Genomic DNA, 56530 nt, shown 5'->3' on the forward strand with positions numbered 1-56530 from the left:
CCGTGGCGCTGTGCAATTTCTCGCACAATGGGCAAGCCTAAACCAGAGCCATCGACGTTGCTGCCAAGCGCCCGATAAAAGGGCTCAAAGACACGCTCCCTTTCTGCCGCCGCAATGCCTGGGCCGTTGTCTTCAACTTGCACGGCAAGTGCTTTGCTATAAGGGTCAACAAGCAAGCGAACGGTGATGATGCCCATTCTTTCGGGCGTGCTTGGCGTGTAATGAATGGCGTTATCCACCAAGTTGCGAATCATTTCTTTGAGCAAGGTTGGGTTGCCCTGCAATTTCAAAAACTTGCGTTTCTTTTCTGAGTCAACGCCGTCATAGCCCAGGTCAATGCCCTTGTCCATGGCGTGTGGCAATGAGTCGTTGAGTACTTCACTGATCAAAGCCTCCATGTCACACGTTTGAAAATCAATGGCGCCGCCACCCTCCGCGCGCGCCAGCGACAAAAGTTGATTCACAGTGTGGGTTGCTTGCACGCTCGCGCGGCCAATTTGCTTGAGCGATTGCTTTAACTCATCTTCGCCTGCATCTTTTCTTTGCGCGAGATCGGCTTGCATTCGCAGGCCTGCCAATGGCGTTTTCAACTGATGGGCTGCGTCTGCCAAGAATCTTTTTTGTGTGCCGATCGAATCTTTCAAACGTCGCAGCAAGTCATTCACCGAAGACACCAATGGCGCCACTTCAAGTGGTACCGCTTTTTCATCCAGGGGACTGAGGTCATCCGATTTTCTGGAGCGAATACGCTCTTCCAATTCAGACAAAGGCTTGATACCGCGAACCAAGGCCAGCCACACCAGCAAAACCGCCAAGGGCAAAATTGCAAACTGCGGAAGCATCACCCCCTTGATAATTTCGGTAGCCAAAACAGATCTTTTTTCTCGCGTTTCTGCCACTTGAACCAACACCGGGCCTGTTCCGGATGGCGACTTTTCAGATGTCAATTGAACCCAGGTGTAGGCCACACGCACTTCAAGTCCGCGCATTTCATCGTCGCGAATTTTGACTTCGAAACTGCCCAATTTTTCTTCTTCTTGCGGCTGTGGCAGATCTCGATCACCGCCCAGCAATTCGTTTTGAGGACCTGTGACCTGGTAATAAACCAGGTCGGCATCATCAGCTCGAAGCAATTCACTGGCTGGTTGCGGCAAGTTGAATTGGAAGCTTTGTTGATCTGGGCTTAGCTTGACCAATTGCGCAAGTGCTTGGACGTTGTAAACCAAGGCTCGGTCAAACGGCTTGTTGGCAAGGCCTTGCGCCACCAACCAAGTGAGCGCCAAACTCACTGGCCACAGCAAGAGCAAAGGCGTGAGCATCCAGTCCAAAATTTCGCCAAACAACGAGCGCTGCTCGCGGCGAAAAAAGGACAGCTGCCAATTTTTACGGTTCATTCACCAACGGTGTTAACGGCACCATTAACCTGGAATTTTTTCAAGGCAATAACCCAAGCCGCGCACTGTCGCAATGCGAATGGGGCCCTTCTCAATTTTCTTGCGCAAGCGATGAATATAAACCTCAATGGCGTTGTTGCTCACCTCTTCGCCCCACTCGCACAGACGCTCTACCAGTTGGTCTTTGCTCACCAAACGGCCTGCGCGTTGCAGCAGGACTTCGAGCAATCCCAGTTCTCGCGCAGACAACTCCACCATCTTGCCGTCGATGGTGGCCACACGACCAGATTGGTCATAAATCAAGGGGCCGTGCTTGATTTGCGACGTTGCACCGCCCATGCCACGACGGGTCAGTGCACGCACCCGCGCTTCAAGTTCTTGCAGGCTAAACGGCTTGGCCATGTAATCGTCTGCACCGTAGTCCAAGCCTTTGACGCGCTCTTCTACGCTGTCGGCCGCCGTGAGAATAAGAACGGGCAATGTAGAGCCGCGCGAGCGCAGCTTTTTCAGCACCTCAAGACCATGCATTTTGGGCAAACCCAAATCCAAAATGAGCAAGTCAAATTCATTGTTCGTCATCAGTGCTGCGTCGGCCTCTGTGCCACTGGCCACATGGTCAACTGCAGCCCCGCTGCTTCGCAAAGTACGCAACAAGCCATCGGCTAAGACCTGATCGTCTTCTGCTATCAAAATGCGCATCGTCGTCTCCTGCTGTTTGCCGTGCAACGGCTTTGTGAAACCCTTTTCGGGTGTACGGTCAATTTTAGGCGACTCTGTCGTCTCTATGTCGAAACTTTGTTTGTCCGTTACATGCAGTACGCTTCCAACCCCAAGGCAACCACCGTGGCAATTTCCTTGCCGACGGAAGCTTTGAATTCACTTTCGGCTTGTGCAACCGCCGTTTGAAATGCAGCCAACCAAGCCAAGCCAGCCTCCGTGAAAACAACTTGCCGGGCTCTGGCATCACGGCCATCACGCTCTCTTTTGACCAGTCCCCAAGCCTCGCATTGATCGACCAAATTGCCCATGGCTTGCTTGCTCATGCCTGCCGCTTGTGCCAAGTCTGTGAGCCTTGAACCTTGAAGCGACAAATGCCGCGTGATGTGAATGTGCGCTGCGCTGATTTGGTCTCTGGCCGCCAAATTAGAAAGCGCCAAAGGCACTTGGTCGTTGTGCGCCATGAGCGTCAACACGCGGGCATCAAAGCGGCGCATGGCATGACCTAAAAGCCGACCCAAATGTGTCTCGCGCCAGCGGTCATCCATGGCAAGCGCCATTGCTGTTTGGGGCTCTGAGTTTGGCTGAAAACTGTCATTGACTGGCATTTGCAAATAGTAAAGCAAACTGACTAAAAAATCTATTTACTTGATAAGACTATGCCGTTAAAGTACTGTTCAAGCATCCAGTCTTTGATCAACTTTCTGAATGCACCATTTTTAACCCGTTGATTCTCAAGGAGATTTTCATGAGCGACCAAAACAGCGACAAAACCAAAGCCCTGCAAGCAGCCCTGGCCCAAATTGAAAAACAATTTGGCAAAGGCACCATCATGCGCTTGGGCGAAGGCGAAGTCATCGAAGACATCCAGGTGGTATCCACCGGTTCTTTGGGCCTCGACATCGCCTTGGGCGTGGGCGGCTTGCCCCGCGGCCGCGTTGTTGAAATATACGGCCCAGAGTCATCAGGAAAGACCACGCTCACCTTGCAAGTGATTGCAGAAATGCAAAAAATCGGCGGCCAGTGCGCTTTCGTCGATGCCGAACATGCCTTGGACATTCAGTACGCCCAAAAGCTCGGCGTCAACCTGCAAGACCTGCTCATCAGCCAACCCGACACCGGCGAACAAGCCCTTGAAATTGTCGACAGCCTGGTTCGCTCTGGCGCCGTCGACCTGGTCGTCATCGACTCCGTGGCCGCGCTCACCCCCAAAGCCGAACTCGAAGGCGACATGGGCGACTCTCTGCCCGGCCTGCAAGCCCGTCTCATGAGCCAAGCCCTGCGCAAGCTCACCGCCACCATCAAGAAAACCAATTGCATGGTCATCTTCATCAACCAAATTCGCATGAAGATTGGCGTCATGTTCGGCTCCCCCGAAACCACCACCGGCGGCAATGCGCTCAAGTTCTACGCTTCTGTGCGCCTAGACATCCGCCGCACCGGCACCATCAAGCGCGGCGACGATGCCATCGGCAACGAAACCAAAGTCAAGGTGGTCAAAAACAAAGTGGCCCCGCCGTTCAAAACCGCTGAGTTCGACATTCTGTTTGGCGAAGGCATCAGCCGCCAGGGCGAAATCATCGACATGGGCGTTGAAGCCAAAATCATCGACAAGTCTGGCGCCTGGTACGCCTACAACGGCGAGAAAATCGGCCAAGGCCGTGACAACGCTCGCGAGTTTTTGCGCGAGAACGCCGAGTTGGCAGCCGAAATTGAAAACAAAGTGCGCGAATCCTTGGGCATCCCATTGTTGGCCGAAGCTGTCACGGCAGCTTAAGCCTTCTGATTTCTCCAGTTGCGTTCCTTGATCAATGGCTCAGCCTGGGTTTAAGTTGTCCCTCAAAGGACGTGCGCTGCGGCTTTTGTCGCAGCGCGAACACTCTCGGGCTGAGCTGGTTCGCAAACTTTCCCCTCACGAGGAAGTGCCTGGCGAGCTGGCACAGGCATTGGACGACCTTCAAGCCAAAGGTTTCATCGACGAAACCCGCGTCTTGGAGTCGGTTCTCAATCACCGCACACCCAAACTGGGCAATGGCCGAATCAAGCAAGAGCTAATGGCCAAGGGCTTGGCGCCCGCCGCAGTCGCCCAAGCCATGCTCGACTTAAAAGACTCCGAACTAGAACGCGCAAAAGGGGTATGGCAAAAAAAGTTTGGCGCGCCAGCAGCCGATGCCAACGAACGCGCCAAGCATTACCGTTTTTTACTCACCCGCGGTTTTTCGGCTGAAGTGGTTCGCAAGGTGGTCACACAATCGGGTGCTCCCGACGAAGACTTCGAACACTAGCCCTCATTCAATTTGGGCAGGAGAAACTTAGAGCCCCAGCATGAGCTTCAGGTTTTGCACCGCCGCGCCGCTGGCACCCTTACCCAAATTGTCCAAGCGGGCTACCACCACCGCTTGACGATGCGCTTCATTGCCAAACACCCGAATTTCCAATTTGTTGGAATCGTTGTTGCCCGTGGCACCCAACTTACCGCTTTCTTCAGCAGGCAGCACACTCACCCAACCACCTTCGTTTTGGCTGCTGGCGTAATGCGCGCGCAAGGCTTCGTGCACTTCCGACACTTTGGGCTTGCTGGGCATGTCGTCTAAAAACAAGGGCAACTCCACCAACATGCCTTGTCGGAAATTGCCAACAGCTGGCAAGAAAATGGGACGGCGCGTGAGCCCAGCGTACTTCATGATCTCGGGTACGTGCTTGTGCTGAAGGCCCAAGGCATAGGCTTCATGCAAGGGTGCACGGCCCGCTTCATAGTCTTCAATCATGGTCCGCCCGCCACCGGAGTAACCACTCACTGATGGTAAAACTGACGGAAAATCAGAGGGCAAGATGCCCGCACTGACCAAAGGCGCCAAGATCGCGATGGCGCCGGAGGCATAGCAGCCCGGATTGCTGACACGTTGTGCGTTGACCACCGCCACGCGTTGCCCCGCACGCATTTCGGGAAAACCAAAGACCCATTGATCGTTCACGCGGTGGGCCGTGGAGGCGTCGATGATGCGCGGTTTATGGCCAGGCAAGGCGTCAATCATGGCCACCGACTCTTTGGCGGCGTCATCGTGCAGGCACAAAATGACCAAATCAACTTGGGCCATTAACTCGCGTTTGGCCTCAGGGTCCTTGCGTTTTTCTGGGGCAATGCTCACCAATTCCACTTCGGGCATGGCCAGCAAGCGCTCACGGATCAAGAGCCCGGTGGTGCCAGCTTCGCCGTCAATGAATATTTTTTTGGCCATTCAGGGCTCTCCCAAGAAAAAATTTCGCCGCGTCATGACAATGTAAGTGACCCGGCTCAAGATTGGTGCGTTGCAACATGATACAGTCGCCGGCTGAAGTGTCCAGTGCTTGCTTAGGGCAAATCACCCTGACTGGCTGGTGAGAATAACCACCCTCGAGAGAAACCTCATGAAGATCCACGAGTACCAAGGCAAGGAAATCTTGCGTCAATTTGGTGTGCCAGTGCCCCGCGGCATTCCGGCCTTTACAGTGCAAGAAGCGGTGGAAGCCGCTCAAAAATTGGGCGGCCCAGTGTGGGTTGTCAAAGCACAAATTCACGCGGGCGGCCGCGGCAAAGGCGGCGGCGTGAAGCTGGCTCGCTCTATCGACGAAGTGAAAAAGCTTGCCGGTGAAATTCTGGGCATGCAGTTGGTCACACACCAAACGGGCCCCGAAGGTCAAAAAGTTCGTCGCCTGCTAATTGAAGACGGCGCCGACATCAAAAAAGAATATTACATCTCCGCAGTCACAGACCGTGCTTCACAACGCGTGGCCATGATTGTGTCAAGCGAAGGCGGCATGGACATTGAAGGTGTGGCACACGACACACCCGAGAAAATCATCACCGAAATCGTTGACCCTGCTTTGGGCCTGACCGATGCACAAGCCAAGATGCTGTCTGACGCCATTGGCGTGCCAGCTGGCTCTACCGCCCAAGCCGCTGACGTGCTGCAAAAGGTTTACAAGTGCTACATGGAAACCGACGCGTCTTTGGTTGAGATCAATCCTTTGATCTTGGAAGGCAACGGCGGCATTCGCGCTTTGGACGCCAAGTTCAACTTCGATTCCAACGCTTTGTTCCGTCACCCCGAAATCGTGGCTTACCGCGATTTGGACGAAGAAGATCCTGCAGAAATCGAAGCTTCTAAATTCGACTTGGCCTACATCAGCTTGGACGGCAACATTGGTTGCTTGGTCAACGGTGCGGGCTTGGCCATGGCCACCATGGACACCATCAAGTTGTTTGGCGCAGAGCCAGCCAACTTCTTGGACGTGGGCGGCGGCGCCACCCCCGAGAAAGTTACAGAAGCTTTCAAGATCATGTTGAAGAACCCCAAAGTGAAAGCCATTTTGGTCAACATCTTCGGCGGCATCATGAAGTGCGACACCATTGCAACCGGCGTAATCACCGCTTGCAAGGCCACCAACTTGAACGTGCCTTTGGTCGTTCGCATGAAGGGCACCAACGAAGACTTGGGCAAGAAGATGCTCCAAGAAAGCGGTTTGCCCATCATTTCAGTGGACACCATGGCAGAAGCAGCACAAGCTGCCGTTAAAGCGGTGAAAGGTTAATTACATGTCTATCTTTATCAACAAAGACACCAAAGTCATTACCCAAGGTATTACCGGCAAGACCGGTCAGTTCCACACTGAAAAATGCCAAGAGTACGCCAACGGTAAAAACTGTTTCGTTGCAGGTGTGAACCCCAAAAAAGCGGGCGAGTCCATCTTCAACATCCCAATTTACGCGTCCGTTAAAGAAGCGGCTTCCGACACAGGCGCTACAGTTTCTGTGATTTACGTGCCCCCAGCAGGCGCCGCTGCAGCCATCTGGGAAGCCGTTGAAGCCGACCTCGACTTGGCCATCTGCATTACCGAAGGCATTCCTGTTCGTGACATGCTCGAAGTTCGCAATCGCATGCGCGCCAAAGAAGCGGCTGGCGGTAAGAGAACTTTGCTGCTGGGCCCCAACTGCCCAGGTTTGATTACCCCTGACGAAATCAAGATCGGCATCATGCCCGGCCACATTCACCGCAAAGGCCGCATTGGCGTGGTGTCTCGTTCTGGTACCTTGACTTATGAAGCTGTGGCGCAACTCACCGAAATCGGTCTGGGCCAATCTTCTGCGGTCGGTATTGGTGGCGACCCAATCAACGGCTTGAAGCACATCGACGTAATGCGCGCTTTCAACGAAGACCCAGACACCGATGCCGTGATCATGATCGGTGAAATTGGCGGTCCCGATGAAGCAGAAGCCGCGCGCTGGTGCAAAGACAACATGAAGAAGCCAATCGTGGGCTTTATTGCGGGTGTGACTGCACCAGCAGGCAAGCGCATGGGCCACGCCGGCGCCTTGATTTCTGGCGGCGCCGACACAGCCGATGCCAAATTGGCCATCATGGAAGAATGCGGTTTCAAAATTACCCGCAACCCTTCCGAAATGGGCCGTTTGCTAAAGGCCATGCTGTAATTGCCGTAAGCAGTTTTAGGCATCCCACGGCCTAGACGGGCCGTTAAAATTCAAGTCCCGACAAAAGAATTGGCCCTCAGGGGCCTTTTCTTATTCCTACTAAAAATGCAAAGGGACTGACATGGAAATGTTACAAAACGCCGACTTCTGGATCGGCTTGATGAAGATCGTCTGGATCAATATCATCTTATCGGGCGACAACGCCGTGGTCATTGCCTTGGCGGCAAGATCACTGCCCGAACATCAACAACGACAAGCCATCATGTTTGGCTCCGGCGCTGCTGTTGTACTGCGTATTGCACTCACGGTGGTTGCTGCTGCGCTCCTTGAGTTGTCTTTTTTACAAATCATTGGCGGTATCTTGCTGTTGTACATCGGCGCTCAATTGCTGAGTGAAGATGGCGACGAAGGTGAAGGCGGGATTGAAAAAGCGAGCTTGTTCATGGCCATTCGCACCATCCTCGTGGCCGACATAGTCATGAGCTTAGACAATGTGATTGCTGTGGCTGCCGCAGCCAAGGGCAACATGACCCTCCTTATTTTGGGCTTGGCCATCAGCATCCCCATGGTGATTTTTGGCAGTGCCATCATGATCAAACTCATGTCGCGCTTTCCCATCATCGTTACCTTTGGTGCTTGTTTGATTGGCTGGGTAGGCGGCGAAACCATTGCCAGCGATGTGGCCCTGCGTGAGTTCTCATCGGAGAATGCTTGGCTGCATTACACGGCTGCCACATTGGGCGCCTTGTCTGTTTTGGTCATTGGCAAATACTTTCAAAAGAAGCACGACAAAGAGCTGCCCACCGACGCGCGAGCCTGAAAATCAAGCAAGCGTTTGTAGCCAAGCCGACCCCTTGTGGTCGGCTTTTTCACGCCTACAACTTAACCATCAGGCTTAAAATTGACCTTTACCAAGGACCATCATGACACGCCAACGCTCTCTCTATTTTCGCGGCTTTACCCTGATTGAGCTCATGGTGGTTATTGCCATCATTGGCATCTTGGGGTCATTGGCATTGCCTGCCTACCAAGACTATGCGGTGCGCGCCAAAGTGTCTGAAATGATGTTGGCAGCTACACCCTGCAAAACGGCCGTCACTGAACTGGTTAGCTCCGCCTCACAGGCCGACATCAGCACGATGCTTCCAGCAGCCTGTGCCACTCAAGCCTCCAAATACGTTGCCAGTTTGGCCGTTGATGCCAACGGAGTCATCACGGTAGTGGGCAACCCCGCCACATTGCGTGGCAACATCAACGATAAAAGCAATGCTGTGTCGTTCACGCCCGCTCAAACGGGCACAACGGCACTGGTCGGAACCACCGATGGTGGCAAATCCATTGCCACTTGGCTTTGCGGTCCTGCAGCAAGCACCCCCCTGAACGACAAATACTTGCCCAATACTTGCAAAGGCTCATAAACTCGATAATCTGCCCGAACAACATGTCCCGACATCTAAACTAATATGAAGAACCTTAAGTCACTTCTTACTAAATCGGTTGCTATTGCTATTACTTTCACTTTGGTAGGTTGCGCCTCAAACCCAAACGCTGTTGGCACAGGATATGGTGCTAAATACACGCCAGTCATTGATGGTCCTCAAGATGAAAAATATTGGAGCAACCTAACTGAGTGTCGAGCTTTAGCTTCACAAGTTCAGCGCAATCGCGCCGGCGATGCAGCTGGTCAAGCCGTCGCTGGCGCAGTAGCAGGGGCGTTGGTTGGTGGTCTTTTGGGTGGACGCGGGTACAGGAATGAAACCGCTGCATTTGGAGCCAAAGCAGGTGCTCTCACGGGTGGCGCAGAAGGCCTAGGAAGTGCTGCTCAAGGAGGCAAGCAAGTAGTGATGAACTGCATGATTGGCCGAGGCTTCAAAGTCCTTGGTTAGTACATTTTTCGTTCCTAATTTGGACAAGCGTGGGGCAAACTAAATTTTCAGCGCTTTCTACTTCGAATATAAATCAGTGATTACTTCTCCGCCACCCAATGCCCCGACCTCCCGCCTTGCTTCTCTAACAACTTCACATCGGTAATTGTCATACCCCGGTCGGCCGCTTTGCACATGTCGTAAATAGTGAGCAGGGCCACCTGAACGGCTGTTAGGGCTTCCATCTCAACGCCTGTTTGCCCTACAGTTTCTGCGCTTGCCTTGCAGACCACACTTGGCGTTTGCCCATCTGGCAACACCACAAAGTCAACGGTCACACGCGTCAGCGCCAGGGGGTGGCACAAAGGGATCAAGTCAGAGGTTCGCTTTGCACCCTGAATGCCAGCAATGCGTGCAATACCCAGCACATCGCCTTTTTTGGCGGTACCCGATTGAATCAAGGCCAGCGTACTTGCCAGCATTTGAATACGGCCCGTAGCCACTGCCACACGGTGGGTAGACGCTTTAGCGCCCACATCCACCATGTGGGCTTGGCCCTGGGCGTCAAAATGGGTCAAAGGGGACGAGGTGTTTGGCAGAGAATCAGACATGGCATTGGCCTTGAAAACTGGTAAAAACCATTTACAAAAGGTTAAGGAAGTTCGAGCATGATACGGTTTTCGCCGCCCCCTAGAAATCGGTACCCCTACATTGAAGCGCGTCTCTCCAAAATCTAAGCCACTGCTGGCCTTGTTGGCCATTTCACTGTGGATCACACCCGTGTGGTCTCAGCGCTCTGAAACGGTCATCGCAAACAGCCTTCCCGCCTTGGGCGATGGCTCAGACATTACCCTGAGCGCAGAACGGCAACTGGGCGATCGAATTGTGCGTGAGTTGTACAGGGATCCCGACTATTTGGAAGACCCCATCCTAGACGAGTACTTGCAAAGTATTTGGCAACCCCTGGTAAAAGGCGCGCAGGCCCGAGGCGAGATGACTCCCGAATTGCTAGAGCGTTTTGCTTGGAAAATTTTCATTGGCCGCGATCGCTCGATCAATGCCTTTGCCTTGCCAGGCGGTTATCTAGGTGTTCACTTGGGCCTGATCAGTGTGGTGAATACGCAAGACGAATTGGCTTCCGTGATGGCGCATGAATTAAGCCATGTGACCCAAAGACACATTGCCAGATCGATCGGAGATCAAGCGCGCATGTCGCCGTTGCTCATTGGCGCCATGATTTTGGGCATGTTGGCAGCCAGCAAAAGTACACAAGGTGCTCAAGCCGTGATTGTGGGCGGACAAGCCATGGCGGCACAATCCCAACTGAATTTTTCTCGAGACATGGAGCGCGAGGCCGATCGAATTGGTTACGGCGTGATGTCGGAGGCGGGTTTTGATACGCAAGGTTTTGTCACCATGTTTGGCAAATTGCAGCAAGCGGCGGGCTTGAACGACCGCGGCTCTTTTCCATATCTGCGAAGTCACCCTTTAAGCAGCGAGCGCATCGCCGATATGCAAGCACGGCAACAACTCCAAACGCCCAGGCCCGCAAATGAAGCCAAAGATATCGTGCAGGCTATCATGTCGGCCAGGGCACGTGTCTTGGCACAGCCTGGCGTTGGTGCACTCAGGGCTTGGGCCAACGAAGCCACAGACACAAACATGGAGACACAAGCGCTCAACAAACGCATCGGTATTTTGTATGGCGCAGCGTTGTCTTTGATGCAGTTGCGCGATTTCTCTGCTGCTCGCGCATTGCTACCTCGCTTGCGACTCGCCCTTGGCGGTCATGCCGAGGCACTGCGCATCGTTCAGCTGTTGGAAATGGAAATGTCCTTCAAAGAAAATGACATGCGCGGAGCTTTGCGCGCACTGAGTAGCACCACCCAGCTGCCCTCAAGTCAGTGGCAACGGCCAGAGTTGATTTTTGTGGCACAAGCCAGCGCCAGACTGCAAACCGCATCGCCGTCCATCGAAACTTCGCAACTATTGGCCAAGAGCGTTTCGGCATTGCAAGCATGGGTGTTGCAGTCACCGCAAGATGCCCAGGCCTGGCAAATTTTGGCCAGCGCGCTGGCTGCCCAAGGCCGCAATTTGGCCTCACTGCGGGCGGAAGGGGAGGCGCAGTTAGCCCGCATGGATTTTGGTGCTGCCGTGGACAGATTCAAGGCTGCGCAGGATGCTTCTAGAAAAAACCCGCCTCAAATGGGCGACCACATTGAGGCAGCGATTGTCGATTCGCGACTGCGTTTTGCGCACGGTATTTTGCGTGAGCAACTCTTAGAAAGACAAGTGCGCTAAACAGGGCGGCACTTTAAACTTTGGGTGCGCATTGGCGCCAACCAAGCTGAGGTTTTTCACACTGTAGCAAGCCCTCGGGTTGAGGTTGGGCGTGTCGTTTAAAAACCCATTGATGCTGAAGTTTTTGAAACACGTAGTTGTCTCGGAAGTAAACAAATTGGCCGTTGGAGCCCGTGTAAAAGTAGTCTGTGGTGAATTGAATTTGGCCCTCAGTGACTTGCCAATTTTGAAGGGTTTTGACCGCCAGAAAAGTTTTTTGATCGAGGTGTTGAAGCTGCCGAATGCTTCTTACCTTGCTGTCTCTTTTTGCATGCGCAATAGGTCTTGTGTCGTTTGCAAGCACTGAATTTGTGAATGCAGCAATCGTGGGCATGGCATCGGAAATTTGTTGCAGCTGCCATGCACTTAAGTTTTCAGCTCTTAAATTGAAAGCCTTTTTTTCGTAGAGATAGGGCGCTTTGATTTCAAATTCAACACCCCTGATGACATCGATATGGCCTTTGTCTACAAAGAATTCTGCGCTGCACCCAACAGAAAACAACAAGCAAAGCCACGACACCATTGCGCCTAAAGGTTTTAAGCTGGCTTGAAAATGCTTCACTTGCTGTTCTTTTTGTGTCGAAGAAGTTAGTAACAGCTTTGCTCTTGTGCTTGCTTGAATGCGCGCCCACCAAACAAACTCACACTCACGCCATAGACACCCGCAATGAAGTGGCATGTCAAGGTGTTGCCCCCTTGTGTGCCACAGTCGTTCAAAATATTCTTGCTTAAGTTGGCGTCGGCTGTGCTGCGGCTAAAGCCACAGCTTGCGTAACTTTGATCGTGCTGAAAACAGGCTTGTGAAACATCGATGCCAAACATGATATCTGGCACAAACGCATCGCTTTTGACGGTTCCGCAGCCTGCCCCTAATGCATTGCCATCATTTCGGATGCCGTTGGAGGTGCCTGAAGCAAATGTAAAAAAATCCCAAAATCCGCCCCCTTGAACTTGTCGGGTGAATTCGATACTGCAGTCTTGCATGATGTTTTCCTTGGTTGGTTAATCAGAATTTAATATTCATAAACCCATCTTAGGTTGGCTCTAATGCTTTGTTGCCTGCAAAAACTTGCATGAACGGCTATGATCTCGATCCCTCTACAAAGTACCTATGGCTGGCATCCACATCACCGACATCGAAGCGGCCATCAACTATTGGCGCGAAAAAAATCCGTCGCCGGATGGCGTGACATTGCCTCGCGAATTGAGAGCGCTCGCAGAGGTTTATGCGTTGATGGTTTACTTCAAAGAAGATGAGGCCGATGAATTTAGCTTGCCTTTGGCGGCTGCCGAGGCATGGCAAGCGTGGTACGCCAGCACACCCGATACGCCCTGTATTGCCATTTGCTCAACCTTCCAGGGCGATCCCGCATGCAAAGGTTGTGGCCGCTCTTTTGAAGAGGTTCAGCTTTGGACTGAAATGAGCCCAGGGGAAAAGCGTTCTGTTTGGCGGCGCATCACTGTCGATGGCACCTCATGGCGATTTAATCGATACGCTGAGCGTGCGGCCGAAGATCGCAGCTTGGCGCGTGCGGCCGCTGATGCTCAGGTTCCGCTGGGTTTCAACAATTAGTTTTTTTAAACCGATTTATTTCCAACGCATCACTTCCAGATGCACACTGTCTTTGGCATTGCTCAAAGTGATTGCGCCCTCTTGCACGGTGGCTTGCAATTGCATGCTTCGCTCAGCCAACTTGGCCAATGCCTGACTGGCCTCTGTGGGTACACGCCACACCTGAAGTTTGTCCATGCGGCTGAGTTTGCTCTCAATGCCGCGCCACCAAACTTCAGCGGCGTGGTTAAAGCAGTAAACCATCACGGCATCTGCTTTTTGGCAGGCTTTGTTCAAGGGTTTGTCCTCTGGTTGTCCCACCTCCACCCACAAGCGCGTCTGACCGGTGAAGTCGCGCAGTGACAAGTCGGGATCATCGGGGTCAGACAAGCCGGCACCAAAAGCCAGTTGGCCGTCGCCATTCAACTCGGCCTGAAGCCTAAAGGCGTTGTGGGCAAGTGCCAACAAACGAATCATCATGCGCTCGTCGGTTTCGCTGGGGTGCCTGGCCAGCGTGAGCGCATGGTCTGCGTAATAGCTGTTGTCAATGTCGGCGATGGAAAGATTGACTTTGTAGATGGTGGACTTGAGGGCCATGGCTTCGAGCTCGATGAGGCCTGTTTAAACGCGTTGGGCCAGCTCAATGGCTTTGCCAATGTAGCTAGCAGGCGTCATGGCCAAGAGTCGATCTTTTTCTGACTGCGGTATATCAAGTTCGCGAATGAGGCCATGCAAGGCGTCGGCCGTGACGGTTTTTCCACGCGTCACTTCTTTCAATTTTTCGTAGGCCCCCTGCACGCCATAGCGCCGCATGACAGTTTGAATGGGCTCGGCCAACACTTCCCAAGAAGCGTCTAGATCTTGCACAATGGCTTCTTCGTTGAGCTCTAGCTTTTTCAAACCCGTCATGAGAGACGAATAGGCCAATGCGCTATAGCCCAGCGCCACACCCATGTTGCGCAAAACGGTAGAGTCTGTGAGGTCGCGTTGCCAACGGCTGACGGGCAGTTTTTCAGACAAGTGCTTGAGCACCGCATTGGCCAAACCCAAGTTGCCCTCGGCGTTCTCGAAGTCAATGGGATTGACTTTGTGGGGCATGGTGGAAGAACCTATTTCGCCTGCTTTTAATCGCTGCTTGAAATAACCCAAGCTCACATAGCCCCAAATGTCGCGCGACAAATCAATCAAGATGGTGTTGGTGCGGGCAATGGCATCAAACAGCTCGGCCATGTAGTCGTGTGGCTCAATTTGAATGCTGTAGGGCTGAAAGGACAAGCCCAAGCCCCAGTGTTCTGTAGAGGCGCCCGACTCATTGGACTCGGGTGTTTCCACCACTTTTTTAGAAAACGATTCCCAATCAAAATCTGGCCAAGCCGAGAGGTGCGCGTTGTAATTGCCCACCGCACCATTCATTTTGGCTTTGAGAGGCACCGCCGCAATTTTCTCGCGGGTGTTGCTCAATCGAACCACCACATTGGCAAACTCTTTGCCCACCGTGGTGGGGCTGGCTGTTTGGCCATGTGTGCGGCTTAGCATGGGCACCGCTGCGTAGGCATGCGCCATGCTTCGCAACTGGTCAATGATTTCATCCAATGCCGGCAAGATCACTCGCTGCCTTGCCCCTTTGAGTTGCAAAGCATGGCTGGTGTTGTTGATGTCTTCGCTGGTGCAAGCGAAATGCACAAACTCCGAGGCCTGCTCTAATTCAGGTCGATCTTTGAATTTGGATTTGATCCAATACTCAACCGCCTTGACATCGTGGTTGGTGACCTTTTCAATGTCTTTGATGGCCAACGCGTCTTGCTCCGAAAACTGAGTAGCCAAGCCCGTGAGATAACGCCTTGCGCCCAATGACAATGGTTTGAATTCCTCGAAGCCTGCATCCGACAAAGCAATGAACCAAGCCAGCTCCACTTGGACTCGGCGGTGCATATAGCCTTGCTCACTCATGAGTGGTCTCAAAGCGTTGAGTTTGTTGGCGTAACGACCGTCCAACGGAGAGAGGGCAGAGATGGGAGAAGAAGTCATGCCCACATTGTAAGTTCTAGGCCTTACAAGGGAACAGCGTTTGGATTCCTCTAGAATGCAGGCTACTGACAAAGCATTTTGACTCTTTTAGACACTTACAAACCATGAAACTGATCGGTTCACCTACCAGCCCCTATGTCCGCAAAGTCTGCATCGTGATGGCGGAGAAAAAGTTGGACTACCGAATGGTGGCCGAAGACGTGTGGTCTCCCAACACCACCATCAACGCCTCCAACCCACTGGGCAAAGTGCCTTGTTTGGTACTGGAGGGCGGTGAGGCTGTGTTTGACTCCCGCGTCATTGTGGAATATTTGGACACCCTGTCTCCAGTTGGAAAGTTGATTCCAAGCAATGGGCGTGAGCGCGCAGAAGTGAAAACTTGGGAGGCGTTGGCCGATGGTTTGCTAGACGCCTCCATATTGGCTCGTTTAGAAGCTGGTTGGGCACACCGAACACCCGAGCAACGCAGCCAGGCTTGGATAGATCGTCAACTTGGCAAAATTTCTGAATCGCTCAAAGCCATGTCAAATGGCTTGGGAGACAAGCCTTATTGCTCAGGCGCGTCCATGAGTTTGTCTGACATCGCTGTGGGCTGTGCCGTGGGCTATTTGGACTTCCGTTTTCCATCCATTCCATGGCGCAGCACATATCCCAATCTTGACAAGCTGTATGAAAAGCTCATGCAGCGTCAAAGCTTCATCGACAGCTTGCCCAAATAAATGGCTTTCTGAGGGCTATGAACTCTTTAAGTTCTTTGAGCTCAGTGATCTCTATGAATTGGCGCGCTTTTTAAGCCAGCGCATCAAGCCGCCCACCCAAGGCAGCTTTTCATACAACTCTTCGGCCGCATCCCAATAATCTCGGTGCAGCATGATGAGCATCTGATCGTCTAACACCAAATGCGATGTGCCCAGCACCACCTGCTCGGTAACGGTGTCAAACCGTTTGAATCGAAACCTAAATTCCCATGTGAGAAAGGCTTGGTGGCCGTCCACCACTTGAGCCGTGATCACGAAGTGCGGATTCTCAAGCGATTCATACATGTGATGAAAAATTTGCTCAATCGCCTTCACCCCCTGCACCGCATTGAACGGATCTTTGAAACGAGCATCCGGGCTGTACCAGTTTTTAAACTCCGACAAGCTCTGCGGTTGCAATGTTTCAAAAAATTGCGCAATGTCGCTAAATCTCTGGCGGTGGCTCATGCTCAAAGTCCGGTGAAACGACGCACCAACGCAAAATAGGCGCGATAGGGCAACAAGCGCATCAACTTCAACCATCCTGTAAAGCGCTTGGGAAAATGAATGTCAAACAAGCCTTGTGACCACCCCGCCAACATGGCCTCCGCGGCTTGCTCGGGTGACAGGAGCGCGGGCATTTGAAAGTTGTTTTGTGCCGTCAAGGGCGTTGCCACAAAGCCGGGGTTGACCACGCTCACGCCAATGCCCTTGTCTTGCAAGTCCATGTACAAAGTTTCTGCCACATGCGTCACGGCGGCCTTGGTCGGGCCATAGGCCAAGCCGTTGGGCAAGCCACGCCAACCCGCCACACTGCTCACCACACTGATGTGGCCAGAGCCTTGTTGCAAGAACATGGGCAAGACCGCATCCAACACACGCAACAGGCCGTTGTAATTGACGTCTTGGTGACGCAGCATGTCGGTCAAATCGAAGTCTGTGGCGCGTTGTGCGCGGTAATGTCCAGCGCAATACAACAAGAAATCGAGTTTGCCGCCTGCAGCTACTTGGCGCGCCACATATTTAACTTGCAAAGCATCGGTCACGTCCAGGGAGAGCAATTCAACTGGCAAGCCTTGACTTTTGCAAGTTGCAGCCCACTCCGACAAAGTGCCCAAATCTCGAGCAGAAACAATCACCTGCGCGCCGGCGGCATGCAAAGCTTTGGCACACGCCAAACCAATGCCACTTGAAGCACCGACCAACCAAACACGTCGGCCCTGCCAGTCTTGGATGGGGGCATTCAAGGGCGCGCCCCATCTCCGCCTGACAGGGGATGACGGTGTGAGCGTGCTTGCTTTAGGAACTTCTATTTTCGCGGTTTGAAGACTCACGGCTTAGCTCCTACAGAAGCTTCACGCCGAGAAAACGACAAGGTCACTTCGCCCAAAGTCACGCCCAGCTTGCTCATGACGGCTTTGTTCAACATGACACGGTCGTTCATCAAAAACATCCAATCGTCAAATTGAACTTCCCACACCTTGCCATCGACAGGCAAGGCCAAGGTGTATTGCCATTGGAATGCATTGCCTTTGGTTTGGCCTGTGGCCATGCCCACCACATCGTCTGCACGGCCCTCATAGCGGCCATTGGGCAAAGCCTTCAAGCGCCAAACTCTGCGCTGCAGCGTGCCGTCTGAATAGGTGAATGCTTCATCCAACACGCCTTCATCGCCTTGCCATTGGCAATCGATGACGACCGTGAACCGCTTAACCACACGGCCGCTGCGATCTGTGAAAATACCCCAAGCATCCACGGTGCCTGTGAAGTACTTGCGCAAATCGAGGACGGGCGTTTCAGCGGCATAGTCTGAAATTTGAGGCCCTGCACAAGCCGACAAGGCCAAAGCACTGCCTGTTGCCAAACCCAATGTGCCTGCACGCGCCACCCATGGTGCGGCCAAGCCTTGAGTCAAATTTTGTAACCACAAACGTCGATTCATCAATCTCTCCTAATTGCCGGCTGAAGCGCTGGCTGTTGAATCCAAAAAACATACAAAGTGGCGAGCGCCAAAAGTTTCAAGACACACGGCAACACGCCATAGGCCAAAGACAAAGCACTCAAACCTTCTGGTGTTTGCGTGCCCGGCGTATAGCCCCAGTAAGACAAGAGCGGCAAACAAATGCCTGCCGCCAAAGCCAAATTCAATTTGCTGGCCAAGTTCCACCAGCCTAAATAAAGGCCTTCGGCTCGGCCACGATGGCCCAGCGTGTCAATCACCCGATTGAGCAGGGCCGTGGGCACCACCAAATCGGCGCCCAATGCAATGCCAGAGGCAATGCAGACCGCCAGAAAAGCCATCTCATCGCCGGGGCCAAGAAAGCCAACACCCGCAAAGCTCACAATGGCCAAAGCCATGCCAAATAACCACGTTTTGGGCAAGCCGTACATGCGCACAAATTTGAGCCACAAGGGCAGAGACAAAGTACCAGCTAAAAAATACGCCCCCAAGAACAAGGGTGACATGTTTGCGGAAGCTTGGATTTGATCTTCAACAAAGAACATCACCAAACTTGCAGGCACAGCGCTGGCGATGCCGTTGAGCAAAAAGACGATCAAAAGTTTTCGAAAGCTGATTTGACGCAGTGGCAAGTAGTTGTCTTTGTCGGCACTGCCGTTTAGATGGGTGTTGGCATCGCTGCCCGAAAGGGTGCGCGCCTGATTCACCACCAAGGACCACAAGAAGAGGCCCAAGAAAAGCATGACGCCCAAAAAAAACGTGGTGGGCAACCAACCCGCCATGACCGGGAGCGCAGAGGCCGTGACCACACCCACCAAACCTGCGCCTTCACGCCATGCAAGCACTCGGCTTTGCTGGCTGGCCCCACCGCCCAAGCGCGACGCCCAAGCTTGATGGAGGATGCTCAAGCCACTGAAGGTCAGATGACACAGCGTCACGCAAACAGCCACCCACATCACGTATGAAAATGGTTCATCGAAACTGGGCGGGAAAAAAAGTGCAATGAAGGACAGAAACAAGCCGACGGCATAGGCCACTGCAACACCAACAACATGAGCTGTAGATTTGGCATACAGCGCATCGCTGAAGCGTCCTAAGAGCGGATCAATCAAGGCATCGGCCAAGCGGCTGAACAACAACACTGCGCCTAAACTGGCCAGGGGCACCGCAAACTGCGTGGCATAAAAATGCGGCAGGTTGACGTACATGGGCAGCGCCACAAATGCCAATGGCAGCGCTAGCAAACCAGCACGAAAGCTCAGGCCATGCGAAGCTTGGGGCTGCGAGCTCATAGACCCTTCATCCATGCTTGGCGAATAGCCGGCGCAGAGGTCGACTCGTGCATCCAAATTCCAAAAAAGAGTTGAGCAAACATCGGATCTTGAATGCGGCCCAGCACTTTGTCATTGAGCAAAAATTCGGCGCCAACATTGGGGACATAAACACCCAACAGGCGGTCTCCCTTTTGAACATTGGGAAAAATATCTTGCATGGCTTTCAACCAGTTGCTTTCTTGTTCGCGAGAAAATGAGCCAACTTTGCGCATTTCATCTATGGAGCGTTTTGCAATGGCCGCACCCTCCAAGCTTCTCAAGTAGGACAATTCCAAACCAAAAGAATGATCTGTATAGCTGGGAATTGAAAAGCCAGGGCGAACCCACAAGCGCGCGTCGTAAACGTCAAAACCCCAAACGGTCAAACGTTGTTGCTTTGAAGGTTTGGCGCCAGGAATTACGACTGACGAGGCTTGCACTGAAAGGCCTACACACATACTGGCCCACAAAATGACCATGCTCGACAAGCTGCGCAAAGGCAAACGAAACCACATATCAGGCCCTTTTTTGCAAGGTAAATTGCACGACATCGGTGTTGGCTTCGTCGAAGGCGGCTTCACAATAGGCCAAATAAAACTCCCACAAGCGCAAGAACTTGGCATCAAAACCCAGCTTTAAAACTTGCAACTCTTGCGCCATGAAATCATGCCGCCAACGCCTTAAAGTTTCTGCGTAGTCGGGGCCAAAGCTCAACTCATCAATCACCTCTAGGCCTGCCAAACGTGCTTGTCGTCTGAATTCGGAGGGGCTTGGCAAGCATCCACCAGGGAAGATGTACTGCTGAATGAAATCCGTCGACTTCAAATAGCGGTCAAACAGAGCGTCGTCAATCACAATGCTTTGGATGCACGCTTTACCGCCCGTCTTGAGCATTTTGGCAATGGTTTGAAAGTACGTGGGCCAGTACTCTTTGCCAACCGCTTCAATCATCTCGATAGAGCACACGGCGTCGTAGGGGCCATCGTCAATGTCGCGGTAATCTTGTAAACGCAAATCTGTTTTTTCAAGTTTGCCGTTCGAGGCCATGCGTGCCTTGGCAAAAGCCAATTGTTCCGTAGACAAAGTCACGCCTGTCAAACTTGCACCAAAGTCTGAGGTGGCCATTTCGGCCAAGGCACCCCAGCCACAGCCAATTTCCAACACGCGCGAGCCTACACCCACATCGGTCATGCGCAAAGCACGGCGTACTTTGGCGCGCTGCGCTTCGGCCATGCTTTGATCAAAGTCGCCTTCAAACAAAGCCGAAGAGTAGTTCATGGTGCCATCTAACCAGAGCTCATAAAAAGCATTGCCCAAATCGTAATGCGCATGAATGTTTTTTCGGCTGTTGGCTTTGTGATTTCGATTCAGCAAGTGCTTGATGCGGTAGGCCATGCGACCCCACCAGGTGCCAAAAATCAAATCGTCTACCACGCGTCTGTTTTGAATCATGACGCGCAGCAAATCACTCAGAGAAGGCGTGCTCCAGTCGCCTGCAATGTACGACTCTGCAAACCCAATGTCGCCAGACTTCATGCTGGCTGTGAACGCATTCCAGTTTTGCAAACTGATGGCGGCATGCAGCGTGGAGGATTTCCCAAAGACTTTGGTGCTGCGGTCTGGAAACTGAACGGTGAGGGTGCCATGCTCCATTTTTTCGAGGAGTTGCAAAACTCTGCGGACGGCCATGGGCGCAGATAAAGTATCAAAGGTTGGGCTGCTTGAGGTGCTAGTGTTCATGTTCAGCTGGTTTTGGAAATGACTGTTGTAGATACTTGCGCGCGTGAAACGTCTTGAAGCGGCGGTTCTGGCTTGGCAAAAAATGGCACACGCTTTAACCAAAGGAGCAAGGCATGCCAGTGAATTCGAAACATCACGGCTACGGTAAACAAGGGATAACGCCAAAGGGTGCGGCGAATTTCTTCTTGTGTAGCGGGCACCAAGGTGCCACTGATGCTGGTTTGAATTAAGGGGCCATTGGCGTCGTCGTGGTCAACCCTGGCCACAAGCCGCTCCGATGCAGTTCGCATAAAGCGAAATCGATACTGACCGGAAACCTCACAAAAAGGCGACACATGAAATATTTTTTGGGCCAATTCAGTTTGGCCAAACTTGGGCTGGGGCAACAAATAACAGTGCCGTTCGCCAAAGGTGTTGTGAACTTCGGCCAAGATGGCGGCCAAGGTGTTGTCTGCTCTGTGGCAATACCAAAAGCTCACCGGCTTGAAGGTGTAGCCAAATACTCTGGGAAAAGTTTGCAGCCAAATTTCGCCATGGGCATCTTGAATGTTTTCTCTTTCAAGCAACTCTTCAATCCATCCCAGCGCGCCGCCCTGTTCTGGGGTTCTAGCATCACCGTGGTCAACGTCAAAAAACGAAAGCATGCCCGCTTGGTTGATGGCCAAGTCAGTTTTCTGGCCTTTGTCTAAACTCAATGGCCCAACTTGGATGGCCTTCAAAGCCCTCATGGGCAACATCAAAAAGTAAGCGCTGTAATCAAAGGCGTGTTGTGTGGGTCGCAGGCGGACATGCCGCACTTGACCATGGCCAATGAGCACGCCACCGGTGGTCATGCATGCACCTTTTTCAAAAGCTCGCGGGCCGCCGACAAGCCTGATTTCAAGCCATCTTCATGAAAACCATAGCCTAGCCATGCGCCTGCATACCACGTGTGTTGCTGGCCTTGAATGAGGTGCATATTGTGTTGTGCATCAATGGCGGCCAAGTCAAACACGGGGTGCGCGTATGCAATTGTTTGAATGGTTTTTTCGGGGTCAATGGCTTGGGTAGGGTTCAGCGACACCACCACCGCCTGCGAGTAAGGTAAAGGCTGCAACTTGTTCAACAAATAGTGCAAGCAAACTCGCGTGCTTTCCAATTGATCGCTTGCAGCGCGCGCGTAATTCCAAGCGGCCCAAGCCTTGCGCCGGCTTGGCAAGACTTTTTCGTCGGTATGCAAAACCGCCACATTGTCTTGGTATCGAATGGCTGATAAATTTTTCACTTCGGCAGGACTGGGTTCTCTTAATAGACGCAGCGCTTGGTCGGAGTGAGTACAAATGACCACCTCATCAAATCGTTCTGCATGACCCTGTGTGATCACGCGCACACCTTGTTCGTCGCGCTCGATCAATTGAACAGGCGTGTTCAAGCGTTTGTCTGCGATCTTGCTGACTATTTTTTCAACATAGTTGCGCGATCCACCCTTTACAGTGAACCAGCGCGGTCGATTGGTCACTTGAATCAGGCCATGGTTGTGACAAAACCGAATCATGGTGGCCACAGGAAAAGCCAACATTTGATCGGTGGGGCAACTCCAAATGCAGCCCATCATGGGCAGAAAATACCAACTCTTGAAGGCATCACCAAAGCCATGCTGCTTTAAGAACTCAGAAAGTGGCTGACGCATTTCTCGTTCTGATTGTTGTTCTGCAATTTGCGTACACAGCTTGTTAAAGCGCACCACATCGAGCAACATCTTTAAAAACTTTGGCCGGCCTAAGTTGCGGCGCTGCGCAAACACCGTGTCTAAATTGCTACCACTCCACTCGAGTGTTTCCCGACCCCAAGCATTGGGCGCCTGAACAGAAAACGACATATCGGAGAGTGCGGTTTCAACACCCAACTCCTCAAACAACTTGATCAGGTTGGGATAGGTTCTTTCGTTGAAAACCAAAAACCCGGTGTCTACGCCATAGGTGAGCAAGCCATTTTCTGTTGGCAAACTAATGTCGACTGTGTTGGCGTGCCCGCCAAAATAAGCGCCCGCTTCCAACAAGGTGATGTCGGCCTTGCCTTGCAAGCTGTGTGCAACGCCTAGGCCCGAGATGCCTGAACCTACAATGGCAATCTTTTTGTTTTTCAAGGTTTGAATCTTTCTGACGTAACAAGTTAGGAGGCTTTTTGTCCTAAGCTTTTCTCAATCGCTTGCGTCAAGCCTTTGTTTTCGGGGCTTGTCATGCTGTTGTAGCTGTCAATCAAACGGCCATCACGGCCGATCAAATATTTGTAAAAGTTCCACTTAGGTCTTTGGCCTGGCTCTTTGGCGAGTTGTTTGAAAAAGGGCGCGGCCGCTTCGCCCGTCACAGAGGTTTTGGTGAACATGGGGAACTTCACGCCAAAGGTGTTTTCGCAAAACTCTGCAATGTCTTGGTTAGAGGATTTTTCTTGCGCAAAGTCGTTAGAGGGAAAGCCCAAAACGACCAAGCCTTTGTCTTTGAATTTGCTGTGCAAGGCTTCGAGGCCCTTGTACTGCGATGTAAAACCACAGTAGCTGGCCGTATTCACCACCAAGATGACTTTGCCACTGTACTGACAAAGCGACTGAGGCTTTTCGTCTTGCAGTCTTGGAAAGGTGTGGTTTAACAAAGCAGGGCATGCCGCCGATGAGGCGACGTTGGTGGCGGGCGTCTGCGCCCAAACCATGGGCATGGCCAACACCCCAAGCAAGAAGAAGCAAGGTTTGAACGTGTTAAAACTTGGCATAAACTGTCCATTCTGTTTTGTGACTGGACAGTTTACTTTTTTTTATTTAACTTGTCACGAACTGATTAAAGGCTTTTTTGATTAGGGAAATACCGCCGCCCACAAGGCCAGAATGGCCTCTCTTTCAGCGTGCAAAGCGGCCTGGGAAACTTGCGTTGGCTCCTCATTCAACCGCGCCTTGTGTTGCACACGGCGCAACTCCCGGTAGGCCGATGCTGCCTTGAACCCCACGCCATGGGGCAACAAACCTGCTTTTTCTGCACTCTGAAGCAGAGCAATGTTGCCAACGTTGTGGGCCATTTCGGGGTGCTTGGCTGAGTGCATCAAAACCAAATACTGAACCGCAAACTCCGCATCGACCATGCCACCAGGACTGTGTTTCACATCAAACAGTTCTGACTTGATCGCGTGGGCAGAGCGGACTCGGATGCGCATGGCCACAATTTCAGACTTCAATGCAGACTCATCGCGAGGGGCACTGATGACGGCGCGTTGAACCTCTTCAAACTGCTTGGCGATGTGCTCCTCGCCCATTACAAAGCGGGCCCGTGTCATGGCTTGGTGTTCCCAAGTCCAGGCTGTATTGCTGCCCCTTTGTTGTTGGTAATCGGCATACGCCGCGAAAGTGGTTACCAACAAACCTGAGCTTCCGTTGGGTCTCAGTGCGGTGTCAATTTCAAACAAGTCGCCTTCTGCAGTTTTGACCGTGAACCAATTGATGAGCTTTCTAACAAAGGCGCCATAGACCTCTTGAGCCCTTTCATCGGCGTCTTCGTAGACAAAGACAATGTCCAAATCACTGCCATACCCCAGCTCTTTGCCGCCCAATTTGCCATAGGCAATGATGCCAAATTGAGGCGCTTCACGGTGCCTGCTTTTCAGGCACGACCAACACCATTGCGCCGTGATGCGCAGCACTGCGTCGGCCATGGCGCTTAAATCGTCGGCCACCTGCTCAACCGACAGGCGCCCTTCAACATCACGCGCCAAGGTTCGAAAAACCTCTGCGTGGTGAGCTCGGCGCAGCAAATTCAACAAGTTTTCCTCGTCATCTTCGCCTGTTCTTTTTAAGGCTGCTCGACGCGCTTGCAATTCAGCTTCAAAGTCTTGGGCCACAAACCTCTGTTGCAGCACATCGCCATTGGCCAGCTCATCAATCACGCCGGGGTGTTGCACCAAATAACGCGCAGGCCATTTGGCGGCGCCCAAGAGTCGCAACAGGCGCTCGTGCACGGCAGGGCGCTCGAGCATCATGGCCAAGTAGCTTTCGCGGCGCATCAATGGCTCCATCCAGTCTGCCATTCGCACCACCGCATCCACTTCCACACGACCCTCTTTGAGCCACTGAGCCGTGCGCTGCAACAAGCGCATCAAACGAGCTCTGGCATCGTCTCTCAGGCCTTTGACTTTGGGGCTGTCTTGCCAATGTGCCAAGCGAGCTCGCGCCTCGCCTTTGAACAAATCCAACACAGCCTCAAGTTCGGGGCGCTCACGGCCCGCTTGGGTTTGACAGGATTTACACTCCCGATCACCCCCCAGGAGAATGTCAAATTCATGCGCAACCACTTCACGGTGGGCGTCCAAATCTGACAGGAAGTCACAACCTTCGGTATACCCCATGGTGTTGGCTATCCATTGCAGATCTGCATCTTGTGTGGGTAAAACATGCGTTTGCTGATCATCCAAATACTGAATGCGATGCTCCACTTTTCGAAGGAAAACATACGCTTGTGTCAAAGCTTGCGCCGTTTCTAGGGGCATCAGCCCCGCTTTGGCAATGCGTTGTAGCGCATCGACGGTGGGTCGGGTGCGAAGCTCTGGGAACTGCCCGCCTCGAACCACCTGCAAAAGTTGCACAGTGAATTCAATTTCCCGAATACCCCCGCGCGATAGCTTGACGTCATTGGCGCGCTCAGGATGACCTGCGCTCCTTTTGGCGGCATGATCGCGAATTTGTTGGTGCAAGGTTCTCAAAGACTCAAAGACGTTGTAATCGAGATAACGTCTAAATACAAACGGCAACACCACACTTCGAAGCTTGGCCGCAGAACCATTTTGAACTGCGCTTCGGGGGGCAATCACTCTGCTCTTCATCCAAGCAAAACGCTCCCACTCGCGACCCTGAGCCATCAAATACTCTTCCAAGGCCCCCAAAGAGACCACACTGGGGCCAGAGTTGCCATTGGGCCGCAGCGCCAAATCCATTCGAAATACAAAACCATGCTCGGTGGTATCGCCCACCAAGGTAAAGATGGCCTTGACGGCTCGGCTGAAATACTCATGGACGGAGATCTTGCCCAAGCCCTGAGCATTGCCTGCCGTCTCGCCGTCTTCATCGTAGACATAGATCAGGTCGATGTCGCTTGAAACATTGAGCTCTCGTGCACCCAGTTTGCCCATGCCCACCACCCAAAGCTGGGCTTTTTCGCCATTGGCGAGCAAAGGGGCACCATGCCTTGCGTCGAGGTCATGAAATGCCTGCTGGCAAGCCTCATCTAGCGCCAATTCCGCCAAATGGGTCACCGCCGTGGTAACGACGTCTAGAGGCGCGTCTTGCTCACAGTCCATGGTGAGGAGGCGAGCCATGGTCCATTGGCGCAAGATTCTCATAGCGGGGCCAACCTCGTGGCCCTGCGCGCGCAGTTGTTGGTAGGCTTGCATCAACAAACTTTGATGCGGCACCCCTGCTGGCAAGCTGGCAAAAGTATCTGCATAGCGTCTTTGAAGCCGCTGAAAAAATCGCGATCCTTCAGAGAGTGGTGCTGGGCGCTTTGAATCCATGACTTTGGCTGTCTCAAATGGGCTTGTGGCGGTCATAATTCCCTGCCTAGGTCTTTATGTCCGAATTGTCATTGGAATGCTGAAGTTGTCTGCCATCACCCGAATTACAAGCTCTGCTTTGCGTTTTGTCGCATGGCTCTTGTTGTTGGCTGGCTTTGTCTTGGGAATGGCATGGAGTGCGCTTCATTTTTGGATTGTGCCCCGAATTGAAAACTTCCGACCCAGTCTGGAAAAGATGGCCACTCAGGCCATCGGGGTTCCTGTTCAAATGGGTCAACTGAGGGCGATTTCCACGGGTTGGATGCCCACTTTTGAAATTTACGATCTTGCACTCCTTGACCCAGAAGGAAGACGCGCACTCACTCTGCCCAAAGTTATTTTTGCCATCAGCGTTCGATCGGTTTTGAACTTAGGGGTCGAGCAGTTGGTCATCGACTCCCCCACGCTGGACATTCGCAGAACCGCAAATGGCGAGTGGCGTGTTGCGGGTCTCAAGCTTAAAAAAGACAACTCCCCCGACTCAGCGGCAGCCGACTGGGTTTTTTCGCAAAAAGAAATCCTTGTTCAAAATGGCTCTGTGGTCTGGACCGATGAATTCAACCCCCTTGAAAGAGAAAAGCCGGCCTTGAATTTAAACCAGGTGTCTTGGGTCTTGCGCAATACCGCACGCCATCATTTGTGGCGACTTGATGCCACACCGCCCAATGGTTGGGGCGCGCCCTTCACACTCATGGGCGATTTACGGCGAGGGCTTTTATCGACACACGCTGGCCGAGTGAAAGACTGGAGCGGTCAACTTCATGCCGAGTTTTCAGATGTCGATTTGTCACAGCTAGGCCCCCACTTACCTTGGAAAGTCAATGCCACACAAGGACAAGGCGCTTTGCGAGTGTGGGTCGATTTGAAACTTGGCGACATTCAGCAAGCCACGGCCGATCTGGTGTTGGAAAACGCCAAGGCCCAACTCAGTCCCGAGCTGGAGGCCTTGTCGTTCAAACACATTGCGGGCCGGGTCTCTGCCAAAGCCAAGCCCCATGGTTTTGATTTCTCCACCGAAGGCTTGCGCTTTGACACAGCCGATGGCTTGCATTGGCCTGGTGGCAATGTCAGCCTCTCTTATTTAGAAGCAGATCAAGGCAACAGTGCGCAAGGCCGTTTTCAGGGCGACACTTTGGATTTGCTCGCACTTCGAAACATTGCCCTTCAATTGCCGCTGCCCCCATCCGCTCGGCAAACCCTTCAAGCCCACAAAGTTAGCGGCTTGGTCAACACACTGAACCTTGAGTGGACCGAGAAAGTGATCGGTACCGAAAAAACATTCCAAGTGAACACGGCCAATGGCCGCTTCGACAATTTCTTTTTTGAAGCAGGAAAAAGCGGCACCGAATCCGAAAATTGGCCGGGCATTGAAAATGCCGATATCAGTTTTGACATGACTGCCGCTGGAGGCAACATCAAAGCATCCATCGACAAAGGCGCGCTTCAAATCAATCGACTGTTTGAAGACTCGAGAATTCCGCTAGACAAATTACAAGCCTCTGTGAAGTGGCAGCATGAAAAAAACCAACTGCTCATTCCCGACTGGCAGTTGAGTTTGAAAAACGCCGACGTTTCAGCAGATCTCAAAGGCAGCTGGAAACCCAGTGCACTAGAAGGCAGCTGGGGGGTTTTAGATTTGCAGGGCAACATTCAGCGTGCTGATGCCGCGCGCGTTCACCGATATTTGCCATTGAGCATTCCTCAAAACGTTAGGCACTATGTGCGGGACTCGGTTTTAAAAGGCGCGGTCCAAGGCGTTTCCGTCAAGGTCAAAGGCGACCTCCAACGTCTGCCCTTTGCCAACCCCAAAGACGGCGAATTTCGATTCGCGGGCAAAGTCAAAGATGTTCAATATGCCTATGCTTTGGCCAACAGCACTGAAGGCGTTTGGCCACCCATGAGTGAAGTGAATGGTGACATTGTTTTTGACAGACTCAATTTCAAAGTCAATGGCGCGTCTGGCAAATGGGGCAACACGCCTTTCACACAAATCAAGGCCGAGATTCCCAGCCTCAGCGCGCCAGTGCTGGTCAATGTCCAAGGGGAGTCTAAAGCCAGCGCCAATGTTGTCTTGAATGATTTGCGTTTGTCACCCGTCAACCAAATGCTCAGCGGGGCACTGGCTCAGGCCAGCAGCACGGGCACCGTGTCTTCGCGCTTGAAGTTGTCCTTGCCCTTGAGCTCGCTTGATAAATCAAGTGTTCAGGGATCGGTTGCCTTGAGTGGCAACGACGTGCGCATTCAAAGCGACTTTCCCACCCTTGAAAAGGCTCAGGGCAGTATTCAATTTAGCGAAGCAGGGTTCAGTTTGGTTGGGGTAAACGCACAGTTTTTAGGCGGCCCCATCAAGCTTGAAGGAGGCTCCCGAAAACTCGCACCGCGCAGCACAGAGGCCAACCCATTCTTTCGCATTCAAGGTCAGGTTAGCGCAAGCGGTCTTCGACAGGCCAAAGAATTCAGCACACTCGGCCTTCTTGCTCAGCATGCCACTGGCGCTAGCGCCTACACCGCAAGCTTGGGATTCAAGGGTGGACACAGTGAGCTCAGTATTCAGTCACAACTTCAAGGCGTTTCCCTCAACTTGCCAGCACCATTTGGCAAACGTGCTGATGAGTCGACAAGCTTTAAATATGAAAGCGTGATTCAAAGTCTGAGCAATGTGTCGCCCTACAAAGCGCTGCGAGATCAATTGCAAATATCCTGGGGCTCCGGCTTGTCAGCCTCTTACTTGCGCGACTTGACGGGCACAGAGCCGCGCGTCATCCATGGTCGCGTGCAAGTGGGTCAAGCCATAGCGCCATCTACAAGCAACCCGTCTGAGTCTGGTGTGACGGCCGTTGTCAACCTTCCCTCGTTTTCCATTGACGAGTGGCTTCAAGTGATCTCCCCACCGAAGTCAAGCCCTGCTTCGCATTCAACACAAAATGCAGCACTCAGCTTGGCCACTTCTTCCTACCTTCCTTCTCGCATGTCGCTGAAGGCCAATGAAGTCACATTGCAGGGCCGCCAACTGCACAACGTCTCTGTCAACGGGTCTCGTGAAGGTGCTTTATGGCGCTCCAATTTAGATGCCAGAGAGTTCAGTGGCTACTTGGAGTATCGCCAGTCCAACAGTCAAAATGCGGGGCGTATTTACGCACGCTTGGCTCGCCTGAGCTTGCCGCCCTCTGCCGATCAAACCGTGGAGTCCTTCCTAGAAGACTCCCCCGTGAGCATTCCAGCTTTGGACATTGTGGTGGATGAGTTGGAGTTGCGTGGAAAAAAATTAGGCCGTGTCGAAATTGAAGCGGTCAATGCAGAGCCGGCACAAGCCAAGACAACGACTGGGCGTGAATGGCGTTTGAACAAGCTCAACATCACCACGCCTGAGGCCAGCTTCAAAGCCAGCGGCAAGTGGGCCACTGCGCGAGAGGGTGCTCAGCAAGCCAATACGGAAATGAATTTTCGCTTGGACATTTCAAATGCTGGCGAATTGTTGAACCGATTGGGCACAAAAGACGCGCTGCGAGGCGGGGCTGGTAAGTTAGAGGGCGACGTTCAATGGCAGGGCTCACCAATGACCTTTCACTATCCCAGCATGAGCGGCCGCTTTAACTTGAACATTGGCCGCGGGCAGTTTTTACAAGCAGAGCCGGGTGTTGCCAAGTTGTTGGGCGTGTTAAGTCTTCAAGCTCTGCCGCGCCGTTTGTTATTGGATTTCAGAGATGTGTTCAGTGCTGGTTTTGCGTTTGACACCATTCGGGGCGATGTCTTGATTCAACAAGGCATTGCTACCACTCGCAACCTTCAAATGAAGGGCGTCAATGCCGTGGTGCAAATGGATGGCAGCTCTGACATAGCGCGAGAAACACAAAACTTGCGTGTTTTAATTTTGCCCGAAGTCGATGCGGGCACCGCCTCTTTGTTGGCTGGCATTGCGCTCAATCCCGCTATCGGTTTGAGTACGTTTTTGGCCCAATTGATTCTCAAACAGCCATTGAGCCGCGTCAACACACAAGAGTTTTTGGTTGATGGCACATGGTCCGATCCCCGGGTGACCAAGGTTGTCAACAGCGCTGTGACCCCTTAAGCTTGACCAAAACCTTTGCAAATGGCGCAAGCAGATTCACCTTCATTGCAAAACTCTCACATCCTGTGGCAGTTTTTCAAACAAATCACACGCTCCTTCACCGATCGTCGATTTTCATTGTGGATTGCCCTGGTGGTGCTGGTCGTCGCCCTGCTGGTCACGCTAGTTTGGCTTGCCGGTCGATATGAAGCCAGTCAATACCAAGATGAACTAGACCGCGACACAGCAGATGCCGCAAGTGAGATTCGAAATGGTTTTGATCAAAACGTTTTGATTTTGCAAAACCTGCATGCCAAAGCTCTTTCACAAAAGCTATGGCTAGCGGAAATGACAGACCTGTTGAGTCAAAACAGAGATTGGCTTCGCGTCGAAAAAAGAGACTTGCAAGGCCGCACGCTAGACGTGGTGTCATCGCCTCTCAAGCCTGACTTGTTCAATGACAAATCAGGGATGGGAGAGCACCCTGAAACGCAGCAAGCTTGTTTGCGCGCGCGTCGATTGAATGGCCCTGCCTACTCCAGAAGCTACTTTGTACCTCAATCCAACGGCCGAGGCCTAGAGGTGATGGAGATGTGTTTGCCCATGATCGATCGCGGCAACACAGCGGGGTTCACGCTTTTGACCTACAGCCTGCAAGAAGTTTTGTCTGCGAGGTTGGGTGAGACTTACGGTCAACGCAATCAGCTTTCTTTCGTCGAACCTGACGGCACACGCTTAGCGGTTCACGGCAGCTTGCCTCGCGCAAAACGCTTGTTCACCGCCAAGCAATTGCTCGACTTACCTGGCACCACTCTGATGCTTCGGATGGACGGTCGCCGTGCAGTACCCGACTTGTTGCCCAATATCTTGCCTGCCTTGGTAACGGCCATGTCCTTTGCACTGGTTTCGGTTTTGGTTTTGCTGGTCAAAGACTCACGCCGACGCTTGCAGGCAGAGCGAGACCTGGCCGACGCGCTGGCCTTTCGCAAGGCCATGGAAGACTCCTTGGTGACTGGCCTGAGAGCGCGCGATCTTCAAGGTCGGATCACTTATGTCAATCCCGCTTTTTGTCAGATGGTGGGCTTTGAAGCCGAAGCGCTCTTGGGAAAGTCTGCGCCCATGCCTTATTGGCCACCTGAAATGGTAGGCGAGTATCAACAACGTCAAGCTGTTCGACTGGCCGGCAATGCGCCTCCCAGAGAAGGCTTTGAATCGGTGTTTATTCGGCAAGATGGCACGCGTTTTCCGGTGCTCATTTTCGAGGCCCCTCTAATTAACGTGCTTGGCCAACAAACAGGCTGGATGAGTGCTTTTTTGGACATCAGCGAACAGCGACGCATTGAAGAGCTTTCTCGCTCCAGTCAGGAGCGCTTGCAAGCCACGGCCAGACTTGCCACTGTGGGTGAAATGGCCTCCCTCTTGAGCCATGAGTTGAATCAGCCTTTATCGGCCATTTCGAGTTATGCCACCGGCTCCTTGAATCTTTTGCGGCACCCAGATAATGGCCAAGCGTCCCCCCAATTGAGCGATTTTCAAATGGCGTTTGAGCGAATTTCAGAGCAGGCCAGTCGCGCAGGTAAGGTGATCAACAGCGTGCACGATTTTGTCAGGCGCCGCGATCAAGACAAAGAAGTCGTCAAGCCCCAGGCCATTATTGATGCCGTCATGCCCTTGGTGCAACTTCAAGCACACAAGCTTCATGTGCGCATTCAAACCGAATTAGACCCTCGCTTGCTACCCGTTCTGTGCGACCGCACCATGGTTGAACAAGTTCTTTTGAATCTAGCTCGCAATGGCATGCAGGCCATGGATCACCCAACTTGCCATCAACGCACCCTGACCTTGAAAGTCAAGCGCGGGGCTTCAAGCCAGTCACAAGCTTGGGTGGAGTTTTCAGTGCTTGACTTGGGACTGGGTATCTCTGCCGAAGTGGCGCAAAACTTGTTCACACCTTTTTTCACCACCAAAGCAGAAGGGATGGGCTTGGGACTTAGTTTGTGCCGCACGGTGGTTGAGCAACACGGTGGCCACTTGGAGTTTGAAGACAATAAGCCTTGCGGCACTCTTTTTCGATTTACCCTGCCGACGGCATCTGAAATTTAAGTCCCGCTAAAATCAAATCATGCAACCTGCCCTCAACGCCTGTGTTTTCATTGTCGATGACGATGCCAGTGTTCGCGATGCAATGGCTTGGTTGCTTCGCTCTAGGCGCTTGATGAGCGAGTCTTTTTCCAGTGCCGATGCATTTGAAAAAATGCTGAAAGAAAAGTTTCCAGGCCAGCAAACGCCAGTCCCAACACAAGCCGGTTGCATCTTGTTAGATGTTCGAATGCCTGGTCAAAGTGGCTTGGCTCTGTTTGAAACTCTGATCGATAATGGCCTTGCCCACACGTGGCCCGTGATTTTCTTAACAGGGCACGCCGATGTGCCAACAGCGGTAGACAGCGTGAAGCGGGGTGCCTTTGACTTTTGCGAAAAGCCCTTTTCTGACAATGCTCTGGTTGACCGCGTGGAGCAAGCATTGGCCTTGTCTCAAGAACGGCTAACGGTTCATCAGCAAAGTGCAGGATTGGTCTCGCGACTAGATGAACTCACTGAGCGCGAGCGTGATGTCATGCGCTTGGTGGTCGCGGGCATGCCCAACAAGCTCATTGCTGACCAACTGGACATCAGTGTGCGCACCGTGGAAGTTCACCGTTCGCGCGTTTTTGAAAAAATGGAAGTGAAGTCGGCCGTTGAGTTGGCCAACTTGCTGCGCGAGGTTTGAATGAAAGCGCCCAGCAGCAGCTTTTCTTTTCATTCTTTGTCGGGCGCTTTGTCAGGTAATTTATTGGTGCGCTCTTCTTTGTCGTCTGGCCTGAGCTCGCCCTTGTCTCGACCCGAAAACATGGTCCACCAAACGATCAACACCAGCAGCACCAGCGCCAACAGCGCTTCTAACAGAATCAGGCCCATGCAAAAACTCCTTCGATCGTGCATTGTAGGGAGCATCTGCTTGAGCGTGTGTTGGCTCTTGACCGCTTGTTCTTCGCCAAAAAAGGCAACACCTATTCCGAGTGCGCCACCTCCTTTGACGCCGCCTGTTGCATCTAATCCCGCGCCTTCTGCCCCGCCCCCGCAAGCCACGATTGGCGAAACAACGCCGCCCGTATTGACAAGAGCCAAAAGCAAATGGGTTTTGGCAAACTGGGCAGACTTGCCCGGGCTGAATGCCGACAACTTCAATGAGGCTTGGCTGGCTTGGCGGCAAAACTGCACGCGCAACACGCCCAATTTGCCCCATTCCCAACAGCTTTGCGCTAACGTCAGGCGATTGGAGGGGCAGACCTCAGAAGCCCAAAGAGCCTGGTTGATGCAAAACTTCCAGCCCTATCGGGTAGAGAGTTTGAGTGCCTCGACATCTCCAGCAAACGGACTATTAACCGCCTATTTCGAACCTGTTTTGGAGGCCTCTCGCAGTGCAAAACCTGGGTTTTCCGTCCCCTTGTACGGTTTGCCTGCCAACCTCAAATCGCGTTCTCCTTGGTACAGCCGAGAAGAGATTTCTAAGTTGCCCGCGGCTCAAGCGGCCCTGAAAGGGAAAGAGATCGCTTTCATTGCCGACCCCGTCGATGCCATGGTCCTCCATATTCAAGGCTCTGGCCGGCTGTGGGTCACGCAAAACGATGGCAGCCGAAAGCAAATTCGATTGGCCTTTGCCGGCACCAATGACCACCCCTATCAAAGCATTGGCCGGTGGCTCCTTGATCAAAACCTGACCAAAGACGCCACTTGGCCTGGAATTAAATCGTGGCTTGCACAAAACCCCAAAAGAACCCAGGAGCTGATGTGGCGCAATCCGCGATTTGTGTTCTTTAAAGAAGAGGCCCTTACGGGGCCGGATGCTCTTTTGGGGCCCAAAGGGGCAATGGGCGTTCCGCTCACCGCTGAGCGGTCAATTGCGGTAGACCCCGGAAGCATTCCATACGGGTCTGCGGTCTGGCTTTCAAGCAGCGGCCCTCAAGTCTCACTCAATCGCTTGGTTTTTGCGCAAGACACGGGAAGTGCCATTTTGGGCGCTGTTCGGGCCGACTATTTCGCAGGCTCTGGGGATGCCGCTGGAGAGTTGGCGGGGCGTCTCAAACAAGACATGAGAGCATGGGTTTTACTTCCAAGATAAGCTCAGTCCCTCTACACTGTTGATTCATGCTTTAGAAAGTGAAATACCATGAACGCTCCATTGCCTGAACATTTGCGCCACGCGCTGGCAACCGTCACGCTAGATGACAAATACAGCTTGAAGTCGGGGCGCGCATTCATGAGTGGGGTTCAGGCCCTTGTTCGCTTGCCCATGCTGATCCAAGAGCGTGATGCCATGGCGGGTAAAAATACAGGCGCCTTGATCAGCGGTTATCGGGGATCGCCCTTGGGTGGCTATGACCAAGCGCTCTGGAAAGCCAAATCCTATTTAGAAAAACACAACATTGTGTTTCAACCTGGGGTCAATGAAGAGCTGGCTGCAACCGCGCTCTGGGGCACTCAACAGATGGGCTTTGCGCCCCCAGGAACTCAAAAGTTTGATGGTGTGTTTGGCATTTGGTATGGCAAAGGTCCAGGCGTAGATCGCTGCTCCGATGTATTCAAACACGCCAACATGGCCGGCACCACCCCGTGGGGCGGTGTCTTGGCGGTGGCCGGCGACGACCATGTGGCCAAAAGCTCAACGGCCGCGCACCAAAGCGATCACATTTTCAAAGCGTGCGGCTTGCCTGTTTTCTTTCCCTCTTCTGTTCAAGAGGTTTTGGATTTGGGTGTGCATGCCATTGCCATGAGCCGGTTTGCAGGCGTCTGGTCTGGCATGAAAACCATCCAAGAAGTGGTGGAGTCCAGCGCCACAGCAGACATCAACGCCGATCGCGTGAAGATTGTTTTGCCTGAATTTGAAATGCCGCCTGGCGGTTTGCATATCAGGTGGCCCGATCCGGCACTTGACCAAGAAGCACGTTTGTTTGATTACAAATGGTATGCAGCACTGGCCTACATCCGCGCCAATCGTTTGAATTACAACGCCATAGAGGGCCCCAACGATCGCTACGGCATCATGGCCAGTGGCAAAGCTTACAACGACACACGCCAAGCTTTGATTGATTTGGGTTTAGACACTGAAACTTGCCAGCGTCTGGGTATTCGGGTGCACAAGGTGTCAGTGGTTTGGCCATTAGAGGCTCACACCACGCGCGAGTTTGCAAAGGGCTTGAAAGAGATTTTGGTGGTGGAAGAAAAACGCCAAATCATTGAGTATCAACTTAAAGAAGAGTTGTACAACTGGCCAGACTCACAGCGGCCTCGCATTGTGGGCAAGTTTGATGAGCTAGAAGGCAACGATTCTGGTGGCGAATGGTCTGTGCCCAATCCAACGGCTCACCGTTTGCTCAGAGCCAATGCTGATCTTACGCCTACGCTCATTGCCAAGGCCTTGGCCAAGCGCTTGATGAAGCTCGATTTGCCATCCGATGTATTGGCGCGCATGAATGCGCAACTCAGCATCATCGAAGCCAAAGAGCGCGCGCAAAATAGTTTGGTACTCAATCCTGCGGCAGATCGCATGCCATGGTTCTGTTCTGGTTGCCCGCACAACACCAGCACCAAGGTGCCGGAAGGCTCTCGTGCCATGGCAGGTATTGGTTGCCATTTCATGAGTGTTTGGATGGACCGCAGCACCGTGGGCTTTACCCAAATGGGCGGCGAAGGCACGCCCTGGATTGGGCAACAGCATTTCAGCCATGAGAATCATGTGTTTGCCAACATTGGCGATGGCACTTATTTTCACAGCGGTATTCTGGCCATTCGCCAAAGCATCGCTGCTGGCGTCAACATCACCTACAAAATTTTGTACAACGATGCCGTTGCCATGACCGGTGGTCAACGTGTGGGTGAGCGCGCCGAAGGTCATACGGTTGTGCAAATTGCGCAAAGCATGCGGGCTGAAGGCGCTGTGATCATCAAAGTGGTTACAGACGAGCCCGAAAAATACAGTGGTGTTGCCCTTGCAGAAGGTGTGTTGGTGCATCACCGTGATGAGCTCGATGCCATTCAGCGTGAGCTGCGCGAGGTTAAAGGTTGCACGGTCATCATTTATGACCAAACATGCGCCACTGAAAAACGCCGTCGCCGCAAGCGTGGCACCATGGTTGATCCTGCCGTGCGCGTCATGATCAATGAATTGGTTTGTGAGGGTTGCGGCGATTGTGGTGTGCAGTCCAACTGCTTGTCTGTTGAGCCACTTGAAACTGAGTTTGGCCGCAAGCGCACCATCAACCAAAATTCTTGCAACAAAGACACCAGCTGCCTCAAAGGGTTTTGCCCCAGCTTTGTTTCTATTGAAGGTGGGCAACTGAAGAAAAAATCCAAGCAGCAAAAATTCAGCTTAGATTCGTTGCCTTCTTTACCTTTGCCTACGTTGCCAAACTTAGCAACAGCCACACAAGCTTATGGTGTGGTGGTGGCAGGTGTTGGCGGTACTGGCGTGATTACCATTGGTCAGCTGTTGGGAATGGCTGCCCACTTAGATGGCCTTGGCATCGTGACACAAGACTCCGCTGGTTTGGCTCAAAAGGGCGGTGCCACATGGAGTCATGTGCTGTTGGCTAAAAACCAAGATCAAATTCAAACCACGCGCGTCAGCATGGCCGCAGCCGATTTGATTTTGGGATGCGATCCTATTGTGAGTGCGGGCAAAGAAACTTTATCGCGCATGATTGAGGGTAGAACTCGCGTTGCACTGAACTCGCACAGCACGCCTACAGCTGCTTTTGTTAAAAATACCCAATGGCAAAACCCGGCTGACAGTTGTGCTGCTGAAATTGCCGCGGCTGTTGGCATCAGTGGTTTGGCTGCATTTGATGCAGACCAGCTATCAAGCCAATTGATGGGCGACACCATTTACATCAACCCCATGATTTTGGGTTATGCATGGCAAAAAGGTTGGGTGCCATTGAGCCTTGATGCACTGAAGCGAGCCATTGAACTCAATGAAGTTGCGGTTGCTCAAAACTTAGCGGCCTTTGAATGGGGCCGCCATGCAGCACACCATTTGCCTGCTGTCCAAGCATTGTTCACGCCTGTTCAAGTTATTTCATTGAAAAAGCGAGAAAAGTTAGAAGAACTTGTTGCTTCTCGCGTGGAATTTTTAACGGCTTATCAGAATGCAAGTTATGCCAAACAGTATGAAAATTTTGTGCTGAAAGTCAAAGCCAAAGAAAGCTCCGTTGGCCTTTCTTTGCTTTCAGAAACTGTGGCGCGTCAATTGTTCAAACTGATGGCTTACAAAGACGAGTACGAAGTGGCACGCTTGCACATCGACAAACAGTTCCTAGAACGCGTCAAATCGCAGTTTGAGGGTGATTTCAAGGTTTTCTACCACTTAGCCCCACCCCTACTAGCCAAACGCAATGAGAAGGGCCAGCTTCTCAAACAAAAAATGAGCCCTCACATGCTCTTGGCTTTCAAGCTGCTTGCGCCTTTGAAATTTTTGCGTGGCACTTCTTTGGATATCTTTGGTCGAACCGAAGAACGCCAGACAGAACGTGCATTGATTCAAGAGTACAAGGACGCCATCGATGAGTTGTTGGTTTCTTTGAATTCAAAAAATCATGCACTGGCCGTCAAGATGGCAAATTTGCCAGACCAAATCAAAGGCTTTGGCCATGTCAAAGAAAGAAACTTGGCTGCAGTGATGGTTCAGTGGCAAAGCTGCATGGATGACTTCAGAAAAACAAATTAATTTGAATTCTGAGTTTGTCTTTGTATTCTTCTTTTATATAGATTAATACATAGTAGTAGTAGATAAGGAGAGGCTTGTTCTGTGGACAAGTCTCTTTTTTCTTTATAGATCAATGTATTGAATCATTTTGAAGCATGTGCACCAGCCTGCATGGGTGCTGTCTTCAAAATATGAACAACTTCTTCAAATTAAAAATTCTGTGGATAACCTCCCTGTTATCCCAAAACTATCCACATCTTTGTTCATTGACAAAGAAATAAAAAAAGGCTTTTTAAAAGCCAAATTAAATTACGATTTAAAAAGGCCTGCCCTAAAGTCATCAACAGCTTGCATCAATTCTTCTCTGGTGTTCATGACAAAGGGGCCGTATTGAGCGATGGGTTCGTTTAAAGCTTGGCCCGAAATTAACAATACTCTGGCACCAGGCGATCCTTGAATTAGCACACCATTGCCTTCATTGCGAAGAATGGCCATTCGGTTTAACTCAATAGCAGTTGTTTCTTTTTCACTGACAACAGAAACTGAACCGCGATACACAAATAGGAAAGCATTGTGTTTTGGATTCAAAGCTTGCTCAAAGCTACTTTGTTTTTGGAAGTGAATGTCTAAAAAAAGAGTTTGTGTTGGAAAAAGAGAAGGTGACCGATGAACAGCCCCAAGTGTGCTATTTGACTCACCCGCAATGACACGCACTTTGACCGACTCATGGGACCATGTTTCTGGAATGCGATCACTTTGAATATCGAGATAAGCAGGCTTGCACATTTTTTGGTGAGATGGCAAATTTAGCCAAAGCTGAAAGCCTTCCATAAGCCCCTCTTCTTGTTCAGGCATTTCACTGTGCACAACACCGCTGCCAGCAGTCATCCATTGAATACCACCATTTTGTAAAAGGCCTTCATTTCCTGCGCTGTCTTTGTGTCGCATGCGGCCGGAAATCATGTAAGTTACTGTTTCAAAACCACGGTGTGGATGATCTGGGAAGCCACCGCCATAGTCGTTCGGGTTGTCACTGCCAAAGTGATCGAGCATCAAGAACGGATCGAGCCGGCGCTGATGAGTTTGTGTGAGCACACGAGTGAGCTTCACGCCATCGCCATCGCGGGTTGCCTGACCAACGACTTGCTGCTCAACACTGCGACCCATCAATGGGGTTTGAATGATTTCCATGTCAAGAAATTGATAAGCTTGGATAGTCGGTATAGCCTTTTTCACCACCGCCATAGAAAGTAGCTCTTTCGGGCGTGTTGTAGGGGCCGTTTTGTCGAAGTCTGCTTGCCAAATCTGGGTTGGCGATGAAGGCTTTTCCAAAAGCAATCAAATCGGCACCCTGGTTCAATGCGCTCTTGGCGAGCTCGCTGTCATAACCATTGTTGAGCATCCATGCGCCTTGGCCTCCCGCTTGTTGGTAAGCTGTTTTCAAGGCAGCGTAATCGAAGTTCGTTTCGCCTTGCTGATAATCGCGTGCAGCACCTGTAGAGCCTTCGATGGTGTGAACATAGGCCAAATTCAAAGGACCCAGAAAAGCTGCAACATGCTCAAACAGTTTCTGCGGCGAGGCATCGCTGGCATCGTTGGCCGGCGTGACAGGGGAGATTCGGATACCACATCGACCACCACCAATTTCTTGTGTAACAGCAGTCATGACTTCCTTCAAAAACCGAGTCCGATTTTCAATGCTACCGCCATAAGCATCTTGTCGGTGATTGCTGTCGGCTCTTAAAAATTGATCGATCAAATAACCATTGGCGGCATGGACCTCAATGCCATCGAAACCCGCCAGGATGGCGTTTTTGGCTGCTTGCCGATAGTCTGCAACGATGCCAGGTATTTCTGTCAATTCAAGCGCTCGCGGCATGGATGTTGGCTCAAAGCGAGGCACACCATTTTCAATGAGGACGGTTTTTGATTTGGCCACAATGGCAGAGGGCGCAACAGGTGCTTGATTGTTGGGCTGCAGGCTGGTGTGAGAAATGCGGCCCACATGCCAAAGCTGCATCACAATTTTTCCACCTTGAGCATGCACTGCGGCGGTGACGGGTTGCCAAGCTTTGACTTGCTCGGCAGACCAAATGCCGGGAACATCTGAATACCCTTGGCCTTGATGGCTGATGGCCGTTGCCTCTGTGATGATGAGGCCAGCACCCGTTGCGGGGTTGGCGCGTTGCGCATAGTATTCAGCCATTAGAGCATTCGCCAACGCATGAGGCGCCCGATTGCGCGTGAGAGGAGCCATCACAATGCGGGTGGCAAGTTGCAATTGGCCGGCTTGACAGGGTTCAAATAAATTTTTCATGACGCAAAGCATACGGTTTTTCTCGGCGCTCTGGTTGGCAATTTGTATCTCTATGGCGGCGGCTGTTTCATTGGGCATCACGCGTTTTGCCTACGCGCTGCTTTTGCCGCCCATGCGTGAAGATTTATCTTGGACCTACACCTTGTCAGGCAGCATGAACACTTTCAATGCGCTTGGCTATTTGATCGGGGCGCTGTTAACGCCGCGCATTTTGAGTCAGTGGGGTGCTGTGCGTGTTTTGATAGGCGGCGCTTTGATGGCTTCGTTGCTCATGGTTGCTACGGGGTTTTTTTCAGACACCAGCATTCTTTTGATTCAGCGTTTGTTGGCAGGTATGGCCAGTGCGGCGGTCTTTGTTTCTGGCGGATTGTTGGCGGCCAGGCTGGGTACGCACTTGCCCGCACAGTCTGGTTTGTTGTTGGGTATTTATTACGGCGGAACGGGCCTGGGCATTTCTTTGTCTGCGGTGTTGGTGCCTATTGCCATGGATTTGGCCACTCAAAACGGGCAGCTTCATGAATGGGCGTGGGCTTGGTGGGCCTTGGGCCTTGCTTGCTTTGCCATGACCGTGTTGTTGTTTTTTATCCGCCGCTCGATGCTTCAATTTATGCCTGAAGTGAATGCGTCAACGAGCATTGACTCACAAGCTGAAAAGCGCGTGCGCAAAATGCATTGGCCAGAGTGGACATTTGGTTTGACAGCCTATGGGCTTTTTGGCGTGGGCTACATCGGTTACATGACCTTTGTGGTGGCGGTCTTGCGAGAGCAGGGTGCCAACGCCTCTCAGATCACATTTTTTTACGCCATGCTGGGTTTGGCCGTGTTGGCGTCGTCTCGGGTTTGGGCCAACTTGTTGAATCGCTACCAAGGCGGGCAGGCCTTGTCTATTTTGAGCGCCCTGCTCAGTGTTGCAACCGTTATCCCAGCGCTCACATCGGCGTGGCCTCTCATGATGGTGTCGGGTATTTTGTTTGGTGGCGTCTTTTTGTCGGTGGTTGCCTCTACCACGGCCATGGTCAAACACAACCTTGCGCCTTCACAGTGGGCGGCAGGCATCAGTGTGTTCACGGTGGTTTTTGCCGCAGGACAAATCGTGGGGCCTACGGTGGTCGGATGGATTGCTGATGGCCCTGGTGGACTTCAACGAGGACTGGTTTTTTCAGCGGCTGCGCTGTTGTTGGGCGCTTTGTTGGCTTGGCAACAAAAACCGATTCATCAAAGTTGATTGGTGTTCAGACGTCGTACCCTGGATTTTCACGATCGAGCTTGCGAATTAACGATGGCCAAACAAAGTTGCCGCCCAAGCCGCCCGTCTGAACCTTCATGGCATGTGCTACGCCCGTTAAAACCTGCGGGTCGATGGCAATCAAGTCTGCCGCTTTGTTCTGACCTGACAAGGCGTCAACTTGAATGCGACATGAATTTTCAAACGTGTACATTTGTAAAAATGCGTCGGCAATCGTCTTGCCCACTGTGAGCAAGCCGTGGTTGCGCAGCATCAAATAGTTGGCGTCTGCCAAGTCTTTTTGCAGGCGCAACTTTTCTTCATCTCGAATGGCAACGCCCTCGTAGTCGTGATAGGCCAGTGACGCCAAAACAAACGTGCTTTGCTGGCTGATGGGCAGCACGCCTTCCTTTTGTGCGCTCACAGCCACGCCTGCGCGCGTATGCGTGTGAAGCACGCAGCCGGCCTCATGGCGTGCTTCATGCACTGCGCTGTGAATGACAAAACCAGCAGGGTTTACCGGGTGTGGGTTGTCTGCGTCAAGCTTGTTGCATTGCATGTCTACTTTGACAAGACTTGATGCGGTGATCTCATCAAACATCAAGCCGTAGGGGTTGATTAAAAACTGGTGTTCTTCCTCACTCACGCTGGTGGGCAATTTGGCGCTGATGTGCGTGAAAACCAAGTCGCTCCAGCCATACAAGGCCACCAAGCGATAACAGGCGGCCAGGTCTACGCGCAAGGCCCATTCATCTGGGTGCATTTGATGGTCCATTTGATTCGTGGGTTTGGTGCTTTGTTTCATGGTGCCTCCTTGAGTTCTAGGCCGAGCTTAGCGCGAGGGTGCTCTGATACGGGTCGCGCATGGAACACGCGATGCAGATAAAATCGAGCCCTTTGGCCATTGGCCCTTACGGCGCGAGCAGCGCCGGCCTTCAGTTGATGCACTGGTGATTTGATGCTTTACCCACAAGAATTTGATGTGATCGTCGTTGGCGGCGGCCACGCCGGCACCGAAGCCGCATTGGCGGCTGCGCGCATGGGTTGTCAGACACTTTTGCTGTCTCACAACATTGAAACCTTGGGCCAGATGAGCTGCAACCCCTCTATTGGCGGTATTGGCAAAGGCCACCTTGTGAAAGAGGTGGATGCCTTGGGTGGTGCCATGGGCATTGCAACAGATGAGGGCGGCATTCAGTTTCGAATTTTGAACAGCTCCAAAGGGCCTGCAGTTCGCGCAACGCGCGCTCAAGCCGATCGTATTTTGTACAAGGCCGCCATTCGCAGCCGCCTTGAAAACCAAGAAAACTTGTGGCTTTTCCAGCAAGCGGTGGACGACCTCATGGTGGAGTCCAATGGCACAGAAGACCGTGTGGTGGGGGCTGTCACGCAAGTGGGTGTTCGCTTTCGTGCCAAAACGGTGGTTCTAACGGCCGGTACTTTTTTGGATGGCAAAATTCACGTAGGCTTAGAAAACTACTCAGCCGGCAGGGCAGGTGACCCTCCGGCGGTCAGTTTGTCTGCCCGCCTGAAAGAGCTGAAGTTGCCCCAGGGCCGCTTAAAAACGGGTACGCCCCCGCGGTTAGACGGCCGTACCATTGACTTTTCGAAATGCCAAGAACAGCCGGGCGACGGTATGCCAGGTGGCTTGAATGCTGATGCGGGTGTGCCAGTTTTCAGCTTCATGGGCCGCGCAGACATGCACCCAGCGCAGATGCCTTGTTGGATCACGCATACCAACGAGAGAACCCACGAGATCATTCGCTCCGGCTTTGACCGAAGCCCCATGTTCATGGGGAAAATTGAAGGTGTTGGACCTCGCTATTGCCCTAGCGTGGAGGACAAGATCAATCGATTTGCTGACAAAGACAGCCATCAAATTTTCTTGGAGCCCGAGGGCTTGACCACCCACGAGTTTTATCCCAATGGCATTTCCACCAGTTTGCCATTTGACATTCAGTACGCATTGGTGAGGTCTATGAAGGGGCTGGAAAATGCCCACATCCTTCGGCCTGGTTATGCCATTGAGTATGACTACTTCGATCCGCGCTCCCTGAAGAGCAGTTTTGAAACACGCCAAATTGGCGGATTGTTTTTTGCTGGGCAAATTAACGGCACCACAGGTTATGAAGAGGCTGCAGCGCAAGGCTTGTTTGCTGGCATCAATGCCGCACTTCAGTGCCGAGCTATGTCTGGCTTGGGCAATGATATGGGCGGGGCATGGTTGCCAAGCCGTGATCAGGCTTACTTGGGCGTGCTGGTAGATGACCTGATTACCAAGGGTGTTACTGAACCCTACCGAATGTTTACCAGCAGGGCAGAGTTTCGCTTGCAACTTCGGGAAGACAACGCAGACATGCGCTTGACAGAAGTGGGTCGAAAGTTGGGCTTGGTGGACGAAGCGCGCTGGACGTCTTTTTGCACAAAACGCGAGGCTGTTTCACGTGAAACAGAGCGGCTGAAGTCAACTTGGGTGAACCCGAGAAACTTGCCGGCGGCAGAATCGGAGCGAGTTCTTGGCAAGTCCATTGAGCACGAGCACAACCTGTTCGATTTGTTGAGGCGGCCTGGTGTTGCTTACGAAAGCCTGATGACTTTGGACGCCGATCGTTTTGTGGCAGAGGCTGTTTCACGTGAAACACTTGGCGATCTTTCGGCTGCAGTGATTGAGCAGGTTGAGATAGCGGCCAAGTACTCGGGCTACATAGATCGGCAAAAGATAGAGGTTGAGCGCGCGGCGCACTTTGAAAATCTTAAGTTGCCCGCGAAATTAGACTATCTTCAGGTGACCTCTTTGTCGATAGAGGCAAGGCAAAAACTGGCCAAGCACAGACCCGAAACCTTGGGCATGGCATCGAGAATCTCGGGCATTACCCCCGCAACCATTTCTTTGTTGTTGATTTATCTCAAAAGAGGTGGGTTCAAGGAGTTCATGGCGGTTAAGCCTGAGTCGCTGGAGTTTGAGGGCGCAAACTCAGAGGGCGCCGTGAGTCTGAAGTCATGACTGTCGGACCATCGCACCTGCTTAATATTCCCTTGGACCTTGCGCGCGGTATAGATGCCTTGGGTTTGCGGGTAACCGAGGCGCAGCAGCATCAGCTGTTGAGCTACATGGATCTGATTCAAAAATGGAACAAGGTCTATAACCTCACTGCGCTAAGAGGCCTCCAAGAAATACTGACTCACCATGTGCTAGACAGTTTGTCTGTCATTACGCCCTTGCTTCGGCACATTGAGCAAAACAAGTTATCCGAACAGCCAACTGTGAGTTTGTTGGATGTCGGCTCGGGGGGTGGTTTGCCAGGGGTTGTGATTGCTATCTGTTGCCCCTTTGTTCGCGTCACATGCGTCGACACCGTTTCAAAGAAGGCCGCATTCATTCAGCAGGCGGCTGCCAGTCTAAGGCTGCCTAATTTGCAGGGTGTTCACGCTCGCGTAGAAGGTTTGTCTGGGCCCTTTGATCTTATTTGCTCTCGGGCCTTTGCCTCGTTGCCAGACTTTGTGAGTTGGTCTTTGGGTGCTTTGGCCCATGATGGGGTTTGGATGGCCATGAAGGGCAAAACCCCCGAAGATGAAATGGCGGCTTTGCCTTCCTCGGCAAAAGTGTTTCACGTGGAACAGCTGAAAGTTCCCGGCTTGGAGGCCGATCGTTGCGTGGTTTGGATGAAAAAATCAGCAAGTTTGTCAGCTGCGGCAAGCTCGACTTGAGTTTCGCCCATTACACTTGGGCTTGATAAGAAAGCCTTTGATGTTTGGAATTTCTGATTACGGTGCTTTTGTTGCCGCCTTTGTGTTGCTTTTGTTCTTGCCAGGCCCTGGAAACTTGGCCCTCATTACCTCTACCTCTCAAGGCGGCATCAAGGGTGGCTTTGCCTCAGTCATGGGCTTGCTCTTGGGCGATCAAATTTTGTTGTGGATGACTGTTGCAGGGGTGGCGGCACTTCTACAAACCTATCCCCATTTTTTCATGGCTTTGCAGTGGGTCGGTGCTGCTTACCTTGCCTGGCTTGGCTCTAAAATGCTTTTTGCAAAACCTGGTGAAGGGCCTTCCATCCAAATCACGCCGGGCAAGTACTTTAAGGAAACGATGCTGATTACCTTGCTCAATCCCAAGGCCGTCATGTTCTATTTTGCCTTTTTCCCACAATTCATAGACCTAGAGCGCCACCAGGGAATGATTACCTTTGTATTCATGGCTTTGACCATTGCTGTTTTGGGATTTGTGTATTGTTTTGGAATGGTGCTCATTACCCACCACATGGCGGAGCGCCTTCGAGCCAATCCCAAATTTTCTGGATTCCTTCAAAAAGTTGCCGGATTGTTTTTGATTGGTTTTGGTATCAAATTGGCCCTCGGTAAATGAACGCACTCACTGAAAAAGAAGTTTAAAAATGGCAAAAATTTTCTGTGTTGCAAATCAAAAAGGCGGTGTTGGTAAAACCACGTCTGCGGTGAACTTGGCTGCTGGTTTGGCCAAGGTGGGACAGCGTGTCTTGCTGGTTGACCTCGACCCTCAGGGCAACGCCACCATGGGCTCGGGTGTGGACAAGCGCCAGTTAGAACTCAGCGTTTATGACGTTTTGCTTGAGTCAGCCAGCATTCAAGAGGCGTCTATTTTTTCAGAGAAGTGTGGCTATCACGTCTTGGGCGCCAACCGCGAGTTGGCGGGCGCCGAGGTTGAATTGGTTGATCTTGAAAGACGCGATCAACGCTTGAAGGCGGCATTGGAAGTAGTCGACAAAGATTTTGATTTTGTCTTGATTGATTGCCCGCCGTCTTTGTCCATGCTCACCTTGAATGGTTTGTGTGCGGCGCATGGTGTGATCGTGCCAATGCAGTGCGAATATTTTGCCCTTGAAGGTCTGACAGATTTGGTCAATACCATCAAGCAAGTTCATGCCAACTTGAACCCCGATTTGAAGATCATTGGTTTGCTTCGAGTGATGTTTGATCCGCGAATTACCTTGCAACAGCAAGTGAGTGAGCAGTTGAAATCACACTTTGGCGACAAGGTATTCAACACCGTAATTCCCCGAAATGTGCGTTTGGCCGAAGCCCCAAGCTATGGTTTGCCAGGCGTGGTGTTTGATCCTTCAGCCAAGGGCAGTCAGGCATTTGTGGAGTTTGCCAAAGAGTTGGTACAACGCATCCCAACACTCTGAGATCGTTGCTGAGTCATCATGGCAAACCAAAAAGTACTTATATTGCCTGGTTGGCGAGGAAGCGGGCACTCACATTGGCAAATGCGCTGGGTCAATCAATATGCTTACCAAGTCGTAGATCAGCATGAGTGGATGCGCCCCCTTCGAGGTGATTGGCTAGCTCGATTGGAAGAGGTGATGTCTGATGTGAGTGAGTCGGTTTATTTGGTAGCACATGGTTTGGGCTGCATTCAAATTGCAGCCTGGGCTCAAATCTCTGCTCACAGTCACAAGGTGCATGGTGCCTTGTTGGTGGCTCCAAGCGATGTTGAAGCCTCGCACTTTCAAGATGTGCTTTCGAGTTGGCGACCCATTGAGCTGAAGGCCTTGCCATTCAAGTCCATTTTGATTGGCAGCCAAAACGACCTTGATTGCCGTGCAGAACGCGCAGCACATTTTGCAATGTTATGGGGTGCGCAATATTTGAGTCTGGGTGAGTGTGGGCATCTGAATGCCGAATCCAATTTGGGCGATTGGCCAGAGGGCCACGCTTTGTTGAGTGAATTGATGAAAGAAAAAGAACATGGTCACTAAAAAACCGAAAGGCTTAGGCCGCGGACTTGAGGCCTTACTTGGCCCCAAAGTGCAAAACGAAGCCAGCTCACCGCAAGCGGTTGAAGCCGCCGCCAATCGAAGCCCCAGTACCTTGGCGCTTAGCGAGTTGGTGCCCGGCATGTACCAACCGCGAACCCGCATGGACGAGGGTGCACTTTACGAATTGGCCGAGTCCATCAAAGCGCAAGGCATCATGCAGCCTATCTTGGTTCGCAAGCTAAGCGATGGCCCCAATGCTGGCAAATACGAAATCATTGCGGGTGAGCGCCGTTTCCGCGCATCTCGCTTGGCGGGCTTGAACGAGGTGCCCGTGTTGGTTCGAGATGTGGCCAATGAAGCCGCGGCGGCCATGGCCTTGATTGAGAACATTCAACGCGAAGACCTCAACCCTTTAGAAGAGGCTCTTGGCCTGCAACGCCTAATTAAAGAGTTTGGACTCACTCACGAAACAGCCGCGCAAGCGGTTGGACGCTCTAGAAGTGCTGCCAGCAATTTGCTGCGTTTGTTAAATTTGGCCGAACCCGTGCAAACCATGTTGATGGCAGGCGACATTGACATGGGCCACGCCCGCGCCTTGCTGGGTTTAGACAAGGCGGCTCAAATTACGGCCGCCAACCAAATTAGCGCTAAAAAAATGTCGGTGCGCGAAGCAGAAAGCTTGGTGAAAAAACTCAGCGCAGAGTTTTCTTTGGTTCAGCAAAAACCGAAAAAAGAAAAGTCGCGAGACATCAAACGCGTGGAAGAAGAGTTGTCAGATTTGTTGATGGCACAAGTGGAGGTGCGCGTTAAAAAACGCGTGAAGCGACACGGACGCTTTGAGGAAATGGGTGAGTTGTCGATTCAGTTTGGTTCTTTGGACGAACTCAATGGGCTGATTGAAAAACTTCGCGCATGAAGGTCAAGGTCAAGGCCAATGCCAAGGCTTAAACACTTTGACGCTATTAAAAAGGGCCTTATCGATTGATAAGGCCCTTTTTTCAATGGAAGATTTTTCCAGGATTCATGATGTTGTGAGGGTCTAGCGCTTGCTTCAAAGTGCGCATCATGTTGACGGCGCCCACCCCTGCCTCGGTCACCAGAAAATCCATTTTGTGCAGTCCAATGCCGTGCTCGCCTGTGCAAGTGCCGCCAAGGCGCAAGGCCCGGCTGACGAGTTTGTGATTCAAGTCTTCGGCAATTTCGCGCTCACTTGGAATTTCGGGGTCGATCAAATAGCCAAAGTGGAAGTTGCCATCGCCCACGTGGCCCACCAAAAAGTAGGGCAAGCCACTGGCTTCGGTTTCGGTCACAGAGTCAAGCAGGCAGTCGGCCAATTTGCTAATCGGCACACAGGTGTCGGTGCTGATGGCGCGGCAACCAGGCCGGCTTTGCAGCGCCGCAAAATATGCATTGTGTCTGGCCGTCCAAAGGCGTGTGCGTTCTTCGGGGGTGGTGGCCCATTCAAAGGCGTTGCCACCATGGTCGCTGGCAATTTCTTGAACTGTTTCGGCTTGCTCTTTCACGCCTGCAGGTGAGCCGTGAAACTCCATTAATAGCATGGGCTCTTCACGCAAACCCAACTTGGCATACGCGTTGACCATACGCACCGTGTTGTGATCGATCAACTCCACTCGCGCAATGGGAACACCAAGTTGGATCACTTGAATCACGGTTTGGACGGCTTTCTCAATACTGGGAAAAGAGCATATGGCTGCCGAAATGGCCTCGGGCAAGGGGAATAGGCGAACCGTCACTTCGGTCATCACGCCCAAGGTGCCCTCGCTGCCCACAAACAAACGCGTGAGGTCATAACCCGCGCTCGATTTTTTGGCGCGCGTGCCGGTGCGAATGATTTCGCCAGAAGCGGTGACCACTTCAAGTGCCAACACGTTTTCGCGCATGGTGCCATAGCGCACGGCATTGGTGCCGCTGGCGCGGGTGGCGCTCATGCCGCCAAGGGTGGCATCTGCGCCTGGATCGATGGGGAAAAACAGCCCCGTTGACTTGATTTCTTCGTTCAACTGTTTGCGTGTGACCCCGGGTTGCACCGTGACAGTGAGATCTTCAGCGTTGATGGACAAAACTTTGTTCATGCGCGTGAGGTCAATGCTGATACCGCCTTGAACGGCAAGCAAATGGCCTTCTAAAGATGAGCCCACACCAAAGGGAATGACGGGAACCTTGTATTCGCTGGCCAACTTAACGGCATCGGCCACATCTTGTGTGCATTCGGCAAAGATCACCGCCGAGGGGGGAGGGACTGGCGCAAAGGCAGATTCATCGCGGCCATGTTGCTCCCGAATGACCAAGGCGGTTGAGCAGTTGTTGCCAAAGCGTGCTTTCAACGCGTCAATGAAAACCTGGGGGACAGGACGAGCGTTGACGACGGGCGCCAAATGGGCGGCGTGAGTCGGTGCGTTCATGATGAAGCTCCAAATTGAAGGACGGTTGAAACAGGTGGCATGACATTGCTCAATGACCATGGTCAGGGAAATGTGGCCAAACTCGGTCAAAATCAGAGTTTACGCTGAGACTTGAATGATTGCATACTGTTTTACACAGGGGAAACACCATGGGTAACCGACTGACACAAATTGCCACCCGAACCGGGGACGAAGGCACGACGGGCTTGGGCAACAACCAACGGGTGTCCAAAAACAGCTTGCGCGTACATGCCATGGGCGATGTGGACGAGCTGAACTCGCACATCGGTTTGTTGCTTTGTGAAAACATGCCAGAGGATGTGCGCCACTTGTTGATTGAAGTGCAGCACCAACTTTTCAATTTGGGTGGCGAGTTGTCCATTCCCGGTTTCGAGTTGTTAAAAACCGAGGCCGTGTTGGTTTTGGATGAAGCGCTAGAGAAATACAACTCGCAATTGCCCAAACTAGAAGAGTTCATTTTGCCGGCCGGCAACCGAGCCGCTTCGCAGGCGCACATCTGCCGCACGGTGGCTCGGCGTGCGGAGCGGGCCACTGTGGCGCTGGGCAACGAGGAGGCGCTGAACGAGGCGCCGCGCCAATACTTGAACCGAATTTCCGATTTGATGTTCGTGCTTTCACGGGTTTTAAACAGAATGGACGGTGGAACCGATGTCTATTGGAAAAGCGAGCGCATGAAAAAGTAAATGCGCACAGAACCCAAGCTGCGAGGGCTCCAAGGCCGAAGAAGCTGTCGCCTAAGCGCAAGCATTGGGGGTTTTCAGGGTGACAGCAAGCTGCGCGCAAGCTAGGCTATGGCCATGAACGCCAGCACCCCCAAGCCATTTTTATCGCCCTATCTTTCGTCGGTGTCAGACTTGCCCAAGCAAGCGCCGCAGGCACCGCACCCCTACATTCCGCAAATTCGCCTTTACCAAAACTGGTTGAGAGAAAACCGCGGCATTGTCTTTGATCATTACAAAGATCTGTGGCAGTGGTCCATCACTGAACTCGATGCATTTTGGCAAAGCATTTGGGATTACTTTGATGTTCAATCACCCACACCGCACACGGCGGTGTTGGCCAAGAATGCAATGCCAGGTGCCATTTGGTTTCCGGGCGCACAAGTTAACTATGCCAGTCAAGTGTTAAGGCATGTGCAGCCAGCGCATGCCGCAGGCTTTCCCGCTGTCATTGCCCAAAACGAAAAAGGTCAGCACCAAGAAATTTCATGGCCCGAGCTGCAACGCCAAGTAGCCTCCATGGCTTTGCACCTCAAAGCACAGGGCGTCCAACCGGGTGATCGGGTGGCCGCTTACTTGCCCAATATTCCGGAAGCCATGGTGGCCCTTTTGGCCACCGTGAGTGTGGGCGGCGTGTGGAGTATTTGCGCGCCCGACATGGGCACCTTGGCTGTGCTCGATCGTTTTAAACAGATTGAACCGAAGGTGCTGATTGCCTGTGATGGCGTGACTTATGGTGCCAAGGATTACGACCGCATGTCGGTGGTGCAAGAGCTCAAGGACGCGCTGCCAACGGTTCAGCATGTGATCTTGCATGACAACTTGGGAGTTGCAGATTTGGCCAGCAATGAAGTGGCGTCAGCCATTCGACTGTCTCAAACCACCTCAAAACACGGACCAGAAGTTGATGCATTCCAACCGATGGCATTGCCCTTCGATCATCCTTTGTGGATCGTTTATTCAAGTGGCACCACAGGTTTGCCCAAGCCCATTGTGCATGGTCATGGCGGCACTTTGATTGTGGCTTTGGCGCTCAAAATTTTGCACAACGACATCGGCTGTAGCTATCACATCAACAGCTGGGGCGAGCGCTTTCATTGGTACAGCTCTACAGGCTGGGTCATGTGGAACGCGCAAGTGGGCGGCTTGATGAATGGCACCACCTGCGTCATCTATGACGGCAATCCTGGCGGTAGCAAAGACAATCCCGACTGGAGCACACTGTGGCGTTTTGCAGCTGAAAACAAGGTGACATTTTTTGGTGCAGGCGCTGCCTTTTTTGCCAATTGTCAAAAGTCAGGTGTGGACCTCACAAAGTGTGGTGATTTGTCGCGCGTTCGCGCATTGGGCACAACGGGATCGCCCCTTTCTGCAGACACGCAAAATTGGGGCAACGACCAGTTTCAACGCATCAAAGCACAACACCAAAACGTGCCGCACCTTCACCGCGAAACAGACGGCGATATTTGGTGGTGCAATATTTCAGGCGGTACCGATTTCTGTGGCGCGTTCATTGGTGGCAACCGTGAGTTGCCACAAGAAGCCGGTATGATGCAATGCCGCCTCCTGGGTTGTGCGGTGGAAGCATGGAATGAAGCGGGAGAACCCGTGCACGGCGAGGTGGGTGAGTTGGTGTGTGCACAGCCCATTCCCTCGATGCCATTGTATTTTTGGAATGACCAAAACAACACGCGGTATTTGGCGAGCTATTTCGAAATGTACCCAGCAGGCCATGGACGCCAACCTGGCGGCGGCGATGCCGATGCTTCTTATGGTGGCGTGTGGCGGCATGGCGATTGGTTGCGCATTGGTGCTGCAGACCAAGGTCAAAACGGCGGTGAAGGCTGTGTCATTTTTGGCCGCAGCGATGCCACCATCAACCGCCATGGTTTGCGCATGGGCACCAGTGAGCTTTACAGCGCTGTAGAAGCATTGCCCGAAGTGATCGACAGCATGGTGGTTGATTTGGAATACTTGGGCCGTGAAAGCTACATGCCTTTGTTTGTGGTCTTAAGAGCTGGGCTGACCCTAGACGATGCGATGAAAAGCACCTTGAACAACGCTATCAAAACAGCCCTGAGCCCGCGCTTCATTCCGAACGAAATTTTTCAAGTATCTGAAATACCGCGCACCTTGTCTGGCAAAAAACAAGAGCTGCCCATTAAAAAACTCATGTTGGGCCAGCCCTTAGAAAAGGTGGTTAACAAAGATGCGATGGCCAATCCAGCTTGCTTAGATTGGTATGTGGCGTTGGCCAAAAAACATTTGGCCAAAACGGTGTGATTAAAAATCAGTTCTTGTGTAAATCTGCGTTCAAGCTGCCCCAGCTTTCGGTGCGGGGAATGGCTTGCACCGCGCCCGATTGAGAATCGCGGCGGAACAAGATGCCATTGCGGCCAGACAACTCGCGCGCCTTGACCACACTGCCATCGGGCATTTTGACGCGCGTGCCGCCGGTGATGTAGCAACCGGCTTCCACCACGCAATCGTCACCCAATGAAATACCGATACCAGAGTTGGCACCCAGCAAACAACGCTTGCCCACGGAGATAACCTCTTTGCCACCGCCCGACAAAGTGCCCATGATGGAGGCGCCGCCGCCCACATCGCTTTGATCATCCACCAAGACGCCTGCACTGATGCGGCCTTCCACCATCGATGCGCCCAAGGTGCCTGCGTTGAAGTTGCAAAAGCCTTCGTGCATGACGGTGGTACCAGAGGCCAAGTGTGCGCCCAAGCGCACGCGATCGACGTTGGCAATGCGCACGCCAGAGGGCACCACGTAGTCTGTCATGTAGGGGAACTTGTCGACAGCTTTGACGTCAAACACCACGCGAGCTGCGCGTGCGCGCAAACGTGCGTCTTGCAAGTGGTCTAAGGGGCAAGGGCCCATCGATGTCCAGGCCACATTGGCCAGCATGCCAAAGATGCCTGCCAAGTTGGCTTGGTGCGGTTTGACCAAACGGTGACTGAGCAAATGCAAACGCAAAAACACATCGTGCGTGTCTTTGGCCGGTTCTGCCAATGTGGCAATGCTGGTTTTGACGGCCACCACATTGACGCCGCGCAATTCGCAAGGGCCAAGCGTTTTGACAAAGGCCTCGCCCAAATGCGCACGGGCATCGGCTTCGCTGAGAACCTGACTGCCATTTTCTTTCAAGCCTTCGGCCAGTTGAGGGGCGGGGTACCAAGTGTCTAACACGGTGCCGTCTTTGGCGATGGTTGCGAGGCCGTAGGCAATGGCGCCACTTTGAATCATGGGAGGGGTTTGCATGGAAGTGTGTAAAAAATCAAAAAAAGAGATTATCGGGCTTTGTGAGGTAGTTTGTCTTTAGCGCAACTCAGACAAGCCAATGCTTTGCTTTTTCAGCCATTCGCCTTGGGTATTTTGAAAGCCCAGTTGAATTTGCTGTTGCGGCCAATCTATTTCGATGAGCGCAAAGTGATTTTGTGTAATCAGTTCGCCCAAGCGATTGGGGCCTTGTTCTTTGGCAGAGGACCATGCGTGCGTCATGCCGCTTGAAGTGACCTCGTACAAAGGGTAGCTTTCGGGTTCTGCGTGTTTGTAAATGGCGCCGATGTGTCGATCGCCGGATAAAAACACCACGCCCTTGGCATGGGTTCGCTTGATGAGTTGTCGCAATCGCGTTTGCTCTAAAGGGAAGTTGTGCCAGCCTTCCCAGCCGTGACCCTCCACAATCACTTGCACGCTAGAAACAATCAATCGAAGATCAGCTGGCTGCTTCAATTGCGCTTCAAGCCATTGCCACTGAGCCTCCCCCAACATGGTTTTTTGGGGGTCTGTGTCAGGCACAAAGCGCTCTTTGCCAGGGACACCTCGCTGATCGGTGATGCGAAGCTTAGACCTGAACCAGCGAGTGTCCAATAAAACAACTTGGACGCGTCGGCCGATGGGCCCAAAAATGTGTGCGTGATAAAGCCCGGGGCGAGTTCTTCGGGGGTCTTCTGCGGGCAGACGCCAAAAGTCGAGGAAAGCATTTTTAGCCTCTTGCTTGTGCACGAACTCCTCACCGCCATCGTTCAAGCCAAAGTCATGATCGTCCCAAACGGCCAGGTGGGGGACGCTGGCACGCAAGGCAGCAAACCCAGGCTGAGCGGCTTGGGTCGCATAGGCATTTTCTAAATTCTGCAACTGCCACGGTTGGCTGCTTGCATAAACATTGTCGCCGCCAAAAATAAACAGGTCGGGCTTGGCGGCCAAGATACTTTGCCAAATGGGTTGCGGCTTTTTCTGATCAATGCAAGAGCCAAAAATAACTTTTTGAATTTGAGTGGGCCATGCAGGTAAAGAAGGTGAAGAAGGTAAAGCTCCGGGGTTCTCGGCTGCATGGCTACTTTTTCCCTGTGCACCAACCCCCAGGCTTGCCAGCATGGAGCTGAGAGCGCTGGCTTTTAAGAGTTGACGGCGGTTCAAGGGAGCTCCTAACTTTTGGGTATTCATTGAGGTCATGTGTTGGACGGCTGTGCCTGCGAATTCAAAATTGTCAACATGAACCTAAAGCCCATTTTATGACCGACCAGTTCAAGTTTTGGCATCGCTTGCTAAAATGCCATTATGACAAGTACAACTGAGCCCCTCAAAAAATCATTCAAAGTCCAAATGCTAGAGGCCAGAGAGACAGCCATCACGGCTTCTGTCAATCGCCTTTTGGCTGAGAAAGGCTTTGATGCCATGACCGTTGATGAGGTGGCCGCAGAGGTGGGCATTGCCAAAGCCAGCCTTTACAAGCATTTCAGCAGCAAGGAAGAGTTGGCTTGTGCGGCCATGGAGCAGGCCATGCAAAAAGCACAAGCTTTTTTGGAGGAGCTGCAGGCCCAATCGATGGAGTCAGACAGTCAAAGCGCAAGCATTGCACTCAACAAACTCAAGGCCACCACGCGTTGGACACTCGAGTTGAAGTTGGCCGGACAAATGCCAACCTTGCCCAGTCACAATTCCAGCTTGCGCGCTAGCCTCATGGCCAGTCGAACCTACATGGACGGCCTGATGAATGTGAGTGATTTGCTCGGCACATGGATTGTTCAGGCGCAAAAAGAGGGTTACATCAATCCTGCGTTGCCACCCATTGCCGTGCTGTACACCTTGTACGCACGCGCTTGCGACCCGGTGGTGGAGTTTCTCAAAATGAGCGAATTGCACAGCAATGAAGAAATCATTGAAATGGTGATGAGCACTTGCTTTGAAGGCTTGGCGGCAAGAAAAAACTGACAAGCCCTTAGACCGCAACACGCACTATTTTTTGCGGCTCAAATTTGACTTGCTCATTTTTGCGAGCATAACCAAAAGGGTTGGCAACCACTCTGCACCCCTGGTGAACATAATCATGAGCGCAGTGCAAATGACCATGTAACCACACCTGAGCTTTGGGCAAGAGGTGGTCAAGTGCATTGCAAAAGCCAGCTGTGCCAGGTGTCAAACCGTAGCGTGGATCTGCGCTTTTCAAGCTGGGTGCGAAGTGTGTGATGACCACCGTGGGACCCTCAAAAGGCTCTGACAATGCATTTGTCAGCCAGGCTTGATCGGCTTGCGCTTTGGCTCTCACGGCCGCAGATAGAAATGGCTCACCATTCAAGGTGGTGCCAGTTTTGCGCAGGTAAA

The 56530-nt window shown here is 52.4% G+C and carries 52 protein-coding genes (2 of these 52 running past the window's edge); 25 read left to right on the plus strand and 27 right to left on the minus strand.

Annotated elements, in window-relative coordinates; all coding sequences use genetic code 11:
- The 3 genes from B9Z32_RS01035 to B9Z32_RS01045 all read right to left on the minus strand — a co-directional run.
- Positions 1–1373, minus strand: the 5' portion of a protein-coding gene (locus B9Z32_RS01035) for a sensor histidine kinase (protein WP_108420906.1). 85 nt of this gene lie to the left of the window's left edge; only the first 1373 of its 1458 coding nucleotides appear in the window; the start codon lies at positions 1371–1373; its stop codon lies beyond the left edge, outside the window.
- Between the two features lie 45 nt (positions 1374–1418).
- Positions 1419–2093 (minus strand): response regulator transcription factor, encoded by a 675-nt coding sequence (locus B9Z32_RS01040; protein ID WP_108419556.1) that lies wholly within the window; start codon positions 2091–2093, stop codon positions 1419–1421.
- 107 nt (positions 2094–2200) lie between these two features.
- Complete coding sequence (locus B9Z32_RS01045; protein ID WP_369909242.1) at positions 2201–2659, minus strand: MarR family winged helix-turn-helix transcriptional regulator; 459 nt, start codon at positions 2657–2659, stop codon at positions 2201–2203.
- Positions 2660–2859: 200 nt separating this feature from the next.
- On the opposite strand from B9Z32_RS01045, the gene recA reads away from it, so the two are divergent.
- Both recA and recX read left to right on the plus strand, forming a co-directional pair.
- Positions 2860–3888, plus strand: a complete 1029-nt coding sequence (gene recA, locus B9Z32_RS01050) for a recombinase RecA (protein ID WP_108420908.1) — start codon at positions 2860–2862, stop codon at positions 3886–3888.
- A 34-nt stretch (positions 3889–3922) separates the two neighbouring features.
- The gene (gene recX, locus B9Z32_RS01055) at positions 3923–4396 is read left to right on the plus strand and encodes a recombination regulator RecX (protein WP_108419557.1); all 474 of its coding nucleotides are present in this window, start codon (positions 3923–3925) and stop codon (positions 4394–4396) included.
- A 27-nt stretch (positions 4397–4423) separates the two neighbouring features.
- Here recX and argC read toward each other — a convergent pair whose 3' ends face one another.
- Positions 4424–5350: an N-acetyl-gamma-glutamyl-phosphate reductase gene (gene argC, locus B9Z32_RS01060; RefSeq protein ID WP_108419558.1), complete on the minus strand. Its 927-nt coding sequence runs from the start codon at positions 5348–5350 to the stop codon at positions 4424–4426.
- Positions 5351–5519: 169 nt separating this feature from the next.
- Here argC and sucC point away from each other — a divergent pair, with 169 nt between their 5' ends.
- The 5 genes from sucC (at position 5520) to B9Z32_RS01085 (ending at position 9467) form a co-directional block, all read left to right on the plus strand.
- Positions 5520–6683, plus strand: a complete 1164-nt coding sequence (gene sucC, locus B9Z32_RS01065) for an ADP-forming succinate--CoA ligase subunit beta (RefSeq protein ID WP_108419559.1) — start codon at positions 5520–5522, stop codon at positions 6681–6683.
- Between the two features lie 4 nt (positions 6684–6687).
- Complete coding sequence (gene sucD / locus B9Z32_RS01070; RefSeq protein ID WP_108419560.1) at positions 6688–7581, plus strand: succinate--CoA ligase subunit alpha; 894 nt, start codon at positions 6688–6690, stop codon at positions 7579–7581.
- A 121-nt stretch (positions 7582–7702) separates the two neighbouring features.
- Positions 7703–8401 carry a TerC family protein gene (locus B9Z32_RS01075; protein WP_108419561.1) on the plus strand — a complete coding sequence of 233 codons (699 nt, stop codon included), beginning with the start codon at positions 7703–7705 and terminating at the stop codon, positions 8399–8401.
- A 103-nt stretch (positions 8402–8504) separates the two neighbouring features.
- Complete coding sequence (locus B9Z32_RS01080; protein ID WP_108419562.1) at positions 8505–8999, plus strand: pilin; 495 nt, start codon at positions 8505–8507, stop codon at positions 8997–8999.
- A 45-nt stretch (positions 9000–9044) separates the two neighbouring features.
- Complete coding sequence (locus B9Z32_RS01085) at positions 9045–9467, plus strand: glycine zipper family protein (RefSeq protein WP_146179437.1); 423 nt, start codon at positions 9045–9047, stop codon at positions 9465–9467.
- Between the two features lie 80 nt (positions 9468–9547).
- Here B9Z32_RS01085 and moaC read toward each other — a convergent pair whose 3' ends face one another.
- Positions 9548–10057 carry a cyclic pyranopterin monophosphate synthase MoaC gene (moaC, locus tag B9Z32_RS01090; RefSeq protein WP_108419564.1) on the minus strand — a complete coding sequence of 170 codons (510 nt, stop codon included), beginning with the start codon at positions 10055–10057 and terminating at the stop codon, positions 9548–9550.
- A gap of 100 nt (positions 10058–10157) precedes the next feature.
- On the opposite strand from moaC, the gene B9Z32_RS01095 reads away from it, so the two are divergent.
- Positions 10158–11747, plus strand: a complete 1590-nt coding sequence (locus tag B9Z32_RS01095; RefSeq protein ID WP_233248014.1) for a M48 family metalloprotease — start codon at positions 10158–10160, stop codon at positions 11745–11747.
- Between the two features lie 13 nt (positions 11748–11760).
- Here the strand turns inward: B9Z32_RS01095 and B9Z32_RS01100 are convergent, their stop codons facing one another.
- Together B9Z32_RS01100 and B9Z32_RS01105 are read right to left on the minus strand one after the other, a co-directional pair.
- Positions 11761–12348, minus strand: coding sequence for a hypothetical protein (locus B9Z32_RS01100; RefSeq protein WP_146179438.1), 588 nt, complete (start codon positions 12346–12348; stop codon positions 11761–11763).
- Positions 12349–12374: 26 nt separating this feature from the next.
- Positions 12375–12770: a hypothetical protein gene (locus tag B9Z32_RS01105; protein WP_108419566.1), complete on the minus strand. Its 396-nt coding sequence runs from the start codon at positions 12768–12770 to the stop codon at positions 12375–12377.
- A 127-nt stretch (positions 12771–12897) separates the two neighbouring features.
- Between B9Z32_RS01105 and B9Z32_RS01110 the strand changes: the two genes are divergently transcribed.
- Positions 12898–13359, plus strand: coding sequence for a DUF3717 domain-containing protein (locus B9Z32_RS01110; RefSeq protein WP_108419567.1), 462 nt, complete (start codon positions 12898–12900; stop codon positions 13357–13359).
- A 15-nt stretch (positions 13360–13374) separates the two neighbouring features.
- On the opposite strand, the gene B9Z32_RS01115 is transcribed toward B9Z32_RS01110, so the two are convergent.
- Together B9Z32_RS01115 and purB are read right to left on the minus strand one after the other, a co-directional pair.
- Positions 13375–13935: a YaeQ family protein gene (locus B9Z32_RS01115; protein ID WP_108419568.1), complete on the minus strand. Its 561-nt coding sequence runs from the start codon at positions 13933–13935 to the stop codon at positions 13375–13377.
- A 24-nt stretch (positions 13936–13959) separates the two neighbouring features.
- Positions 13960–15366 carry an adenylosuccinate lyase gene (gene purB, locus B9Z32_RS01120; protein ID WP_108419569.1) on the minus strand — a complete coding sequence of 469 codons (1407 nt, stop codon included), beginning with the start codon at positions 15364–15366 and terminating at the stop codon, positions 13960–13962.
- Between the two features lie 104 nt (positions 15367–15470).
- Here purB and B9Z32_RS01125 point away from each other — a divergent pair, with 104 nt between their 5' ends.
- Positions 15471–16085, plus strand: coding sequence for a glutathione S-transferase N-terminal domain-containing protein (locus B9Z32_RS01125; RefSeq protein WP_108419570.1), 615 nt, complete (start codon positions 15471–15473; stop codon positions 16083–16085).
- 51 nt (positions 16086–16136) lie between these two features.
- Here B9Z32_RS01125 and B9Z32_RS01130 read toward each other — a convergent pair whose 3' ends face one another.
- From B9Z32_RS01130 to glnE, 10 genes are all read right to left on the minus strand, one after another.
- Positions 16137–16571 carry a nuclear transport factor 2 family protein gene (locus B9Z32_RS01130; protein WP_108419571.1) on the minus strand — a complete coding sequence of 145 codons (435 nt, stop codon included), beginning with the start codon at positions 16569–16571 and terminating at the stop codon, positions 16137–16139.
- 2 nt (positions 16572–16573) lie between these two features.
- Positions 16574–17350 (minus strand): SDR family oxidoreductase, encoded by a 777-nt coding sequence (locus B9Z32_RS01135; RefSeq protein ID WP_108419572.1) that lies wholly within the window; start codon positions 17348–17350, stop codon positions 16574–16576.
- An 83-nt stretch (positions 17351–17433) separates the two neighbouring features.
- Positions 17434–18045 carry a DUF3833 domain-containing protein gene (locus tag B9Z32_RS01140; protein WP_108419573.1) on the minus strand — a complete coding sequence of 204 codons (612 nt, stop codon included), beginning with the start codon at positions 18043–18045 and terminating at the stop codon, positions 17434–17436.
- A complete protein-coding gene (locus tag B9Z32_RS01145; protein ID WP_233248015.1) occupies positions 18045–19355 on the minus strand; it encodes an MFS transporter in 1311 nt (436 codons plus the stop codon). The genes B9Z32_RS01140 and B9Z32_RS01145 overlap by 1 nt, the downstream gene beginning before the upstream one ends.
- Positions 19352–19891: a chalcone isomerase family protein gene (locus B9Z32_RS01150; RefSeq protein ID WP_158268158.1), complete on the minus strand. Its 540-nt coding sequence runs from the start codon at positions 19889–19891 to the stop codon at positions 19352–19354. Before B9Z32_RS01150 ends, B9Z32_RS01145 begins: the two co-directional genes overlap by 4 nt.
- A 1-nt stretch (position 19892) precedes the next feature.
- The gene (locus B9Z32_RS01155; protein ID WP_108419576.1) at positions 19893–21116 is read right to left on the minus strand and encodes a cyclopropane-fatty-acyl-phospholipid synthase family protein; all 1224 of its coding nucleotides are present in this window, start codon (positions 21114–21116) and stop codon (positions 19893–19895) included.
- Between the two features lie 2 nt (positions 21117–21118).
- On the minus strand, positions 21119–21949 hold the full coding sequence (locus tag B9Z32_RS01160) for a DUF1365 domain-containing protein (protein ID WP_108419577.1): 831 nt from the start codon (positions 21947–21949) through the stop codon (positions 21119–21121).
- Positions 21946–23241 carry an NAD(P)/FAD-dependent oxidoreductase gene (locus tag B9Z32_RS01165; RefSeq protein ID WP_108419578.1) on the minus strand — a complete coding sequence of 432 codons (1296 nt, stop codon included), beginning with the start codon at positions 23239–23241 and terminating at the stop codon, positions 21946–21948. Before B9Z32_RS01165 ends, B9Z32_RS01160 begins: the two co-directional genes overlap by 4 nt.
- Before the next feature lie 26 nt (positions 23242–23267).
- Positions 23268–23861 carry a glutathione peroxidase gene (locus B9Z32_RS01170; protein ID WP_108419579.1) on the minus strand — a complete coding sequence of 198 codons (594 nt, stop codon included), beginning with the start codon at positions 23859–23861 and terminating at the stop codon, positions 23268–23270.
- Positions 23862–23942: 81 nt separating this feature from the next.
- On the minus strand, positions 23943–26678 hold the full coding sequence (glnE, locus tag B9Z32_RS01175) for a bifunctional [glutamate--ammonia ligase]-adenylyl-L-tyrosine phosphorylase/[glutamate--ammonia-ligase] adenylyltransferase (RefSeq protein WP_369909251.1): 2736 nt from the start codon (positions 26676–26678) through the stop codon (positions 23943–23945).
- A 40-nt stretch (positions 26679–26718) separates the two neighbouring features.
- Between glnE and B9Z32_RS01180 the strand changes: the two genes are divergently transcribed.
- The 3 genes from B9Z32_RS01180 to B9Z32_RS01190 are packed head-to-tail and all read left to right on the plus strand — an operon-like array spanning position 26719 to position 33496.
- Positions 26719–30750, plus strand: a complete 4032-nt coding sequence (locus B9Z32_RS01180) for a YhdP family protein (RefSeq protein ID WP_108420910.1) — start codon at positions 26719–26721, stop codon at positions 30748–30750.
- A gap of 21 nt (positions 30751–30771) precedes the next feature.
- The gene (locus tag B9Z32_RS01185) at positions 30772–32832 is read left to right on the plus strand and encodes a nitrogen regulation protein NR(II) (protein WP_108419581.1); all 2061 of its coding nucleotides are present in this window, start codon (positions 30772–30774) and stop codon (positions 32830–32832) included.
- Positions 32833–32851: 19 nt separating this feature from the next.
- The gene (locus tag B9Z32_RS01190; RefSeq protein WP_108419582.1) at positions 32852–33496 is read left to right on the plus strand and encodes a response regulator transcription factor; all 645 of its coding nucleotides are present in this window, start codon (positions 32852–32854) and stop codon (positions 33494–33496) included.
- A gap of 29 nt (positions 33497–33525) precedes the next feature.
- Here the strand turns inward: B9Z32_RS01190 and B9Z32_RS14280 are convergent, their stop codons facing one another.
- The gene (locus B9Z32_RS14280; protein ID WP_369909254.1) at positions 33526–33996 is read right to left on the minus strand and encodes a hypothetical protein; all 471 of its coding nucleotides are present in this window, start codon (positions 33994–33996) and stop codon (positions 33526–33528) included.
- Positions 33997–34081: 85 nt separating this feature from the next.
- Here B9Z32_RS14280 and B9Z32_RS14285 point away from each other — a divergent pair, with 85 nt between their 5' ends.
- Both B9Z32_RS14285 and B9Z32_RS01200 read left to right on the plus strand, forming a co-directional pair.
- A complete protein-coding gene (locus B9Z32_RS14285) occupies positions 34082–34888 on the plus strand; it encodes a murein transglycosylase A (protein WP_369909256.1) in 807 nt (268 codons plus the stop codon).
- Between the two features lie 48 nt (positions 34889–34936).
- Entirely contained in the window at positions 34937–38491 is a 3555-nt protein-coding gene (locus B9Z32_RS01200; protein WP_108419584.1) for an indolepyruvate ferredoxin oxidoreductase family protein, read from the plus strand.
- 288 nt (positions 38492–38779) lie between these two features.
- Here B9Z32_RS01200 and B9Z32_RS01205 read toward each other — a convergent pair whose 3' ends face one another.
- Both B9Z32_RS01205 and B9Z32_RS01210 read right to left on the minus strand, forming a co-directional pair.
- Positions 38780–39661 carry a pirin family protein gene (locus tag B9Z32_RS01205; protein WP_199219919.1) on the minus strand — a complete coding sequence of 294 codons (882 nt, stop codon included), beginning with the start codon at positions 39659–39661 and terminating at the stop codon, positions 38780–38782.
- A gap of 1 nt (position 39662) precedes the next feature.
- The gene (locus B9Z32_RS01210) at positions 39663–40787 is read right to left on the minus strand and encodes an alkene reductase (protein WP_108419586.1); all 1125 of its coding nucleotides are present in this window, start codon (positions 40785–40787) and stop codon (positions 39663–39665) included.
- On the opposite strand from B9Z32_RS01210, the gene B9Z32_RS01215 reads away from it, so the two are divergent.
- On the plus strand, positions 40786–42012 hold the full coding sequence (locus B9Z32_RS01215; protein ID WP_108419587.1) for a YbfB/YjiJ family MFS transporter: 1227 nt from the start codon (positions 40786–40788) through the stop codon (positions 42010–42012). The genes B9Z32_RS01210 and B9Z32_RS01215 overlap by 2 nt on opposite strands.
- A 7-nt stretch (positions 42013–42019) precedes the next feature.
- Here B9Z32_RS01215 and B9Z32_RS01220 read toward each other — a convergent pair whose 3' ends face one another.
- Entirely contained in the window at positions 42020–42817 is a 798-nt protein-coding gene (locus B9Z32_RS01220) for a class II aldolase/adducin family protein (protein ID WP_108419588.1), read from the minus strand.
- 153 nt (positions 42818–42970) lie between these two features.
- Between B9Z32_RS01220 and mnmG the strand changes: the two genes are divergently transcribed.
- Genes mnmG through B9Z32_RS01250 form a run of 6 tightly spaced genes read left to right on the plus strand, consistent with a single transcriptional unit; the run spans position 42971 to position 48663 of the window.
- Entirely contained in the window at positions 42971–45016 is a 2046-nt protein-coding gene (gene mnmG / locus B9Z32_RS01225; protein WP_108419589.1) for a tRNA uridine-5-carboxymethylaminomethyl(34) synthesis enzyme MnmG, read from the plus strand.
- Positions 45013–45720, plus strand: coding sequence for a 16S rRNA (guanine(527)-N(7))-methyltransferase RsmG (rsmG, locus tag B9Z32_RS01230; RefSeq protein WP_108419590.1), 708 nt, complete (start codon positions 45013–45015; stop codon positions 45718–45720). The genes mnmG and rsmG overlap by 4 nt, the downstream gene beginning before the upstream one ends.
- 40 nt (positions 45721–45760) lie before the next feature.
- Entirely contained in the window at positions 45761–46375 is a 615-nt protein-coding gene (locus B9Z32_RS01235; protein WP_108419591.1) for a LysE family transporter, read from the plus strand.
- A 28-nt stretch (positions 46376–46403) separates the two neighbouring features.
- Positions 46404–47174 carry a ParA family protein gene (locus B9Z32_RS01240; RefSeq protein WP_108419592.1) on the plus strand — a complete coding sequence of 257 codons (771 nt, stop codon included), beginning with the start codon at positions 46404–46406 and terminating at the stop codon, positions 47172–47174.
- An 18-nt stretch (positions 47175–47192) separates the two neighbouring features.
- On the plus strand, positions 47193–47747 hold the full coding sequence (locus B9Z32_RS01245) for an alpha/beta hydrolase (RefSeq protein WP_108419593.1): 555 nt from the start codon (positions 47193–47195) through the stop codon (positions 47745–47747).
- Positions 47737–48663, plus strand: coding sequence for a ParB/RepB/Spo0J family partition protein (locus B9Z32_RS01250; RefSeq protein ID WP_108419594.1), 927 nt, complete (start codon positions 47737–47739; stop codon positions 48661–48663). Before B9Z32_RS01245 ends, B9Z32_RS01250 begins: the two co-directional genes overlap by 11 nt.
- Positions 48664–48745: 82 nt before the next feature.
- Here B9Z32_RS01250 and B9Z32_RS01255 read toward each other — a convergent pair whose 3' ends face one another.
- A complete protein-coding gene (locus tag B9Z32_RS01255; protein ID WP_108420911.1) occupies positions 48746–50170 on the minus strand; it encodes an FAD-binding oxidoreductase in 1425 nt (474 codons plus the stop codon).
- A gap of 149 nt (positions 50171–50319) precedes the next feature.
- Between B9Z32_RS01255 and B9Z32_RS01260 the strand changes: the two genes are divergently transcribed.
- Complete coding sequence (locus B9Z32_RS01260) at positions 50320–50874, plus strand: cob(I)yrinic acid a,c-diamide adenosyltransferase (protein WP_108419595.1); 555 nt, start codon at positions 50320–50322, stop codon at positions 50872–50874.
- Between the two features lie 114 nt (positions 50875–50988).
- Entirely contained in the window at positions 50989–53193 is a 2205-nt protein-coding gene (locus B9Z32_RS01265; RefSeq protein WP_108420912.1) for an acetoacetate--CoA ligase, read from the plus strand.
- A 7-nt stretch (positions 53194–53200) separates the two neighbouring features.
- Here B9Z32_RS01265 and dapD read toward each other — a convergent pair whose 3' ends face one another.
- Positions 53201–54184, minus strand: coding sequence for a 2,3,4,5-tetrahydropyridine-2,6-dicarboxylate N-succinyltransferase (gene dapD / locus B9Z32_RS01270; RefSeq protein WP_108419596.1), 984 nt, complete (start codon positions 54182–54184; stop codon positions 53201–53203).
- Positions 54185–54241: 57 nt separating this feature from the next.
- The gene (locus tag B9Z32_RS01275) at positions 54242–55372 is read right to left on the minus strand and encodes an alkaline phosphatase D family protein (RefSeq protein ID WP_158268159.1); all 1131 of its coding nucleotides are present in this window, start codon (positions 55370–55372) and stop codon (positions 54242–54244) included.
- A 114-nt stretch (positions 55373–55486) separates the two neighbouring features.
- Between B9Z32_RS01275 and B9Z32_RS01280 the strand changes: the two genes are divergently transcribed.
- A complete protein-coding gene (locus B9Z32_RS01280; protein WP_108419598.1) occupies positions 55487–56140 on the plus strand; it encodes a TetR/AcrR family transcriptional regulator in 654 nt (217 codons plus the stop codon).
- A 7-nt stretch (positions 56141–56147) separates the two neighbouring features.
- Here B9Z32_RS01280 and B9Z32_RS01285 read toward each other — a convergent pair whose 3' ends face one another.
- Positions 56148–56530: the final stretch of a metallophosphoesterase gene (locus B9Z32_RS01285; protein WP_108419599.1), read on the minus strand. It continues 445 nt past the right edge of the window; 383 of the gene's 828 nt are visible here — the last part of the coding sequence; its start codon lies beyond the right edge, outside the window; it ends in the stop codon at positions 56148–56150.

The organism is Limnohabitans sp. MMS-10A-178, from assembly GCF_003063375.1.
Classification (GTDB): domain Bacteria; phylum Pseudomonadota; class Gammaproteobacteria; order Burkholderiales; family Burkholderiaceae_C; genus Limnohabitans_A.

Excerpts from the sequence above, each read along its gene's own strand:
- B9Z32_RS01040 (WP_108419556.1), bottom strand. The coding sequence starts at position 2,093 with ATGCGCATTTTGATAGCAGAAGACGATCAGGTCTTAGCCGATGGCTTG.
- B9Z32_RS01045 (WP_369909242.1), bottom strand. The coding sequence starts at position 2,659 with ATGGATGACCGCTGGCGCGAGACACATTTGGGTCGGCTTTTAGGTCAT.
- recA (WP_108420908.1), top strand. The coding sequence starts at position 2,860 with ATGAGCGACCAAAACAGCGACAAAACCAAAGCCCTGCAAGCAGCCCTG.
- recX (WP_108419557.1), top strand. The coding sequence starts at position 3,923 with ATGGCTCAGCCTGGGTTTAAGTTGTCCCTCAAAGGACGTGCGCTGCGG.
- argC (WP_108419558.1), bottom strand. The coding sequence starts at position 5,350 with ATGGCCAAAAAAATATTCATTGACGGCGAAGCTGGCACCACCGGGCTC.
- sucC (WP_108419559.1), top strand. The coding sequence starts at position 5,520 with ATGAAGATCCACGAGTACCAAGGCAAGGAAATCTTGCGTCAATTTGGT.
- sucD (WP_108419560.1), top strand. The coding sequence starts at position 6,688 with ATGTCTATCTTTATCAACAAAGACACCAAAGTCATTACCCAAGGTATT.
- B9Z32_RS01075 (WP_108419561.1), top strand. The coding sequence starts at position 7,703 with ATGGAAATGTTACAAAACGCCGACTTCTGGATCGGCTTGATGAAGATC.
- B9Z32_RS01080 (WP_108419562.1), top strand. The coding sequence starts at position 8,505 with ATGACACGCCAACGCTCTCTCTATTTTCGCGGCTTTACCCTGATTGAG.
- B9Z32_RS01085 (WP_146179437.1), top strand. The coding sequence starts at position 9,045 with ATGAAGAACCTTAAGTCACTTCTTACTAAATCGGTTGCTATTGCTATT.
- moaC (WP_108419564.1), bottom strand. The coding sequence starts at position 10,057 with ATGTCTGATTCTCTGCCAAACACCTCGTCCCCTTTGACCCATTTTGAC.
- B9Z32_RS01105 (WP_108419566.1), bottom strand. The coding sequence starts at position 12,770 with ATGCAAGACTGCAGTATCGAATTCACCCGACAAGTTCAAGGGGGCGGA.
- B9Z32_RS01110 (WP_108419567.1), top strand. The coding sequence starts at position 12,898 with ATGGCTGGCATCCACATCACCGACATCGAAGCGGCCATCAACTATTGG.
- B9Z32_RS01115 (WP_108419568.1), bottom strand. The coding sequence starts at position 13,935 with ATGGCCCTCAAGTCCACCATCTACAAAGTCAATCTTTCCATCGCCGAC.
- purB (WP_108419569.1), bottom strand. The coding sequence starts at position 15,366 with ATGACTTCTTCTCCCATCTCTGCCCTCTCTCCGTTGGACGGTCGTTAC.
- B9Z32_RS01125 (WP_108419570.1), top strand. The coding sequence starts at position 15,471 with ATGAAACTGATCGGTTCACCTACCAGCCCCTATGTCCGCAAAGTCTGC.
- B9Z32_RS01130 (WP_108419571.1), bottom strand. The coding sequence starts at position 16,571 with ATGAGCCACCGCCAGAGATTTAGCGACATTGCGCAATTTTTTGAAACA.
- B9Z32_RS01140 (WP_108419573.1), bottom strand. The coding sequence starts at position 18,045 with ATGAATCGACGTTTGTGGTTACAAAATTTGACTCAAGGCTTGGCCGCA.
- B9Z32_RS01145 (WP_233248015.1), bottom strand. The coding sequence starts at position 19,355 with ATGAGCTCGCAGCCCCAAGCTTCGCATGGCCTGAGCTTTCGTGCTGGT.
- B9Z32_RS01150 (WP_158268158.1), bottom strand. The coding sequence starts at position 19,891 with ATGTGGTTTCGTTTGCCTTTGCGCAGCTTGTCGAGCATGGTCATTTTG.
- B9Z32_RS01155 (WP_108419576.1), bottom strand. The coding sequence starts at position 21,116 with ATGAACACTAGCACCTCAAGCAGCCCAACCTTTGATACTTTATCTGCG.
- B9Z32_RS01160 (WP_108419577.1), bottom strand. The coding sequence starts at position 21,949 with ATGACCACCGGTGGCGTGCTCATTGGCCATGGTCAAGTGCGGCATGTC.
- B9Z32_RS01170 (WP_108419579.1), bottom strand. The coding sequence starts at position 23,861 with ATGCCAAGTTTTAACACGTTCAAACCTTGCTTCTTCTTGCTTGGGGTG.
- glnE (WP_369909251.1), bottom strand. The coding sequence starts at position 26,678 with ATGACCGCCACAAGCCCATTTGAGACAGCCAAAGTCATGGATTCAAAG.
- B9Z32_RS01180 (WP_108420910.1), top strand. The coding sequence starts at position 26,719 with ATGCTGAAGTTGTCTGCCATCACCCGAATTACAAGCTCTGCTTTGCGT.
- B9Z32_RS01185 (WP_108419581.1), top strand. The coding sequence starts at position 30,772 with ATGGCGCAAGCAGATTCACCTTCATTGCAAAACTCTCACATCCTGTGG.
- B9Z32_RS01190 (WP_108419582.1), top strand. The coding sequence starts at position 32,852 with ATGCAACCTGCCCTCAACGCCTGTGTTTTCATTGTCGATGACGATGCC.
- B9Z32_RS14285 (WP_369909256.1), top strand. The coding sequence starts at position 34,082 with ATGCAAAACTTCCAGCCCTATCGGGTAGAGAGTTTGAGTGCCTCGACA.
- B9Z32_RS01200 (WP_108419584.1), top strand. The coding sequence starts at position 34,937 with ATGAACGCTCCATTGCCTGAACATTTGCGCCACGCGCTGGCAACCGTC.
- B9Z32_RS01205 (WP_199219919.1), bottom strand. The coding sequence starts at position 39,661 with ATGGAAATCATTCAAACCCCATTGATGGGTCGCAGTGTTGAGCAGCAA.
- B9Z32_RS01215 (WP_108419587.1), top strand. The coding sequence starts at position 40,786 with ATGACGCAAAGCATACGGTTTTTCTCGGCGCTCTGGTTGGCAATTTGT.
- B9Z32_RS01210 (WP_108419586.1), bottom strand. The coding sequence starts at position 40,787 with ATGAAAAATTTATTTGAACCCTGTCAAGCCGGCCAATTGCAACTTGCC.
- B9Z32_RS01220 (WP_108419588.1), bottom strand. The coding sequence starts at position 42,817 with ATGAAACAAAGCACCAAACCCACGAATCAAATGGACCATCAAATGCAC.
- mnmG (WP_108419589.1), top strand. The coding sequence starts at position 42,971 with ATGCTTTACCCACAAGAATTTGATGTGATCGTCGTTGGCGGCGGCCAC.
- rsmG (WP_108419590.1), top strand. The coding sequence starts at position 45,013 with ATGACTGTCGGACCATCGCACCTGCTTAATATTCCCTTGGACCTTGCG.
- B9Z32_RS01235 (WP_108419591.1), top strand. The coding sequence starts at position 45,761 with ATGTTTGGAATTTCTGATTACGGTGCTTTTGTTGCCGCCTTTGTGTTG.
- B9Z32_RS01240 (WP_108419592.1), top strand. The coding sequence starts at position 46,404 with ATGGCAAAAATTTTCTGTGTTGCAAATCAAAAAGGCGGTGTTGGTAAA.
- B9Z32_RS01245 (WP_108419593.1), top strand. The coding sequence starts at position 47,193 with ATGGCAAACCAAAAAGTACTTATATTGCCTGGTTGGCGAGGAAGCGGG.
- B9Z32_RS01250 (WP_108419594.1), top strand. The coding sequence starts at position 47,737 with ATGGTCACTAAAAAACCGAAAGGCTTAGGCCGCGGACTTGAGGCCTTA.
- B9Z32_RS01255 (WP_108420911.1), bottom strand. The coding sequence starts at position 50,170 with ATGAACGCACCGACTCACGCCGCCCATTTGGCGCCCGTCGTCAACGCT.
- B9Z32_RS01260 (WP_108419595.1), top strand. The coding sequence starts at position 50,320 with ATGGGTAACCGACTGACACAAATTGCCACCCGAACCGGGGACGAAGGC.
- B9Z32_RS01265 (WP_108420912.1), top strand. The coding sequence starts at position 50,989 with ATGAACGCCAGCACCCCCAAGCCATTTTTATCGCCCTATCTTTCGTCG.
- dapD (WP_108419596.1), bottom strand. The coding sequence starts at position 54,184 with ATGCAAACCCCTCCCATGATTCAAAGTGGCGCCATTGCCTACGGCCTC.
- B9Z32_RS01275 (WP_158268159.1), bottom strand. The coding sequence starts at position 55,372 with ATGAATACCCAAAAGTTAGGAGCTCCCTTGAACCGCCGTCAACTCTTA.
- B9Z32_RS01280 (WP_108419598.1), top strand. The coding sequence starts at position 55,487 with ATGACAAGTACAACTGAGCCCCTCAAAAAATCATTCAAAGTCCAAATG.